Source organism: Micromonospora sp. CNZ296 (assembly GCF_007827635.1).
Genome location: NZ_VISW01000024.1, coordinates 54,826 through 96,300 on the forward strand (window position 1 = coordinate 54,826; position 41,475 = coordinate 96,300).

Sequence of the window (41,475 nt, forward strand, 5' to 3'; positions counted from 1 at the left end):
AGCGCGCGGCCGGCGCTCATGTCGGGGTTGGCGCGGAGGAGGTCCAGGGCGACCTGCTCGTCGGGGTTCGCCGTGGCGCGGCACTCGGCGAAGGCCGACGGGGTGAACCGGGCGATCCGCTTGAGGTTTCCCTCGACCTTGATCTTCATCTCTGGCTCCTTCGTTCGCCCTCACCTGCTTACACCCCAAAGTGTAGCAGACATTCACCACGAGGGGAAGGGGTAATCCGATGCCCGCACCGAAAATCCCGGTCGACCCCGCCCGCACCAGCGGCCAGCACCTCGTCACCGACCTACCCACCGGGCCGATCCCGCTACCCGGCGACGTCCTCACCGTCACCGACCCGCACGGCCGCACCGGCCTCGCCCGCCTGGCCTGCACCGACCTGGCCCGCAAACGCCTCTACCTCGCCGTCACCTGGCCTCACCCGCTCGACCGGCCCACCCCGGCCGAGCCTCCCGTCCGGTGGGTGCAGGCCCCGGCCCTCACCGCCGCGGTGTTCGCCGCCGGCGGCACCGTCCACCCCGTCGACCTCGCCGCCCACCTTGCAGCCGACCAGGAGACCAGCCGTGTCTAACTCCCGCGCCCTGCGCCGCCGCATGGCCCGCTTCCAGCAGGCCCTCACCGACCACCGCGCCAACCGGCTCGACACCCGGCCCGCCGGTGTGACAGCCCTCTACAAGGGCCGCCTCAACGCCTACCGGTGCCCCGCCTGCCAGAGCTGCACCGTCACCATCGACGTGGACGCCGGAGTCACCCCGTCCACCCTGGCCTGCCGCGCCACCGACAGCTGCGAAGGCACCGCCTTCTCCCTCGGCTACCCGATCCCCGAGGCGTGGCCCGCCGGAGTCACCACCCAGCCCGCCTGGGAGTGGTACCGGCCCGGCGAGCGGCAGCTGTCCCGGCTGCGCCGCCGCGACCCCGAGGCGTACGAGCACGTCGTCAAGGGCGGCCTGCTGCTCCGCCCGTACGGTGCCGGCCGCGGCCCCGAACAGGCCGACTTGGAGCCCACCGAGCCCGATCCGGCCCCGGCTTCCCAGGCCGCCGCCGACAGCACCGGGCCGGACGTCCGATGACCGCCACCAGCGCGCTGGAGCGCCTCCGCGTGGGTCTCGCCGACCGGGGCATCACCGTTCCCGACAGCGGCGACCCGGCCGATACCGTGCAGGCCGCGCTGACCGCGATCGACCGGCTCCGCGGCCCCCTCGCCAACCTCACCCAGCCGGCAATGCAACTGCACATCCACCCGGCGCCGCCCCCGCCGGTGATCGTGCCCGTCCCGTACGACCCGCGCACCGGCCGGATGCTCGCGTGACCGCGATCGTCGGCCTCGTCCACCGCGGCGCCGTCCACATCGGCGGGGACTCCGCCGGAGTCGGCCCCGGCTGGTCCAGCAGCGTCCGCGCCGACGCGAAGGTGTTCCGCAACGGCCCGTACCTGATGGGCTTCACCGACAGCTTCCGCATGGGGCAGCTGCTCCGCTACGCCCTCACCCCACCGAAGCTCCCCACCGCCCCGGCCGCGCTGGACCGGCACATGGCCACCACGTTCATCGACGCCGTACGGAAGACCCTCGTCGACGGCGGCTGGCTCACCCTCGACTCCGGCCGGGAACTCGGCGGCACGTTCCTCGTCGGCACCGCTGGCCGCCTGTTCCAGGTGTACGGCGACTTCCAGGTCGGCGAGCCCGCCGACGGGTACGCCGCCGTCGGCTGCGGCCAGGACATCGCCCTCGGCGCTCTCCACGCCACCGTCGGGCAGCCCCCGGCCCGGCGGGTGAAGGCCGCCCTCGAAGCCGCCGCGCACTTCAGCGCAGGGGTGCGCGGCCCGTTCATCCACCTGCACCAGCGACCCCCCAAGGAGACCCCGTGAGCCTGCCCGACGATGCGGTCCAGACCCGCCGGGCCCGCTGCTGGAGCTCGCGGTGCCGGGCGGACCCTCGCTGCGGGTCAGCAGCCCTGACGGGCGGCTTCTCGCCGCAGTGCACCCCTCCGGCCGGGGGAGCTGCCCGCAGACGCCAGCGAGGCGGCTACGGCGTTCTGGACGGCCATTGCGGCCGCGTTCCCGGGCCTGGAGGCGCAGGGCCAGCCCGGCCTGTAGCGCGTACGACGGAAGGGCCCGCAGGGACGTCCCTGCGGGCCCTTCCGTCGTACGGTCTACTTCCCGGCTTGCTCCAGGATGCTGCCGGCCTCACCGAGCGCCCACGCGCCCGTGTTGAGCGCCTTGCGCGCCTCTGTCAGGCGGGAACGGGCGGAGACAACCCCACCGTAGGGCGGTGAGGGCAGATCCTCGCCGTCGAGCCGGTGGACGATCGTCTCCACCGCGCGGACGGTCTGGTGGAGGAGCCACGCCCGCTCGCCGATGGTGGGGGCGGGCATCGGCGCGGCGGTGCGGCCGTCCAGCCAGGAGTGCGCGGTGGGCTGCGCGATGCCGAACTTCGCGGCGATGGCCCGCTCGGACAGGCCGGCTTGGGCGGCGGCGATGGCGGCGGCGCGGGCCTCCTCGTCGGCCTCGGTGATGAGGCGGGCGAGGGGGGCGAGGGCGTCGCGGAGGTTCCGGGCCCGGTCGAGGCGGGTGAGGGCGTCGCTGAGCTGGTCGGTGTTGATGGTGTCGGTGGTCATGGGGTCTCCGATCGCTGCGCGGCACAGATGCCGATTGGCAGCCTATCGGCATCTGCTAACTCGCGATAGAGGGCCGTTCGCCATCTGAGAGCGTCGACATGACGTCATGCGCTCATGGCGTCATGTGCTCATGGCGGGTCGTCTGAGCAGGGAGATTCGTTGACCGATCAGATGAATGGCCAGTGGCGCGGGGCCAGTCCGAATTGCGGTGTGACGGAATGCGTGTACCCAAGCAGAGGCGTTCCTACTAGAGTCGCCACGTCACCCTGGGCAGCTTCTCGCGGTCCAGCTGAGGGGGACCGGCCGCCATCACGACCCGAACGCTTATGCGGCCGGTCCGGCCGGTGCACCCCACCTGACGGGCTAGCCCGTCAGGTGGGGAAGCATCCAGCCAGGGCGCTCACCAGTGTGGCCACCGCACCGAGAAGAGCCGCCCAGGCGTACAACCGGGCTGTCTTCCGGTCGGGGGCATGACCGTCCTGACTCGCGTCCACCATCATCACCTCCTTCCGCGCGTGCGTCGGATTCCGGCAGGCGCAGCCGGAGGAGGTGCGAGGAGAGACGGTATCGCCTCCCCGCACCTCGTGGGTACTCCGGCCCCCAGGCTGTCCAATCGGGAGCGGTTGCTCCCGGCGGGCGTTGGGGATGGCGGATGTTCCCAGCTAGGAGCAGTGAAGGCGCGTCATGCGTGGGGGTGCAACCAAGCGACGGTCGATGATGGCCTGTGCGACGGATGGCCCCGTTTCGACAGATCGCGAAAACCGGGACTTATGCGCGTGCCCTCTCGCCACCTCGCTCGTTATGCACTTACATCCCGTGAACGGGACTGTCGCGCAGACCTGGCGAAACTATGCTACGCTTCGGGGTGTGCGGGTGAGCGACCCGCGCAGAACAGGAGACCCCCGATGAACGAGGCCGCCCGCATCGTCCGGACCTACACCTTCACCGTACGCACCCCCGAGCCCCTCGCAACCCCCGAGAGCGCACAGCAGGTGCGGGAGAAGCTGGCCCGGACCAGCGTCGGCTACCAGGCCGCGATGGCCGACCCCTTCGGCATCCTCGCCAGCAAGAACACCACCGACGACATCCCGTTCTGACCACCCCCGGAGGGCCGACCCAGCGTCGGCCCTCCCACCCACCGGAGGCACCCGTGGAGGCCCTGCCTGACCGCTCCGACACCGTGACCATCGTCCTCGTCGCCCGGATCCCCGGCACCACCTGGAGCGACCAGGACGCCGCCACCACCGACCCGGCCACCCTCGCCGCGCACCTCGGCCAGGCCGACGTGCTGTTCGGTGCCGTCGAGCGCGGCATCAGCACCGCCGCGATCGACGCCGGCGCGCACGCCGCCACCACAGCCTGACCACCCGGGCGGGAGAGCGACCCGCCCGCGGCCCACAGGAGACCCCGTTGCCGAAGACCGTCCAGCGCAAGAAGCCCGCCGTCACGCCCGACCGCCAGCTGATCTCGACCACCCTCCGGGACATCGCCGCCAGCTCCGGCTACACCCTGAGCACCATCGGCGACACCGCGGCCGCCTGCGACTACCGCACCGACGGCGACGGGGTTCAGCAGCTGCGGTTCGCCGTCATCGAGATCCCCGGGCGCAGCGAGTGGAGCAGCCAGGCGTACGGCGTCGTCAGCCGCGCCCGCGAGGACGGCAGCGCCTGGAGCGTCAGCGACACCGGCGGCTGGCTGGAGGCCCAGTTCCCCACCGCCGAGGCCGCCGTGGCCGCGCTGCGCGACCCGAAGCAGCTGAAGCAGATGCGCCAGTACACCGACGCGGTGGCGGTGATGCTGGAGGCGCAGCGGCGCGTACGCGAGTTCCCGCAGCCCGAGGGTGCTCTGCCGTCCTACTGGCAGAGCAGCTGACGCGGGGCCGGGGTTGTGAGTGCCCCGGCCCGCGCAGTGCGGCAGACGGAAACCTGTCTTATCCTTCACCCTTTCTCCATTCGGTAACCGTGTCGCAACGGACGGCGAGGAGGCAGTGATGGGCGTACTCGACAAGCCTGAGATCGCGCCGAGGCTGCCCCGCTCCTACCACCTGCTGGTCGACGCCGTGCACGACGCCGGCTGGGACTGCCGGATCACCACGACCGGGCCGCTGCGGTGCGGCGACGTCCACCGTGAGGTGGTGGAGCTGTCCGCCGCGACCCGCTCCGGGCGCCGGCTGCGGGCGTGGTGGACGGCCGACGCGCCGTCGGGGGAGCCCCGGCCGGGTTTCCGGCCGGGTGGTGCCCTCGTCGGCCAGGGCAACGCGGTCGGCGACGCGACCGCCGCCCAGGCTGCCGAGTACGTGCGCGGGCATCGCGTCGGGGGCTTCCCCCCGTGAGTTAATGTTTGCTACACTCCGGGGTGTAGGTGGGTGGGCGACCCGCCGGAACGAACGGAGGCCATCATGGAGCGCACCGCCGAGTGGGCGATCAGCCAGATCCGCCGCGCATACGACCTGCATGCCCACCAGTACGGCGCCGGCTCCTGGATGAACATCCGGACCGTCGCCGAGGCCCTCGACCTCACCATCGAGGAGATCCACGCCGCGATCCGTCACGCCGCGAAGGTCGACAAGCGGTTCACCCTGGCGCCCGAGTCCAACCAGAAGACCATCACGCCGGAGCAGCGCGACGCCGCGCTGTGGTACGGCGGCCAGTGGAATCACCTGATCGGCTGGCACTGACCCAACCTCTAAACTGTGCTACACTTTGGGGTGTGAGCGGGTGAGCGACCCGCTCCCGAACGAGGGAGACCCCGTGCAGCAGACCCGCATCCAGCCCGCCGCCGACCGGCCCGCCCCCCGCCCGGTCGCCGAGGCCGACGAAGCCGCCGCGCGTCGCATCATCGCCGAGCGGCAGCTGCGCACCCTGGCCCGGGACATCCTCACCCGCGAGGCCCGCCGCACCGCCCTCACCCTGATCCGCAGGCCCATCAGCCTCGCCGAGCCCACCCAGCAGTACGGCGTGTTCGACGGCGACCGCTTGGTCGAGACCCACGACGACCCGACCCTCGCCGAGCTGGCCGCCGCCGACAACGCCGACGCCACCAACCGGCCCGGCGCGTACACCGTCGAGCCTCTCTGCCCGATCCACCGCGACCTCCCCGTCGGCGACTGCGACTGCTGACCACCCAGGCCGGGCCGCGACCACGCGGCCCGGTCACCGCCGTACCCGAGTGGGTGGGCGACCCGCCTCGAAGATCGGAGTCCCCTGGTGAACCAGTACACCGTGATCGCGCAGGCCAGCGACAGCACCGGCCCCCTGTCCGTCATCGCCGTGCTTCCCGGCGAGCACACCATCGTCGGCGAGTGGCGGCTCCCCGGCCGCCGATACGTCCGGACTCTCCGCGCCGACAGCCCGGACCAGGCCGCGGGGATCCTCGCCGACGCCGCCCGTCTGCTCGGCGGCACCCCGACCCAGCCCGACGCCGACGACGCGCCCGCCTGGCAGGTGGAGGCCGCCAGCGGCAAGTGGACCGTGATCGGTCTCGCCGACAGAGACCACCTGCGGCTGTTCGCCACCACGCCCGGCGAGGTGGACGTCCACGGCCGGTGGGGCGCGATCCTGGACAGCCGGTGGGTCGGGGTGGTGGAGGCGGCCACCGCCGACGCCGCGTACGACGCCGCGTACTCGTCCTGGATCGCCGAGCACGGCGACGAGTGGTGAGCCCGATGACGGAGAGCACGCGCCGGCCGACCCTCAACCTGTGGAACCCGCCGGCCCGGCGCGTCGGCGTCGTCCTGGTCGACACCGGGCCGGGCGCGGAGCCGCTGCGGCTGTGCCGGGTGCGGATCTCGGGCAACGGCATCCTGGCGTTCTGCTGCCCGCACGTGGAGGGCCACGCCGGGCTGCACGGCTACCCGGACAACTCGTGGACCGACGTCGACCCGCGGCGGATCGCCGACGCCACGGGGGGCTTCCCTCTCCGGTTGTGTGAGTACCCGTGTGCGACGTGCGCGACCGCGCCGCCCCAGCCCGGGTGGACCTGACACCGCCTTTAATGTCTGCTACACTTTGGGGTGTGCGGGTGAGCGACCCGCCTGAGACCGGAGGACCCTATGCCGCGCAGCTTCTACGCCACCCTCGCCGCCACGTTCGGCACCGCCGCTGTCCTGATGGCCGCGATCGGCCCGGACCGGGTGAAGGCGTTCATCGCCGCCACACCGTCCGTCGTCCTCAACGCGCTCCACCTGATCTGATCCACCCCGGCCAGCGGGCGAGCGACCCGCAGGATGGAGACCCCCGTGACCACCACGACCGTCGCCCCGCCGGCCATCCACCCCGCGCCGGCCGCCCCCGACTGGTGGGAGATCCAGGGCACCGAGCTGCCCGACGACATCGCCGGCCCCGCCCGCTACGGCGACCCCGCCGACCTCACCAACCTCGAACGCGCCATCGTCGCGACCAACGCGGTCGACGCGATCGCCCGCTGGCACCGCATCGCCGACGACGGCCGCGTGCCCACCCCGGCGTGGAAGCAGCTGCTCATGCCCGACTCGTGGTCCGGGCACAAGCTCTACGCGCCCGCCGCGACCCTCGCCGACGTACGCGCCGCCCTGACCGCCGTGTTCCCGACCGCGTGGGCCGCCGGTCTTGGCATGAAGGCCGCCACCAGCCCCACCGGCCTCCTGCACGGCAAAGGCGTCGTCATCTACCTGCCCCGCCGCGTCACCGTCGACCGGGACACGTCGCTGGTCGCCGCCGCGCTCGCCGACTACCGGCCCGCCCGGCCGGTCACCTGCACCGGCGCTACCCGGCTCGCCGACGGGCTGTGGTGGCGGCACGAGTTCGGCGGTGTCGACCTCGGCTACGACGTGTACGACCCGCGCGAGTACCGCGCCCGCTACGCCCCGGCCGCCGCAACGCGGTGACGGCCGGGCCGGCCGCCGCGCTCGACGCGGTGGCCTACCCTGCAACCCGTGGGCCGGTGAGCGACCGGCCCGGAAGTGGAGACCCATCCATGCAGCAGCAGCCCACGACCGACCTCGGCGCGCGGATCCGCGCCGCCGTGGACGCCCCGCTGCACCCCGCAGCCCTCGCGGCCACGGTGTGCACGGCGATCGCCGAGCAGTTCGAGCTGTACGCCCTGCACGAGGGCAAGACCGCGAAGCGTCACCGCGACGCCGGCTCGGCCAGCGGCGCCGCCCACCACGACGGCACCGCCACCGCCTACACACGCGCCGCGACCCAGATGCGCGACCTCGCCCGCCGGCTCACCGCCGCTCCGGCCGACACCGGCCTCTGGGCCAAGGCCATCACCACCACGCCGGAGCCGTACCGGGAGTTCTTCCGGCAGCTCACCGACGCCGAAGGGTCGGCGCTGGCCCAGGCGGGCATGCCCCTGGAGCCGACCATCACGTACGTGGCCCTGTGGGAGCAGCACATCTGGCCGGCGCTCGTCGCCGACCTGGACGAGCTGATCCGCGAGCACGGCGGCGTGATCGCCGCCCGGATCGACGCCGGGCAGCCCGCATGACCGCCCCCGCCACCGTCCGGACCTGCCCCGCCCCGAAACTGGACGCGGCCGGGCCCTGCGGCCAGCCGAACGCCGACAGCAGCCCGCTCTGCCCCGACCACACCGCCGAGCTGGCACACGCGGTCCGGGTCCACGAGGCCCGCGTCGAGGCCGCCCAGCACCTGACCGAGGCCGCCCGACAGGTCCGCCTGGCCGTCGCCGCCGGCCGGGTCCTCGGCGACATCGACTCCGACTGGGTGTCCTGGACCGACCTGGACCGGGCGCTCGGCCAGGCCCTCACCGGCGTCCACGCGGCCAAGCACCTCACCCCGGAACCCGAGCCGCTGCCCGACTGGGTGATCGCGTTCTGCACCACCTGACCCACCGCTACCAGCGGCCCCGCAACCTGCCCGGGTGCGGGGCCGCTCCGCGTCGTGGGTGACTGCCCGCCCGTACGGGGGTATCCTGCCCACATGGCCAACCAGAGCCCCGAGACCGGCACCCGCAGCGAGGACGTCCTCGCCGCCGCCGGCATCGTCGTCACCCCGGAGGGCAAGGCCCGCGCCCGGGAGCGGCTCCGCGCGGCCGACCAGCGGTGGACGCCCGAGCTGCGTGACGAACTGCGCGCCCAGATCGGCCTCCCCGCCCGCGCCGCGTGAACGACCGCCCGATCCGGATCATCCTCGACGCCTCCGCGATCCTCGCGTTCTGCCGCGAGTCGATCCACGTCGGCGAGGTGATCGCCGAGCTGGCCGACGAGGACTGCTGCTTCGGGGTGCCGGTGATGTGCCTGGCCGAAGCATCCCGCGCCGCCGCCGACGGTGACCGGCTCGACCTGCTCGTCAACCACCCCGCCGCGGTGGTGCTCACCGTCGACCCGTCCAGCTGGCGGGCACTGGCCGTCGTGTACGACACGGTGGGCCGCCTCGACGCCGCCAGCGCGTTGCTCGCCGCCGTCGACAACGAGGGCTACGTGCTCACCGGCCAACCCGGCCTGTACGCGGGCCTTGCCGGCGGCGGCCCCGTCATCACGTTCTGACCGGCCTGCCGGGCGCCCAAAGGTACAGCCAGGGCGGGCCCGTGCCAGCTACCGGCTCCAGCTCGTACGCGCCGTTCACGTCCGCGTCGAGCAGCTCGCCGCCGTACTCCACCCACAGCCACGACTGGTCGATTACCTGCGGCGGCACGCCGTCGTCGTTGACGGGTACCAGCAGGGAACGGCCATCGACTGGCCCGCCGATGCACGGCACGTCGACCCGCTCCCACACCCTCTGATCATGGGCCGTCTGCCCGTCGACCAGCAGCTCATTGGCGGGAACCGCTGCCGCTGTCGAACGAGTGTTCGATAGCCTGCGGGCATGTCGGAGTGGGTGCGTCGCTGGGAGGTGGAGGTCCGGTGGCGGCCCGGCCTGCCCGGCGACCGGCTGTCCGCACGCCGCGTCGACACCGTGGCCGAGCTCCGCCAGCTGGTGACCTGGGCGCGCGGCCACCCCGACATCACCGCCGTCCGGCAGCGCACGGTTCGGGAGCTGATCGGGGACCAGCCGGCCGGGTGCCCGCGCGGCCACCTCTACGACGGCGGCTCCGCCACCCGGGCCGTCCGCGGCTGGACGAACTGCTCCTGCGGCGGCCACATCGTGCTCGCCTGTCGCTGGCCCGGCTGCGGCGACGTCGCCCACGATCCGCTCGATCCGGACTGCCAACTGGAACAGCGGGCGGCCCCGCCCGAAGGCTGAGGGCGCCGCCCGCTGCGCTGTCGCAGGTCAGATGTCGCGCCAGCGGACCTCCTCGCCGCGCTTGCCGTTGCGGCCCAGGGCGTAGCCCGCAGTCGTCAGCTGCTCCTTGCTGACTCGGCTGTCGCGGTCCGCCGCCCGGCGTGCGCCGTCGAGGTCCTCGAAGACGTTCAGGGTCGGCGGCTGGTCGGCATACGCCAGGGAGTGACGGACGTAGACAGCGATCCGACCGCGCGCGGTCTCCGCGACATACGTCTCCCACCGCTCTTCCGGCTCGTCGTCCCAGCTGCCCTCACTGCTCCAGCCGCAGCCCACGAACGTCGGAGCATCGGTCAGCCATCGGCCCTCGAACGCTTCCCACCGCAGAGGGGTCGACTTCTCGTACATCGCCACCCGGCAGGTGTCGGTGGTCCCCAGCTTGTCGGCGAGCGCGGACGCGACCAGCGCGGAGACGCTGGTCCGTTCGTTCCGCGCCGCCCGCTCGGCGCGCTCCCACAGGGCGAGGTCTTCCTCGCGGACGCTCAGCGTCTTGTTCGGCATCAGCTCTCCTCCTGGATACGTGACACTCACATGCTATACGTGGTACTCACATGAACGGAAGGGATGGATGTCGAGAGCAGGGACGCTAACCCCGCCCGGCGGCCACCATGCAGCCGTGCCGTACCCGCCGAACCTCGCGCCCGTCACCGTCACCGCCACCTACAAGCTGGCCGACGACCAGGGCGGCACGCCCGCGGCCGGCACCGTCACCTTCCAGCTCCGCGACACCGTTCAGGTGCCGGCAGACGACCTGCTGCTGATCCCGCGCAAGGTGGACGCCGAGCTGGTCGACGGGCAACTCCAGGTCGAGCTGCCCTCCGTGGCCAGCACCGCCGTCAGCCCGCAGGGCGTCACCTGGTGGGTAGTCGAGCGGATCGCCGGTGCCCAGCCGCGCACCTACGACATCCACCTGCCCGCCGGGTCGGCCACCGTCGACCTGGCCGACCTCGCCCCGGCCAGCCCGTCCCGCGGCGTCGTCTCCTACGTCCTCGCCGCGCAGATCGGCGAGCCCGGAGGCGTTGCCCCGCTCGGCCCGGACGGCCTGGTCCCCGCCAAGCACCTCCCCGCCGGTAGCGGGGGACCGGGCGGCGGCGGGGCCGTCGACTCGGTGGACGGCCTCACCGGCGCCGTGGACCTGTCCGACCGGTACCTGGCGAAGTCGGCGCGCGGGCAGGCCGGCGGGGTGGCGTCCCTCGACGGGGCCGGTCGGATCCCGGCCGCGCAGCTCCCGCCCATCACCGCCGGGCAGGTCGGAGCCGCCCCGGCCGTGCACAGCCACGACGACCGCTACTACACCGAGTCCGAGGTGGACGTGGCGCTCGCCAGCCGAGCCCCGGCCGACCACGCCCACCCGTACGTGCCGGCCAGCGCGGTCGGCGTGGCGGGCGGTGTCGCACCGCTCGACGGGTCCGGACGGTTGCCGGCCGCGCAGCTGCCCGCGCTCACCGCCGCCGACGTCGGCGCGGCCCCGTCCGTGCACCAGCACGACGACCGCTACTACACCGAGGTGGAGGTCGACGCCGCGCTCGCCGGGAAGGCGAACGCCCACGCGCACCCGTACGTGCCGGTCGTGGAAAAGGGCGCAGCCGGCGGGGTGGCCACCCTCGACGGATCGGGCCAGCTCACCGCCGGGCAGCTCCCCCCGATCACGGCCCCGGACGTGGGCGCCGCCCCGGCTGTCCACGACCACGACGACCGCTACCCGACCGAGACGGAACTGGCCGAGGCGCTCGCCGGGAAAGCCGAAGACGTCCACGCGCACCCCGAGTACGTGCCCACCTCCACCGTCGGCGTCGAGGGCGGCCCTGCCGGCCCGCTCGTCGGCGGAGTGCTGCCCACCAGCCAGCTGCCCGCGCTCGCCATTACCGACGTGTTCACCGTGGCCAGCGAGGCGGAGATGCTCGCGCTGCCCGCGCAGCGCGGCGACGTCGCGATCCGCACCGACCTGCCGGGCGCGCTGATCCTCGCCACCGAACCGGCTACCACGCTGGCCAGCTGGAAGCAGCTGCCCACCCCGGCGGACGCGGTGCTGTCCGTGAACGGCCGTACCGGCGTGGTGGTCCTCGCCGCTGCCGACGTCGGCGCCGCAACGACCGACCACACGCACACGCCGGCGGAGATCGGGGCCGCGACGGTCGGGCACACCCACACGGCCGCGCAGGTCGGGGCCGCCGCCGCCAGTCACGGGCACACCGCGGCTGAGGTCGGTGCGGCCGCCGCGGGGCACAGCCACACCGCCGCGCAGGTCGGCGCGGCAGCGGCGAGCCACACGCACAGCCCGGCCGAGGCCGGGGCCGCGCCCGCCAGCCACACACACAGCCCGGCCGAAGCGGGCGCGGCGGCCGCATCGCACTCCCACCCCGCCTCCGACATCGGCTCCGGCACCCTCGCCGTGGCCCGGCTCCCCGACGCCACCACCGGCACGCGCGGCATCGTGCAGCTCGCCGGGGACCTCGCCGGTACCGCCGCCGCGCCGACCGTGCCCGGCCTCGGCGGCCGGCCCACCGTACGGCTGTGGAACGGCACCGAGTACCAGGCCGTCACCGGTGCGGTCATCTACATCGGCGGCAGCAGCGACCCGACCGTCAACCCCGGCGACATCTGGATCCAGCCGTCATGAGTCTCCGCTACCGCACCCCGGGCGGCCTGGTCGTGGCGGCAACCAGCGGCCGGTACCGCAACGCCGCCGGCGCGTCGGTGCCGTTCGGGCCGCCGGCCACGCAGGTCACGGTCGTCGGCACACCCACCTCCGGGAACACCGGCGGCGGCACCCGGAACACCCCGTTCGACCTGACGTTCCCCGACGGGTGGGCGGCTGGGGACTTCGCCTTGCTGTTCGGGCACGGGTCCGCGACCGCGCTCACCCTGTCCGCGCCCTTCCCGGACTGGACACCACACCCGGCGGTGTCCCCACTCGACCAGGGCAGCAACTCCCGCCTCTACCTGTGGTCCCGGACCCTGCAGGCCGGTGACAGCCCGCCGCCGCTCACCCCGTCCGGAGCGATCACTGCCGGATGGGAGCTGATCGTGCTGCGCGGCGCGAACCGTGTCCGCCAGGTCGCCAACTCGACCGCGGCGAACGCTGGCTCCCTGGCCCTGCCTGCCCTGACCGCCGCGCTCGCCGGGTCGGTGATCCTCGCGAACGTGCACTCCCGGATCGGCTCCGGCACCCCGCCCACCGCGCTGAACCTCGCCGCCGGCTGGACGAAGCCCGTCGACCACGGCACCAGCCGCAACACCAGCAGCGCGAACCTGCGGATGGCCCTCGGCCACCGCGACGCGACCGCCGGCGCCGTCTACGGCGGTGACACCGCGAGCACCAGCCCCGCCACGCTGTCCTCCATGATCGGCCTGCTTGTGGAGGTCGGATCGGTGTCCACCACCGGCTGATCTAGGGCCGGGACGTTAACCGGCGGCCGGGGTGATGGTGCCGGGCATGGACGCCGATCCGATTACCGAAGACACCGCCCAGGCGCCGGACATCGAGCCCTGGGAGAAGACGGACGAGGCGCTCGACGCCGCCGCCGAGCTGATGCCGGAGTGCCCGGCCGACGACGGCGACGAGGGCGAGGGCGACGAGCTGGCCGACGGAGGCGACGCCTGATGGGCGCGCTGACCGGCGGGACGGTCTACGACACGTACTACAAGACGACCCGCAGCTGGCGGCCGGCCGGTCCGGTCGTGGACGAGTGGCAGTTCTACACCGCGTCGGCCGACGACGGGTACGTGTGCCTCGGCGTGGTGGGCAACGCGGCGCACTGGAACAAGAAGAGCACCGGCGACCACACCTCCCGCAGCTCCCACAGCACGGTGATCGGCGGGAAGACCGTCCACCCGAAGTCGGGCTGGGTGTACGCCATCGACGGGCGGGTGCCCGAGCCGCAGAAGTTCGAGACGTGGTTCCTCGGACGGCTGAAGGCCGGCGCGTACCCGCACGTCAAGTATTGGAACATCAACAACCGGCACTACAACCAGAAGGCCGGTTGGAAGCCGTCCTACAGCGGCGACGTGCACCTGCACCTGTCGTTCGATCCGGGCAGCGAGTACGCCGACAGCACGATCCTCGCCGACTACGAGCGGTACCGCACCGGTAAGCCGCCCGCGCCGGCGAAGCCGAAGCCGCCCGCGCCGAAGCCGTCGACCTCCGGCCGTCCGACGCTGCGCAAGGGCTCGAAGGGCGCGGCGGTCGGCCGGCTCCAGGGCGCCCTGGTCGCGCACGGCTACCAGTTGAAGGTGGACGGCGACTTCGGGGCGCGTACCTACGCGGCGGTCCGGTCCTTCCAGGCCCGCAAGCGGATCACGGTCGACGGGATCGTCGGTGACCAGACGTGGGCGAAGGCCCTCGCCGGTCAGTCGACCATCCGCTCCGGCGCCGAGGGCTTCGCTGTCGGCCTCGCCCAGGGGCTGCTCGTCGCGGCCGGCTGGAACATCGCCGTCGACCGGGACTTCGGGTCGAAGACCACCACCGCGGTGCGCGCGTTCCAGAAGGCCAAGGGCCTCACCGTGGACGGTGTGGTCGGGCCGAAGACGTGGGCGCGGCTGGCCAACGGCTGATGGAACAGCTGGGGGCGGGCAAGGCGGAGGTCTGTCCACACTGCCCGCCCACCGGCTGCCCGCTGCGCCCCGGTGGGCGGCCGGACGGGATCACCGTCAAGGCACCCGGCCCGAAGGCTTGCCACACCTTGGGGTGTCGCATAGAATCGCATACATCGGTATCGGGTGAGCGACCCGGCACCGCGAGGAGGCCCCGGTGAGCCACACCATCACCGCCCCAGCGGCGGACCTGGACCTCCAGCAGCGCGCCCACACCCGTGGGTCCGCTGTCACGCGCAGGGCGGTCATCGCCGCCGCTGGTGGAGCCCCCGTCGGCAGTGGCAGGGACTGCGGTGCTGGCGGGCTGGTGGGAAAGCCTCGGCCGCGATGACCGCCCTGCGCCGTCAACTCGACGCCCGACCGACCCCTCTTCCCCGGGGCCGGTCGGGCGTCGTCGTCTTCCAGACCCTGATCGGAGCGTCATGATCGACCGCCTGTTCGCGCTGCGCCGCGACGCCGACCCGACCGGCATGTCCGGCACCGGGACCGTCGCCTACGGCGCCACCCTTCCCGGAGGCCGCGCCCTCGTGCAGTGGCTGTCCGACCGGCCGTCCACCGTCGTGTGGCGGACCGTCGCCGACGCCGAGCACATCCACTCCCACGGCGGCACCCAGCCCACCGCCATCGTGTGGCTCGACCCGACCAGCCCCGAGGCCGCCACCGCCCGGGACGCCCTCGACGCCGGCATGCAGCTGCTCACCGAGGTCACCGGTACCGCCGTCCTCGCCGAGACGTTCCGCGCCGCCGCCGACGGCCGCCGCGAACTGGCCCGGGGCGTCAAGGAAGACCACCCGGTCATCGCCGACAACCTCAAGCTCCAGGCCCTCGCCCTGGACGACGCCGCCCGCGTCGCCGGAGGTGACCTCACCCCGCTCTACAACTGGCTGCCCCCGCACCGGTGGACCGAAGACATGCACGCCCGGCTCTACGGCAAGCGCCACCAGCAGCAGCCCGGCTGAGGGGTGTGCACACCCCAGCCCTGTTCCGTCCACCGCCCGCCGCCCCACGACGGCGACTGACCTGCCAGCAATGCGGCGCCCGGCGGCGCTCCAGCGAGGAGTCCGCCCGGGCCGCCGGCTGGCGTGTGTGGACCGGAACCACCGAAGGCGGCAAACCCGCCCGCGTCGTCCTCTGCCCGTGCGCCACCTGACCGATCGGAGAAACCCGTGGCTCACACCGTCCTCGTCGGCCGGTGCCGCCGCTGCCGCGCCGGCCTGTCCGGCTGCTGCCGCCCCCGCCTCCGGACCGCCCGCCGTCACCAGCGGCCCCGCCGCTGCGGCCCCTGCCACGGGGTCGCCCGGTTCGGCAGCGAGTCCGTCGCCGTCCAGGTCGCCGCGTCGATCGCCGCCGCGACCGGCGCGGCACCCACCGTCCGCCCGTGCCCGCTCGGGCACGGCTTCCACATCACCTTCCCCCGAGGAGCAGCGCGTGAGCAGTAACATCGGCTGGACCGACGAGACGTGGAACTTCCTCCTCGGCTGCGAGCGCGTCACCAAGGGCTGCGACGGCTGCTACGCCATCACCACGGCGAACATCCGCAAGAGCAACCCGAACCCGAAGATCGCCACCGCGTACGCCGGACTGGTCGAGCGGAACGAGACCGGCCGGCTCGACTGGACCGGGCAGATCCGGGTGGTCGAGGACCGGCTCCACAAGCCGCTCACCTGGCGGAAGCCCCGCCGGATCTTCGTCAACTCCATGAGCGACCTATTCCACGCTGACGTGCCGATCGGCGTGATCGCCGAGGCGTTCGCCGTCATGGCCCTCACCCCGCAGCACCACTACCAGCTGCTCACCAAGCGGCACGCCCGGATGCGTGCCGTACTGCGGTCGGCGCGGTTCGCCGAGATGGTGCTGCACTGGCTGCGCACCACCGACCAGTGGCTGCCCGCGAAGGTCCGGGTGTCGGCCGCTCAGCGTGCCGTCGCGATCAAGACGCTCAGCGACCGCGCCGAGACCGAACCCATGAACCCGCTGCCGAACGCCTGGATCGGCGTCAGCGTCGAGGACCAGGCCACCGCCAACCTGCGCATCCCGGCGCTGCTGGACACCCCGGCGGCCGTCCGATGGATTTCCGCCGAACCGCTCCTCGGCCCGGTCGACCTGACCGCCTGGATGGCACCCCGCACCCCGGCCGACCCGGCCGACGCCCCGTCCACCTGGCACGAGTGGACCTGGCCGGACTGGGTGCCGGCCGACGCCCGCCAGCAGATCGAGTCGTTCTGGTCGGAGAGCATCGGCCGGGGCCCGCGCCGCTGGCTGCAGAACGCCCACGACAACGGTGCGCCCGCCTTCGGACAGGAGTGGACGACCCACCCGAGCATGCGCCCGGCCGGCTCTCCCGCCGACCGGCACACCGGCCGGTACATCCACGCCTGGAACAACATCGGTCGCCTCGCGCTGCCCGACGGCAGCATGGGCTACACCTCCTTCACCGAGCGGCACGTCCGCGACCAGCTCGGCCTGCACTGGGTCGTCGTCGGCGGCGAAACCGGCCCCGGCTGCCGGCCGATGCACCCGGCCTGGGCGCGGTCGCTGCGTGACCAGTGCCGGGCCAGCGCCGGCACCAGCTTCTTCTACAAGCAGCACGGCGACTGGCACCCCGCCCCGACCCAACTGGTCCTGAACGACCCGGCCTGGACCCTGATGCTCTGCGGCGACACCAAGGAGTCCTGGACCTTCCAGCGCGGCCCGCGCCACCACAACGAGCTGGACGGCGAGGTCATCGAGGAGTACCCGGTCCTGCTGGGAGCCGTCCGGTGAGGCGTCGACCGTGGGAGCGGGAACTGGCCATCCGCGAGCCGCGCACCCCGGATGAAGCCCGGCAGCGGGCCACCCGGGGCGGCGCCCTCGTTCGGGAGGCCCTCGCCGCCGCCCGGGAAGGTCGGCCCGCCCCCGCCCTCCCGGCCCCGGCGGCGTCCTCCAGCCCGCGCCCCGCCGGCTACGAGTACGTCGCCTGCGTCGAGTGCTACCGCCCGATCCTGGCGCTGCCCGGGTCGCGGTGCCCGAGCTGCCCGCCGCGCGCCGAGGCCAGCCGTGACTGACCAGTACGGCCTGCTGCTCGTGTGGCCGATCACCGCCACCGACTACGACCGGGACGCCCTGATCGCTGAAGCCCGCGAGGCGCTCGACACAGGTGACCTGGACTGGCTGAACGGCGTACCCGGCCGCCCTACCGCCGGCCCGTCGACCTGGCGGGTGATCAACGGCGCTGACCTCGACGGCTGGGAGTGGTGGAGCGGGCAACTGCTCGTCGCCACCATGCCCGGCACCACCGCAAGAACTGGAGGTAGTTGTGCCTGACCGTATCCAGCGACAACGGGTCAAGGGCTGGCGGAAGCCGGACGGCGCGGTCATCGTGACCCGGCCGGGGAAGTTCGGAAACCCGTTCACGGCTAGCGAGGTGGTCAAGGCCGGCCTGGCCGAGCCGGGCCAGGAGCGGGCCGCCTCGGTCGAGCTGTTCACCGCCTGGCTGGACACCAGCCTCGGCGTCCCGCGACCGCCCCAGGGGAGGGCGCGGAGAATCCTGCTGGCTCACCTGCACCAGCTGCGCGGCCGGAACCTGGCCTGCTGGTGCCCGCTACCCGCCCCAGGGGAGCCCGACGTCTGCCACGCCGCGGTGCTGATCGCCCGCGCGAACCGGCCCTGCACCCCGGAGAGGCCAGCGGCCGACGGCGGGCGCCTGATCCGGGCACAGCGGGCCTGCAACGGCTGCGGTGAGCAACTGGGCGACGCCAACGACGCGGAGATCCAGGCCGCCATCGCCGGTCTGCCGATGCCCGACGTGCGTGGCGAGTGCGTCCACTGCGGGCCTGCGTACGCGAAGGCGCTGATGAAGGAACTGGCCCGTGGCCGTTGACCCGCGCGCCGTGGCCGCGCTGATCGGGGCCCACCGCTACCGGTACGCCGACGAACTTGAGTTGCACGACGGCATCGACCAGGTGCTCCGCGCAGCCGGAGTCGTCCCGGACCGGGAGGTGCGGCTGACCGCCCGGGAGCGGATCGAGTTCCTGCTCCCGGGCGGCCTCGGCATCGAGGTGAAGGTGGCCGGCAGTCCCGGCGCGGTACGCCGGCAGCTCGGCCGGTACGCGGCCTGCCCGTCGATCGACGTGCTGCTACTGGTAACCACCCGCCCCACCCACCTGACCGGGCTGCCCGGCCAGATCGGTGATGTGCCCGTCCTGTCTGTCCTGCTCAGGGGAGGAATCTGAGTGCGTACGTACGGAAAGTTCAAGCACCTGCCGGCCGCCGAGGTCCGCGACGGCCGGGCCCGGTGGGCGGTGACCGCCGAGCCGCACGTCCTCGGCCGGTTCAAGCGGGTGTTCCCCCGCGCGGACCAGGTGCGCTCGGGAACGCTGCTGCTGTCGGACACCCCGGAGATCGCCCGGGACCTCGCGTGGTTCATGGACCGGTGGCCGCTGGAGCCGGTCAACGCGGCGTCGCTGGCGCACCTGGAAGCCCGCGACACCGCGTACCGGCTCGCCGAGGAGCAGGTGCTGCGGATCCTGGAGGGTGGCACCGCGCCGGACTTCGGGTGGCGGGAGACGGCGCTGCCGCCACGCGCCTACCAGGAGACCGTGGCGCACCTCGCGCACACGACCGGCCGGGTGCTGTGCGCCGACGACGTGGGACTCGGAAAGACGGTGAGCGGGTCGCTGGTGCTGCGGAACCCGGACGCGCTGCCCGCGCTGGTGGTGACGCTGACGCACCTCACCCGGCAGTGGGAGCGGGAGCTGAAGCGGTTCTTCCCGTGGCTGACCACCCACATCGTGCGGAGCAGCCGGGCGTACGACCCGGCGCAGCGGCGCGGGTCCGGCGGGAAGCAACCCGACGTGCTGATCATGAACTATCACAAGCTCGCCGGGTGGGGCGACCACCTGAAGGGCAAGATCGCCACGATCATCTTCGATGAGATGCAGGAACTGCGGCACCGCGACACCTCGAAGTACCGGGCCGCCGCCATCATCGCCGACCAGGCCCAGACGAAGATCGGCCTCACCGCCACCCCGGTCTACAACTACGGCGACGAGATCCACAACGTCATCTCCATCCTCGACCGCGACGCGCTCGGCGACCGGGACGAGTTCATGCGCGAGTGGGGCGCCGACGAGTACGGCCAGAAGCGCCGCAAGGTTGCCAACCCCCGCGCGCTCGGCGCGCACCTGCGGGAGACCGGCCTGATGATCCGCCGTACCCGCAAGGACGTCGGCCGGGAACTGCCCGAGATCATGCGGATCGAGCAGCCCATCGAAACGGACCGAGAGAAGCTGGAGCAGCTGTCCGGCGACGCCGCCGACATGGCCCGCCTGATCCTCGACCAGAACGCCAACCACGAGCTCCGGTTCCGGGCCGCCGGCCAGCTGGACATGAAGATGCGCCACGCCACCGGCGTCGCGAAGGCCCCGTTCGTCGCCGAGTTCTGCAAGCTCCTGCTGGAGACCGAACAGAAGATCGTGCTGTTCGGCTGGCACCGCGACGTGTACGAAATCTGGCTGGAGCGGCTCCGCGCCTACTACCCGGTCCTCTACACCGGCAGCGAAAGCCAGAACCAGAAAGACCGCAACGCGGAGGCGTTCATCAACGGCCCCGCCCGGATCCTCATCATGTCGCTGCGCGCCGGCGCGGGCCTCAACGGCCTCCAGGACGTGTGCTCCACCGCCGTGTTCGGTGAGCTGGACTGGTCCCCGGCGCAGCACCACCAGGCGATCGGCCGCCTCGCACGCGACGGCCAGAAGTCCCCGGTCGCCGCGTTCTTCCTCAACTCCGGCGACGGCAGCGACCCGCCGATGATCGAGCTGCTCGACATCAAGCGGCAGCAGTCCGACCCCATCGTGGACCCCGACGCGCAGGCGATCGAACCGTCCGCCGCCGCCGCGATGGACCGGGTACGCGCGCTGGCCACCGACGTGCTCCGCCGCCGCGGCGCCCAGCCGCCCGAGCCGGCCACTCCGGCCAAGCCCCGCCACCTTCAGCCCGCCCTCATCTGACCCGGAGGAAGCCATGACCAGCCCGACCTGGCCGGAGAAGGCCCAGACTGCGTGGGACGCCCACGTCGCCGCCAGTCAGACCGGCAGCCTCCCTGAGCGCTACGAGACCGCCCGGCAGGCCGCGAACACCGTGCCGTACCTGCTGAGCCTCATCGGCGCGCTCACTGAGGCCCTGGACGACATCGAAGCCCGGCCGCTGCGGTGCACGACGTGCGGCGAGGCGGTGTCCGCGCCGATCCCGGACACCGTGGTCCGCGCGGTGATCGAGTGCCCCGAGTGCATCCGCCGGCGCGGCGACGACGGCGAGGTGACGAACCTCCGCGCGCTGGTCGCCGAGCTGCAAGCGGAGGTGCCCCACCTGGTGCGGATGGGGCCCTGCAGCGACGGCAACTGGGAGGTCGTCGTGAAGCGCGGCCCTCGCCTGGTCGAGGCGATGGCCGAAGCGATGGAGGGGTTCCTCGACGCGGCCGGCGCCACGAACTACGTGGAGACGGCGATGCAGCGTCCGGACGGGCGGCCGTTCCGGCTGATCGTGGTCCGGCCCGATGGTCTGTCCCCGGACGAGCTACGCCGGCAGGCTGAGCGCGAGCGCGACGAAGCCCGCGCCGAGCTGACCCGGACGAGCGGCGGTACCGCCTGATGCGCGCCATTACCGTCCAGCAGCCGTGGGCGTGGGCGATCGCCGAAGGACACAAGCGGGTCGAGAACCGCAGCCAGAACGTCCGGTACCGGGGTGAGATCGCCATCCACGCCAGCATTGAGGTGAGCGACGCGCCGCTGCCCGATCGGGAGGCGTGCGTCGCCCTGGACCGGCTCGGCGGCCGGGGCAACGTCTGGGATCCACGGTGGTACCCGGCGCCGCTGCGCCGGCCAGCCACGCCGACGCTCGCTCTGGGATCGGTGATCGCCGTCGGGCAGCTGGTCGACGCCCACCGCGCCGTCGTCGCCGGCGAGAGGGCGTGCTGCCAGCCGTGGGGACAGGCGGTGCACGGCGCGAATGGCCGGACCGCCTGGCACCTGGTGCTGGCCGATGTCCGGCCGCTCGCCGAGCCGGTGCAGTGCCGAGGGATGCAAGCCGTCCCGTGGCCTATCAAGGACGAGAGCGTGGTCGCCGCGATCCGCGCCGGACTGGAGGCAGCCAGGTGAAGCCCCGCCTCGGCGAGGACATGAGCGAGAACGACCTGAAGAAGGCTGTCCTCGCGCTGTGCAAGACGATGCACCTGCGGACGGCGCACTTCCGGCCGGCCCGTACCGAGGAGGGCTGGCGCACGCCGGTTGAGGGAGACGGGCAGGGCTGGCCCGACCTGGTGATCGCAGGCCCCGGCGGCGCCCTGTTCCGGGAGCTGAAGAGTCAAACCGGCAGAGTCGAGCCGGACCAGAAGGTGTGGCTGAGCGTCCTTACCGCTGCCGGAGAGAACGCTGGCGTGTGGCGGCCGATCGACCTGTTGAACGGCACCATCGGGCAGGAGCTGAACGCGATCCGGCGCCGACCCCGGCAGGGTAGCCCCGCGCGTTAAGTCTTGATACAGTGGAGGGTGTGCGGGTGAGCGACCCGTACGGGACGGAGACCTCATGTCCAGCAGGAGCAGGGTTCGGCGCTGCGAAGCCGACCTGACCCCGGAGCACCAGGCCCTGGTCGAAACGGTCGAGACGCTCCTCGGGGAGTGGTCCGGGCCCGGCGCGGTGCGCCCTCACGGCGTCGCCCACCAGGACCCGCGCACCCAACTGCTGACCTGGCACCTCCACGGCCTGCCCGAGCAGCTGGAATACATCCTCGCGGCGCTGCGCGACCACGACACCCCCGAGGTGCGTCTCGCCCGCACCCTGGCCGAGATCGCCGCCGTGGACCCGTCCCGTACCGGCCACTCCGGCCCGGACACCCCGGAGATCGTCGCCCGGTACGCGCGCCGCAACGCGCTGGTTTGGGCCGCGCTCAGCCTCGCCCACGAGGTGGGCCTCCCGGCCGGTGTCGGCCACGACCCGGCCGACGAGGCGCACCCGGTCGTCGTCTACATCGAGTTGCCCGGCGGCGGGCAGGTGTCGTGGCACCTGCCCGCCCACCCGGCCACCTGGGACGGCCACAGCACGGCCGAGAAGTACGAGCGGGCGACCGCGTTCGCCGAGCTGATCGGCGAGCGACCCGCAGGACGTTAACCACCGTTTCGCCACACGGTGCGGGTGAGCGACCCGCACCGAGATCGGAGACCCCCCGTTGAGCATCCATCCGCGCCCCCAACAGGTCGACGCCCTGACTGACCTGGCCCGAGCGTTCGCCGTGCACGACCGCGCCCAGCTCGTCATGGCCTGCGGCACCGGCAAGACGCTGGTCGGCCGCTGGCACGCCCAGGCCGCCGAAGCGCAGCGCGTGCTGGTGTTCCTGCCGTCCCTGTCGCTGCTGGCACAGACCCTCGCCGAGTGGCGGCGCGTCGCGGGTTGGCCGTTCGAGGCCCTAGTGGTCTGCTCGGACCCGACCACCGCCGCTGGCGCGGCCGAGCGGCGCGGCGACGACGGCGAGGTCGATGAGGTGGCCCGGCCGGTCTGGTCGCGGGTCCAAGCCAAGGTCACCACCTCACCGCAGGACGCCGCGAAGTTCATGGCCCGGAAGGTGGAAGGCCGACCGCAGGTCGTGTTCTCCACCTACCACTCCGCCCCGGTAGTGGCCGCCGCCCAGGCGAACAGCGGCGCCGTGTTCGACCTGGCGATCTGCGACGAAGCGCACCGGCTCGCCGGACGGCCGCGTGAGGAGTTCCGGGTCGTGCTGGACCGGCGGGCGATCGTCGCCAGGAAGCGCCTGTTCATGACCGCAACGCCGCAGGTGATGGACGGCGACGACGTGACGTCAATGGACGACCCGCGTCTGTTCGGGCCGGTCGCACACACCGTTACCTTCGGTGAGGCCATCCAAGCCGGGCTGCTCGCCGACTACCAGGTTCTCGTCATCGCAGCGAGGGAGCGGGACGCCGACGACTGGCGGGGCCCGGAGACGGTACCGGCGGCTCTGCTGGACGCGGTGGACCGGCACGGCATCCGTCGGATGCTCACCTTCCACAGCCGCGTGGCCCGTGCCGCCGCGTTCGCTGAGGCGGTCGACGCCGCGCACACCCCCGGGCGGAACTTCATCCGCGCCAGGCAGGTCAACGGGCGGCAGAGCGCCGCCGAGCGGGCGGACACGCTGAGGTGGCTCGGCGAGCGGGAGGACCGGCAGGTCCGGGTCGTGTCGAACGCCCGGTGCCTGACCGAAGGCGTGGACGTGCCAGCCGTCGACGCGGTGATGTTCGCCGACCAGCGCAGCTCCGTGGTGGACATCATCCAGGCCGTCGGGCGTGTTCTCCGTCCGGCGCCCGGGAAGACGCGGGGCACGATCATCATCCCGGTGGCGTTGCCGGCCGACGGCGACGACGACACCACCCTGTCGCTGTCGCCGTTCGCGCACCTCTGGGCGGTGCTGCGGGGCCTGCGAGCCCACGACCAGCGGCTCGCCGACGAGCTGGACCAGGCCGTGCGGGAGGCCAGCCGGCCCGGCTCGCGCCGTAAGTCGCCCACCGCCCGGGTGCAGTTCCTTCTGCCGAGCGACGTGGATGAGCCTGCTGTGCAGTTGCGGCTGGTGCAGGAGGTTGGGTCCGCCTGGGAGCGGTTCTACGCGGCGACGGTGGAGTGGGCGTTCCTCAACCCTGAGCAGCGGCTGGGGCGGAACACCTCGCACCGGGCCGTCGGCATCGGTGAGTGGGCGTACAAGCAGCGGCTGGCCCGCTCGCACAACATGCTGCCCGCTGAGCGGGTCCACCGGCTCGAAGAGATCCCCGGCTGGTATTGGGACCGGGAGGAAGCCGACTGGTCCGACACCTACGGCCTGCTGGAGGCGTACGCGAACGCCTACGGCACGGTGGCGGACCGGGACAGCGGCGAATCGCTGTTCGCGAAGGCGCACAGCCGGGGCATGACCCGGCAGCGGCTGGGCGTGTGGATGGCCGCGCAGAGGCAGGCGTACCGCGACGGGATGCTCGACGCGGACCGGGCCCGGCTGCTGGAGAAGCTCCCTGGCTGGGCCTGGGACGGCGGGCTCCGCGACCTCGACGTGTCGATGATCCAGGCCCTGCGGCTGTTCGGCGAGTTCGAGAAGCACGCCGACGTGCCCGAGGACCACCAGGAGGAAGGGCTGCCGCTCGGCCGGTGGGTGTGGGCGCTGCGCCGCGCGAAGCTGCTCGGCAACGTTACCCCGGCTCTGCTGGACGAGGTGTCGGCGGCGACCCCGCGAGGCCACAAAGGGGCGGAGACGTTCAAGTGGGAGAAGTCCGAGACGCAGTGGCGGCTGAACTACTCGGCGCTGCGGCAGTACGCGCAGCGTGAGGGTAAGGCGACGCCGACCGCGAGCACCGTCGAGGCAGTCGACGGGGCGCGCGTGCGGGTCGGCCAGTGGGCGGCGCTCCAGCGGTTCAAGCACCGGCGCGGCGAGCTGGACGCACGGTACGTGGGCTGGCTGGAGGCGTTGCCCGGCTGGCGGTGGGAGGTGCCGCTCGCGACCGCCGAGTACGGCGAGCCCATCGACCTCGGCGGGCACCCGCACGGCACGGCCAAGGGCATACAGGCGAGGTGCCCTTGCAAGGTGTGCCTCGACGCCCGCCGCGCGACCGACCGGGAGTACCTCGCGCGCAAGCGGGAGCTGACCGACCCGGTACCGGCCGGTCGGGTCGCCCACCACCTGGCACGGCTGGAGGCCGCTGGCGTGAAGCGTGGGGCGATCGTCGCCGTGTCGAAGGTGCCGCTCGGCGTAATCCGCAAGGTGGCCTCGGGGGAGTGGCAGCAGGTCGAGCGCAGCCATGAGGAGCTGCTGCTCCAGGTGACTGCCGAGATGTGCGAGACGGCGGCCTCCACCCGGGTCGGTTCCCGGGGCCGTCTTACCTCCATCGACAACGAGCGGATTCCCGCAGGCCCGACGTGGGAGATCCTCAACGACCTGGCCAGCCGGGGTTTCGGCAACAACTGGGTCGCCCGGGAGCTGGGCTATGCGGGCGGGTTGCAGCTCCGCCGCGACACGGTGACCCGGCGAATCGCGGAGCAGGTCGCGGCGCTCGCCGAGCGGGTCGGTGACCTGCGGTCGCCCGTCGGCCGAAACAGACGGGTGCCGCCGCTCGCCGAGCTGCTCGCCGAGGCGCGTGCGTGATGAGGCCCCTCGATCCCACCCGTCACCACGCCGACGGCTGTCACTCCGAACATGCCGCCTGGGATCCCGACGGGACCTTGGTCGTCGCCATCGGCGTCGGCCCGATACCGAAGCGGGGCAAGTACGCGCCCGGCGACTGGGTTGTCGTGCACGGATGCGACGGCGCGCCGCCCGGGAACCAGCGTTGGGGCTTCCGCGGCATGGTCCTCGGCGGCTGCGGGGGCGGCTACTACTACGGCATCACCGACGACGGCCGGCAGTGGTGGGAGCGCGCTGGCGTGCTCCACTCCGACGGAACGCCGTCCCGGGACGTGTGCGCCTGCTGCCCTCCAAGGCCGGAGCTTCAGAAGATCAGCTCCACGACCGTCAACGTGCAGCTCGACCTGCTGGTGGGTGTCGACCTGTTCGGGGGCGGCCGGTGAGTGGCGAGGCCCAGGCTGGCCGGGGTGCGTGGCTCGGCGCGAGCCGCGTCCTCGGCCGGCCTGTGGCGTTCGAGGAGAACCCGCACGTCTGCGGTAAGTCGCTGACCGGCACGATGACCGGCCGGTCGGTGCTGCTGACCTGGCGGGACTGCGCGGCGTGCGCGGTCGCCCAAGCAGCGGACAGGCCGGAGCGCCGCCAGTGACCGGCCCGGACCCGGGGTGCCCGGCCGGGATGCACGGCGACCTGCACGCGTATCGGTGGCACGGCTGCCGGTGCCCCGAAGCGAGACGTGCGCGGGGGATCGACTCGGCCCGTTACCGGCGGTCGCGCGGCACCGAGCCGGCACCTGAGACGGTCCGGGCGGCGCGGTACGTGCGGATGCTGCGGCAGCTGCTCGACGGGCGTACGCAGCGGGATCTGGCGGACCGGCTCGGCTGGTCGACCAGCCGGCTGTCGGCGGTCCTGCGCGCCGAACGGATCCAGGAGCCGACCGCGGAGCGAATCGCGGAGCTGCACTCCATCCTGCTGCGCGGTCGGCCGCTCGCGCGACGGCGGTGGGCGCCGTTCGACCCGGAGGTGGTTGAGCGGGCCGCCGCCGGGGAGGTGGCGTGGTCGGACCTGAACGCGGAGCACCGGCAGGCCGTGGTGGCGAAGCTGCGTGGGGAAGGGCTCCGGCTGGAGGAGGCCGGCGCGCGGCTGCGGGTGTCGCAGCAGGTGGTGAAGAACTGGTCGGCTCGCGCTCGCTCCGCCGCTGGCCAGGCTGTATGACTCCCCTTCCAATGTCTGCTACACTTTAGGGTGTGCGGGTGAGCGACCCGCCGGAATGGAGCCCCACGTGAGCAGCACCATCCTCCACACGATCGACCAGGCCATCGCCGACTCGGCGGTCAGCGACGACGCCATGCGAGGTATCCCGGACGCCATCGACGGCATCCGCGTCGTCTACATCGACCCGGACGCCGACCAGCCGGTCAGCTTCCGCTACCTCGCCCGCCACGACGACGGAAGCACCTTCCGGGCCATGCAGAAGCTCGTGGGCGGCCTCGTGGACGTCGTGCGGGTCACCGAGGGCGTGGACGTGTGGGTGAACGACGAGGGTCTGCTGATCGGGATGCCGCTCAACGAGCGGGCCACCGCGTTCGTGCACGCCGTCAAGTACGCGCTGGCGAGCGACGAGTGGCCGGGCGGCCGACCTGGCTGGCTCAGCGTCGCGGACGCGCTGGAGGACGCCGTGCTGGCGCAGCGGCACACGCGCCTGGTCGGGCCCGCGATCATCGCCGGCTGCAACGACGAGGGCGAGACGATCTCCGTGCCGGACGCCGCCGTGACGTTCATCAGCGAGGCAATGGGCCTGATGTAGCGACACTGGTGGGCCGTCTGCGCCAGGGCGGCCCACCAGTGCATCAGTATCTAACCTGTGCTACACTTTAGGGTGTAAGCGGGTGAGCGACCCGCTCAACTGAGGGAGACCCCATGATCACCGACACGATGTTCGCCCGGGCCGCCGAGATCCTCAACGACGGCCTCGCCAGCGCCGTCATGCAGGGCTGGGGCCGCGAGGCCCGCGATGTGCTCGCCCCGGTCCGCGCTCGCCTCAACCACAGCGCCGACGAGGCCCGCGCCACCATCACCGACATGCTCCGGTTCGTGGCCGCCGACGAGTGCGCCGCCCGGGGCCTCTACCTGGAGGCGATCCTCCAGCGGGTCATGGACGCGCTGACCCCGGAGGCGGACCGCGAGGCCGACGAGCGGTGGGAGGCGGAGCTGCTGGCCGACATGCGGTCGTTCCTCTACCCGTCGACCACGATGGCTGCCGAGCCGGTGGCCGTCCCGGTGGGCGCGCTGTTCTGACCGCTCCGGCGGGCCCGGCCCGCTCCCAGCATGGGTGACGCAGATCATGCGTCACCCATGCTGTATTCCGGCCTCGTGAGTGCCGATACGTGAGTAAGAGGCGCGAGAAGCGTGCCCACTCACCAAGGAGGCACTCATGGCCAAGTCGAATAGAAGTAGCCGGCGACGGCGACCAGGCAAGCGTCAGCGTCCCGGCGCGGATTGGATGCTGACGCTGATCAGGGCCATCGTGACGGCGGTAGACATCATCACCAGGTTGTTCTGGTAGCGGCGGCGAAGCGGCGGGCGCGGCGGTCAGCGATCTGGCCGGCGCGCTTGCCCCCGAGCGTTAATGACCGCTACATTGAGGGGTGTGAGCGGGTGAGCGACCCGTTCCGGACGAACGGAGACCTCATGGACGCCATCGCGACCGCTGCACGCGAAGCCGCGCAGCTGCTCACCGAGCTGGCCGACGGGCCGCCCCGGATGCACGCGAAGCCGTCGCGGCCGGCCAGCACGATCCCGGAGATCAACGTGGTCGGCGTCGCCCGCCGGTCATGCCCGAACTGCACGCCGACCACCCGAACCCCCGTTAACCTCTGATACGGTAAGGGGTGGGGCGGGTGGTCAGCTGCCCGCCCCACCCCGCCGCTGACCTGGCAACACCTGAACACAGCCACCCCCGGCGCCCCGCGAACTTGGAGACCCCCATGAACCCCGCCATTCACACGTACCGAGCACGGCTCGCCGAAGCGGCCGAGCGGGCCGGACCGGACCGCGCGATCACCGGCCGGATCCTCGCCGGTGAGTTGCGCGCCGAGCACCGCAAGGCCCTCGGTGTCCGCGACCGGCACGCCGCCGCTCTGCACTTCCACCACGGCTGGTCCTGGACCCAGCTGTGCACCGAAATCCACGGCCGACCCAACAAGGTCGCCCAGGTGCGCGAGGCCATCGAGAAGGTCACCCCGCCGCGGCGGGTGAGCGCCGGACGCGCCGAGGAGGCGTTCAAAATCGCGCAGGTCGACGTGCGTGAGCTGTGGGCGCTCTACAAGCAGGCCCGGGCGCTCGCCAACGAGCCGGCCGTGGCCGCGAGCCCTGACGCGGACGTGGTGCTGGACCTGCCCGACGTGCCGATCGCGCGGCTGGAGGCGGCCGCCGGTCAGCTGGAGACCGCGAACCGGGCGTACGCCGACGCGGTGGAGGCCCGCAACCGTGCCGCCGCGGCGTTGACGAAGCACGCCGGCTGGTCGAACCGGCAGGCCGCGCAGCTGGCCGGCGCGGCCGTGCGGGACATCTACCCGCACCAGGCGTCGGCGCCCCGTTCGGAGGCCGACCCGGAGCTGGTGGCGGAGCGCGCCGGTGAGGTGCGCAGGCTCGCCGCGCTGCGGGCCGCGCTGACGCGGGCTCGGGACGGCGCGATCCGGGAGTTGTCGGCCAGCATGGGTCCGGCGGAGCTGGCGCGGTTGGCGCGGCTGACCGACGAGCGGGTGGTGCAGATCCGCGACGCGGCCTGACCGGGGAGCGGGGCGCAGGGGTCGGGGCAGTACGCCCGGCCCCTGACCTGCATCTACAGGCAAATTCGTGCTACACTTTGGGGTGTGCGGGTGAGCGACCCGCCAGAGAGATCGGAGACCCCATGGAACTCCCCGACGTGCTCCTCCTCACCGGCGACGACCGGCGCAAGCAGGAGTTCGCCGTCTACGCCGAGCACACCGGCGCGGCCGTGGCCACCGCTGACACCAGCGGGTCCGCCGCCGACGGGTGGATGTCCGCGCCGCTGGTCGTCGTGGCCCCCGACATGGTTGCCGCAGTGCTCACCTCGGCGCTGCCGACCGCCGAGCACTGCGGCGACATCGTGCTCCTGTCCTCCGACACGATGCCCCTGGCCGTGCAGACCGGCATCGCGATGGGCGCGGGCTACATCGTGCACGAGAGCGTCGGCGCGGCGTGGCTGCTCACGATGATGCGGAAGGCCGCCGTGCGCGGCGCTGACGCCCGCCGCGCGCTGGCCGAGGCCCGCACCGCCGACCGCTGACCCACCCACCCCGGGGGCGGGGAGAGCGACCCCGCCCCCGGGCCACCCCTTCGGGAGATCCCTCTTGGACAGCACCACCATCCAGCTGACCGCCCGCCGGTCGATCACCTTCACCGCCACACCCGATCAGTACGGCCGCTGCGTCTACCAGGTCCACGGCATCGGCGCGTTCACCATCGAACCTGACCCCTACGCACACATCTACGACGGCCACGACAGGGTGCAGGTAACCTTCGGCCGCGTCGAGGGCGAACACCGCTGGGTCCGCTACGAGCAGTTGCCCGACCGGCCCGTCGTCAACCGCGTCACGCTGTACGGCGGGCCCCGCTTCAGCCCGGCCACCATCAACCCGGCCAGCCCGTACGGCTGGCTGTCCCTCCAGCGGGACAGCGGCATCCGCAGCGTGCCCGACGGCACCCGCCGCTACACCGGGCAGATCGTCCACGCGCTGGTCCGGCATTGGCTCGGCCGCGACGACCACCAGGAGCTGATCGCGCTCCACCGGTGGCACCTCGCCCCCGAACGGATGCGCATGCACGCCAACCAGGTCGACCTGCTGAACGTCAAACTCGCCGAGCTGCTGAAGGATCTGGCGAAGCAGCACGCCGCGTACGCCGAGCAGGCAGCGATCCGTGACCGGCAGCCCTTGGACCGGCGGTGGACGCCTGACCCGACCACCCGGGAAGGCCAGGCCATCCTGCTTCTCCGCGAGCAACTGGCCGCTGTGAAGGCCGAGCACCGCGAGCTGCCCGGCGCAGACGTTGTGCCCCTGCTGGAGCAGTGGCTTACGGCCATGAACCTGACCCTGCTGGACCGCTGACCCCGCGCCGCCGGGTCGGCTTCGATGTCGGCCCGGCGGCGGGCACCCCCTACCGGCATAGTTCTGCTACACTTTGGGGTGTGCGGGTGAGCGACCCGCACGGGACGGAGACCCTGATGACGGCCGTCGAGCTGACCGACTACCAGCGATCACGCGCCTACTGGATGGCCGACCAGGCAGTGCCCTGCCCCAAATGCAAGGTCAAGTTCGGTTCGTGCGTGTCCACCGGCGGCGGGCACTACGCCCAGGTCGCCACCCACAAGGCACGCAGGGACCGGACCGCTGACTGGACCACCGAACAGCGCCACCGGTACGGCGGACTTGTCGTGCTCTACAGCCGCGAACAGTGGACCGCGCCCGCCGACCTGCTCGCCGAGGCCGAAGCCGCCGCCAAGCCGATCCCCACCAAGACCACGAAGCCGCCCACGCCGAGAGGCGTACGGCTGTCCGAGAACCAGGCCGAGGAGATCGAGCGGGCCGCCTGCAACGGCGGCAAGATCACCACATCGACCGGCCACTTCCACGGCGACGCCGCCTACCGGCAGACCATCCACGCCCTCCGCGACAAGGGCATCCTCACCGAGGGTGGCCTCGTTGACCACGGCCGTGGACGCGAGTACACGATGACCAACTTCGGGTGGGACGTGTACCTCAACCACCGGCTAATCATCCGCCGTGAAGAAGGCGACCGGTGGGCCGCCGTCGCCCGCCCACAACCCTGACCCGCGCCCGCCGAACCGACCCTGTGTCAGCCCGGCGGCCTATCCTCACCGAGAGCGACCCGAAGGAGACCCCCCCCATGAGCGACCCCACCAAGCCGTTCTGGCTCGACTGGGACTACGACCAGCGCAACGCCGACACCGGCACCGAGTCCCGCTACGGCAACTACCTGCACCAGCGCAGCGAATCGTTCCGCGACATCTGGCACGACGACCCGAGCGGCGAGTTCGCGCGCATCGCCTGGCGCATCGCCACCGGTCCAATCATGTCCCCGCCGCTGGTGCGCAGCCACCCGCGGGTCATGGGCGTCACCCTGGAACGCAGCGAATGGAACGGCGAGACGATCGCCGACGTCCAGCTCGTCTCCCACCGCCCGCAGCCTCTCGGCAACGCCAAGACCGCCGACGGCGCCTACTACCGCGACTACCGGCTCAACGCCTTCGACGAGTACGACAGCATCGGCTCCGAAGACCTGACCCGCAACTCGTACCTCCTCACCGCGGTCCGGGTGATCTGGCAGATGCCCGCCGGCACGCTCCCCGTAATCAAGGAGGTCCCCACCGGCAGCGCGGCGCTGTTCCGTCAGGCCGTCGAATGTCTGGAGGCTCTGGTGGGCGCGCTCAACCGCGAGGTCGAACCTGTGATCGCCCAGCTGGAGCGGGGCTAAGAGGAGACGACGACGATGAAGCCCATCGACCCCGCGACCGCCGCCGCTGAGCTGCACGCCCTGGCCGACTCGATCGCCGCCGGCACGACGCGCCTGCCCGTGCTCCGCCACGACGAGGTGGACGGCTACCGGCTCCGGATCGTGCCCCGCATCATCCACAACGTGCTCTGCGCCTGGCGCGTTGCCAGCCCGCAGGAAACCGACCCGGTTGTGCTCGGGTGCGCTGGCTGCGGACTCGCCTACCCGCCGGCCAGCGTCGACCCGACCGGGTTGACCACGGGTACGCCGGTGGACCCCACCATGCACGGGCTGGTCCAGCAGATCAAGGCCACGCACGCCCAGCTGGCGGAGGCGGCGCGGCGGGAGTCCGAGCAGTGATCATGGACGGGTTCGGCTTCGCCATCGCGGTCATGGGGCTCGCCCCCGGGATCCTCCTCACCGGCGCGGTCGTGCACCTGCGCCGCCGCGGCCGAGTGACCCGGGCCGCCGTGGCCATGGTCGCCGCCATCACCGCCGTGTCAGCGGCCGGCGCCGTCGTGCAGCTGCTGCCCGGCCCGTCTCCACTGTGGCTGCCCTGGGCCACCGCGGCGGCCTCCCTGGTGATCGGGTACGGGTTCCTCACCCATCAGCTGGTCCGGGATCGAAGCACGATCGCGAGGAAGCGGCCGGCGCGGTGACCGGTAAAGCCGCTGCCGCGTGGGCGGGTCTGAACGACCGGCAGCGCACGTACCTGACGGCGATCTACAACGCCGACCAGGAGCGGGAGAAGGAGATCGCCGGGAAGCGGCTCGCCCGGATCGAGGTTCCGCCGGCGGCAGAGTGGCGGAAGCTGCGGTTCTCCCTGGAGCTGCCCCGGACGCTGTTCGGGTACACCACCGTCCAGGACGTTCTCCGGGCCGCCGGCGAGCACGATTCCGGTGCCGGGGCGACGCTCGCGGCTCTGCGACGGCGCGGCCTGGTCAAGACCGAGCACGGCTGGGCGGACCTGGGCATCATGGTGGTGAAGTGCGTGTACGTCACCCTCACCACACCCGGCCGGGCAGCCGCCCGCGCGGGGCTTCCGGCCGCCGCCGCGCCAGCGAAGAAGCCGGCCGGTCTGCTCTCCGAGTGGTTGTGGGAGTCCCTGGCCAAGCTGTACCGGGCTGGCGAGGACGGCATGACGATGGGTCTGCAACCGCGCGAAATCCCGCTGTCTGAGCGCACCCCGACGTGGCGGGCACTGCAGAAGCTTCGCGACGACCAGCGCGACGGGCCGTACATCGAGGAGTTCCACCCGGGCGGTCGCGGGGACTGGTGGGTACGGATCACCCCGGCCGGGCGCCGGCACTACGACCTGCACCACGCCTGTTACCGGGAACTGCACCCCGACGTCAAGGCCGCCGATCCGGAGCCGGTCGACGGCGCGCACACCGGCCTGGCCGATCACTCGCCGACGCGCCGGCCGAAGCACCTGGTCCGGGAGCCGGACTGGCGGGTTCTGGCCGAGCTGGCCGGACTGGAGTCCGGCGGCCGGTGCCCACTACTGCGGCGGATCATCCAGGAGTACGACAGCTACAACCGGTGGGTGTCGCCGGGAGAGCGCGTTGAGATGCCAGCTGAGGTGGCAGCGATCCCGCCGGGGATGACGCTGCCGCACGTGAAGAAGACCGCCCGGTCGACGGCCGTGGTGAACAGGTTGAAGGCGTATCCGGGTGGCGCCTTGGTCGAGGTCCTCGACGTTCAGACGGGCCGTCGTCCTGGCGTGCATCTCAACCTGCCAGCCAACGTCGCGCTGGTGTGCCTCACCGACGCCGGCCGCGCCCACGTCGCCGAACACCGCGCCGCCTACCAGCGGCTGTATCCGGACGTTCCGGTGCTCGCCGAACCCTTCGTACCGCGAAAGGACGAACTAACCCGATGACGACGACTCGCCACGGCGGCCCCCTCACGGCCGACCGTGTGCTTCAGGCCCTCGCTGCGCTCGGCACGCCGACGGTCATGCTGGACGATCCCACCCCGGACGACCTGCCTGCTCTGCTCGGACAGCTGACCGCCTCCGTGGAGGCCGGGCTGCACGACCACGCCAGCGACGTACACGAGATCGAGCAGTTCGCCGAGGGGTACGCCCGTCAGCTTGACAACGATGGCCTGGGCGCCGCTCGCCTGATGGACGCGCGGCTCCGCGTGATGGCGTTCCAGCTGCGTGACACCACGATGGATGACGGCGCCGAGGTGCTGCCACTGAAGGCGGCCGGACAAGCAGCTATGGCCGCGTCCGGCTTGATCGGCTATCAGCTGCTTTCCATGCCGGACTCGACGGGACGACCCGCCGACGAACGATTCCAGCGAGAGTTGCTGCGCGGTGCGCGTCGATTCCTGGGCGAGGCCCGACGCTCGTACGACCGCTTGGTCGCGTACCTGAAGGGCCGTGGCTTCAACGTCTGATCGTCGGGCGGGCACCGGCGGCTGGCCGCTGGCACGATAGACCTATGCCAGAACCGGTCCCGGGGTACGCCGGCCCTGCGATGCAGATGCGCGAGTCGGCGTTCGAGTTGGCCGCGTGCCTCCGAGGTGACGTTCAAGTCGACCATCCCGACGTGCTGCTCGCGCTGATCCGGGCCACAGCGATTGCTCTGGGGAACAGCATCGGGGAGCTGGCCGATGCCACTGACGCTGCTGGGCGCGGCAGGGCGGCGGCGCTGCTCCGCAGGGCGCTGACCGAGCAGCAGTCGTCGGCGCAGTCGCTGGCCGAGGCTGTGAAGGCCCTCAGCCAGCCTGAAGCCCTCCGCTGACACCGCGAGCCGGCACCCGTTCCCGGGTGCCGGCTCGTTCTGCGACGGTCAGCTGCCCGACGTTGCGGCGGCCACCAGCCACGACGGGTCGCGGTCGAGGGCGCCGCGGTTCCGGTCGTACCTCTGGGTCGTACGCGGGTCGGCGTGACCGAGGGCGTGCTGGCGGTCTTCCAGATCAGCGCCCCGCTCCCGGGCGATGGTGTTCCAGGCGTGCCGGAACGAGTGCGGGCTGATCTTCTCCCAGCCGGCCATGCCCGCGGCCTTGGCTAGCCGGCGCACGAACCGGTACACCTCGTGCCGGCCGATCCGCTGGCCCTTGGCGTTGAGGAACAGCGGCCCGCGCAGCTGCTCGACCGGCATCTGCTCCCGGCCGGCCCGGAACTCGAGGTACGCGTCGACCACCTTGGCCACGGCTGGAGGCATGGACCGGGTGCGCCGCTTCCCGCCCTTCATGGCGAGCAGGTCGACGGTGCGGTGGCCTTCGCGGTGGCCGAGGTGCTCGACGTCGAGGGCGCACAGTTCGGACACCCGGATGCCGAGGTCTACCAGCATGGAGGCGACCGCCGGGCCGGCTGAGCCGATCCACCGGTCGCCCCGGGCGGCTGCGGTGAGCATCGCGGTGGCGTCGGTAGCCGTGAACCCGATCGTGGGGGAGTGGTCCCGGTCGACGCGGGGCCGATCGGCGACGGCGGCCGGGTTGGTGGCCACCGCGCCGAGCTTCGCGAGGAAGTCGTACCAGCTGGACACGGCCGAGAGTCGGCGGGCGACCGTGGCGGGGGAGGCGGGCTTCCCGGTGCGCGGGTCTGGCTGCTCCAGGTGCCGGCCCCACGCGTTGACGTCGAGGAACGTCGCCTGCAGCGGGTTCAGTCCGCGCTCCGCGCACCAGGCGGCCCACAGGCCGACGTCGCGGCGGTACGCGGCCCGGGTGTGCTCGGACAGCCGCCGGTTGGTCAGCCACCGCTCGGTGAAGTCCCGCAGGGCGTCCTGCTCGCCGGCCACGACCGCCGTGGTGGTGAACCGAGCCAGGTCGGTCACTCGCTCTCCTCCGCTGGCGGGAAGATAGCGTCGATCGCGCTGCGGATGCGACGGTTCCGGTGCTGGTCGAAGGTGATTCGGGAGAGCCGGCCGACGTTCACCGAACCGGCGCCGACGACGGAGGCGGCGAACCGGAGCACGAGCAGGTCTTCGTCCTCGCCGGTGATGTCGCCGGCGTCGAGCGCCACGGCAACGTCGTTCCAGCGCACCTCGGCGGTGAGCATGCCCCAGTGGTCGTACCCGGTGGCAACGTACCGGCGGAGTTGGGGCCAGGCCGGGTGCATGAACAGGACCTCGATCGCGGTCTTGTCGTCGCCGGACGCACTGATGCCCAGGATGGCGTACGCCTGGTGGTGCTCCAGCCGCTTGAAGGCCGATGCTGACGCGGTGGCGAGGTGCTGCTGGGCGGGCAGGTCGGTCCCGTCGCCGACCTTGCCGCAGGAGCACGTCCAGGGGCTGTCGGGGCGGGCGTCGATGGGCCGGTCGACCACCCATGTGATCTTGTGGGTCTTCGGGCCTCGCCAGCGAGGGCGGGACGTGTCGGTCGTGGTCACTGGCTCTCCTCGGCGTACGGGGTGAGGCCGAGCCCGGCGGCGGCCTGGTCGACGGCGGCGGCGAACGACTCTCGGGGCTGCGGGTAGACGTGTCGCCGCGTGTCATCGCCGAGGACGAAGCCCCGCAGTCCGGCGGGCAGGTATCGAGCGGCCCAGGCCAACTCGTCGCGGCGAGTCTCCAGGGCCTTGTACTGGCGGCGGAACTCCACCTCGACGTCATTGAACCGGCGGGCGTTGACGTCGCGCTCGCTCTCGGCCGCGGCGACCCGCGCGGCGGCTTCCTGTTCGATCTTGGCGATCCGGGGCGCGGCGATCTCATGGGCGCGCTGCTCGATGTACGCGGAGAGGTTGGCGGTCGTGTCCCGCAGTGCGTTGGCGAGGCTCAGTTGCGGAGGGCTGGCGGGCGCGGGGGCGCTCGGCAGTGGGATCGGCTGGGTCTCCAGGTCGCGGTCGCTCACCGCGTCGGGGGTCGTCATGCCGTCGAGCCTACGGTCGGCGGTCGGCGAATCCCCTCCGACGCGCGGACATAATCGGAATTATGCGCGGCCCTGCGAGGCAGGGACCGCCCTACCCGATCGGAACGCCGGCGCTTCTCATCAACTCCTTGGCGTACCCGGTGAGCAAGATCCCGAGCGCGCTGGTGGTCGAGCCTTCGATGACGTCGAGCGTGCGGCGCATCAGGTTTTTGACGGTGTGCTGGTCAGGCTCCGGCTGCTCCAGCTCGCCCTCGATGACGTCCACGTTGCGCCGCACCGCCGCCTGCTGCTCCTCGGACAAACCGAGCACGGGGATGGCCTCAGCGATGGCGCGAACCAGTGCGGCAAGTTCGTCGCCGGCCACGCCGGTCGTGGTGGCCGTCTGGGTGACATGGGTGCTGTCCCAGCTGACGTTGCCGGACACCGGCCCGTGGAAGTTGGTGATGTTGGCAGCGCGATCGTTGCGTCGCCGCAGGTAGTCAGCCACGTCGCCTCCGGATTCGATGCAGTCTTGGCCGGCCGACGTGATCTGCAGGGTGATCGGCCCCTCGATCTCGGCCACGCCGCTGTCGCCGCGAACCAGACCGTTCTCCTGAAGGTTGAGTGCGGCGCGCCGAACGACGCTCTCGGGGAGGCTCTCCCCCTCGAAGACGGCGTGCCCGCTCGACAGGAACTGGTCGACGTACAGCCACTTGCCGCCGTCGGGATCTTGATCGTAAGCCCAGCGCAGCAGTCCGTTGCTTGCCGCGGCACGGCGGAGTGCAGGATCTGCGCGCCGACGCGCTTGCATCTCTCGCTCGGCGGCTTGGCGATGACGGCGTTCCTCCACATTGGCTCGCCCTGCGTCTGTGAGGTCAGCGGAGGTATGGGTGATCTCGTACGTCTCACCCAGGATGATCAGGCCATCCTTGAACAGCCTGCGGAGAGTGCCACGCCACAGCTCTTCGGTCTTCTCGTCAGGAACCTCGCCGAGGAACTCGTACATCGACGGCATGGAGGCGCCGTCGTGCTCGTAGAGCCATTCCAAGAGCCTGATACGGCGCTCCTCGGAATTGGTCACGCTGGCTCCCAGGGTTCTTGAGGGGGTCGGACGGCCGCCACTCGCGGGCAGGTGAAGACCCAAGGCCGCCGTATTCCTACCCTACGACGCAGACGATCGACAACACATCGTAGTCTTGCTACACTTTGGGGTGTGCGGGTGAGCGACCCGCGCAGAACAGGAGACCCTCGTGGCCACTCGCCCGGTCGACGGTTGCACCCTCTGGTGCTGCACCGTCGACAAGCTGACCGCCATTCCCCCGAAGCCGTCGAACGTGGCGTGGGTCGGGTACGCGCCGCACCTCACCGGCAGGCAGGTCATCCGCCTGGCCGAGCGCTGGCAGGCAGCCGGGCAGAGCCGAGAGTCGGCGACGTCCTAGTAGACCCGGCGCCGGGTGAGCGACCCGGCGCCACCAGCGATCGGAGACCCCATGCCCTTCTCCCCCGAGGTGCACCAGCAGCTGGCCCGCCGGCTGCGTACCTTCACGGCCGGCGCGTTCGTCGTGCTCGCCGGCAGCACCAACTTGAAGCCCACCCGGCAGCTGGTGTACCTGGCGGTGCACCAGCACGCCGACCTGATGCTGCGGCACCCCGACGGCTACCGGCACACCACCGCCGGGGACGTCGCCGCGCTGATCGTGCTCGACCGGTCGACGGTCAGCGGGCACCTCGCCGCGCTGGCCCGGTCCGGGGTGATCGCCCGGGTCGACACCGACAGCCGGGAGGTCGGATACCGGCCGCTCCCGGAGATGGCGGACTGGGTGGGCTGACGCAGCAGGTTGCCGGTGGGCTGGGCGGAGTTGCCGTCCGGCCCACCGGCACACTCACGTCATGGCACTTACGTACGGCCGGGGTGGCCTGGTCCACGTCGCCGTACCTCAGTGGCGGGACGTGTGCTGCACGGCTCTTCCGGTTCGCGCGCTGGGTCGGCATCGCCTCACCGCAGCCGACTACCGAGCGCTCCGCGCCACTCAGGACGGGCAGTGCGGCATCTGCCGACGGGCCAACTTCCGGGGCGACGGCCCGGCACCGCTCTACATCGACCATGACCACGCATGTTGCCAGGACCATCACAAGACCTGCGGCAGATGCGTTCGGGGCCTGCTGTGTAGCAGCTGCAACGGCTGGCTCGGGGAGCTTGAGCTGTGGGCCCGGCTTCCCGGGCTGGAGAACTACGACTGGTGGGAGCCGGCGGCGCGGGCCTACCTGGCGCGGGCCGGCTGCGACCCGGATGACCCGGCGCGGGTGGCGGCCCTCGCGCGGCGCCACCGTGAGCGGCGAGCGCGTCTCGGCCTGCCTTGCAGCTGCCAGCACTGCGGCCCGGACGGCATCCGGACGTAAGACCCCGCCGGGCTGCACGATCTTCGGCATGTCCACGACGGGGGTCGCTGCTGCCGCGCGCCCCGGTGTGCCTCTCCCCCGGGTGACGATGTGTTCGACGTCGCCGGCGCCGCCCGGGTAGCCGCAGGCCGCCGGGCTGTCCGGTCCACGGCCGCGGCGCGGATGCTCACCGACCTGATGGCCGCGCCCGTGCCGGCTCGGCGGCGGGTGCTCGCCGCGCTGGACCGGGACGATCTGGTGGCGCTGTTGGCGGCGTCGGCGGTAGAGCTGGGCACCCCGTACGCGGTGTGGCAGGGCGACCCGGTGGGCTTCGCGACGCAGGTGCTCGGTGAGGCCCTGTGGTCGGGGCAGCGGAAGATCCTGCGGTCGATGGTCCGCAACCAGGTGACGGCAGTCCCCTCGTGCTTCGGATCCGGGAAGACGCGCTCGATGGCGCTGGCCGCCACCTACTTCGGGGCGGTGTACCCGCCGGGCACCGCCGTGGTGGTGACGATTGCGCCGCGGTGGCGGCAGGTGGCCCGGCAGATCTGGCCGGAGATCCGGGGCGTCACCAAACGCGCGGACTTGTTTGGGTCGGTGGACACGACGCAGTGGAAGGTGCCTACCGTCGCCGGGCAGGAGTACGTGGTGGCGTACGGCATCGCGGCGGCCCCGCACGCCGAGGACGCGGTGCAGGGTATCCACGCGCCGAACCTGCTGCTGGTCGTGGACGAGGCCGGCGGTATCTCGCAGACCATCGGCCAGAACATGCGGGGTCTGCTGACCGGCTCGAACGCGGCGATGGTGTGCATCGGGAACCCGCCGACCGACGAAGAGGGGTCGTGGTTCGAGCGGCTGTGCGCGTCGGACGACCGGACCAGCGTCATCCCCCTCGATGCGTACGGCACCCCGAACTTCACGGGCGAGGCGACCGCGACGTGCCGGTCGTGCCCGCCGGCCACCCCGCCCCATCCCCTTGCGACGCACCTGGTCGACAAGCGGTGGGTGGCCAACGCGATCGCCGACCACGGCGACGACTCCCGGTTCGTCATCGCCAAGGTCCGCGCGCAGTTCCCGAAGGGCGGGCCGAACACACTGATCCCGTGGTCGTGGGTCGACGCCGCGGTGCGCGCCGACGAGCCGGACGGCCCCGACTTCGTGCGGCTGTGCGACCTGGGCCTGGCGGCGGAGACCGCCCAGCACCGGGTGCAGCGCGGCGCCTGGGTGCGCCTCGGTGTGGACGTCGCCGCGGACGGCGGTGACGAGCTGGCCATCACCCGCTGCGTCGGCGACCTGATCACGATCGAGAAGACGTCCGCCGGGCAGGCCAACACCGACAGCGTGGCGGTCGCCGGGATGGTCCTGGAGCAGATCAAACGGGCCACCGACCTGGCGCGGGCGCTGGGTACGCCGGCGCGGGTGCGGGTGAAGGTCGACATCATCGGCGTCGGCTGGGGTGTGTTCGGGCTGCTGGAGGCGTGGGGCCGAGAGGGCAAGCACCAGGCGGACATCGTGGCGGTCGACGTGCGGGAGTCCCCGAACCGGGCAGCAGACACGGCGACGCTGCGGCCGGCCCGTAAGCGCGACGAGATGTGGCTGGCCATGCGGGGGCTGCTGGCGTCGGCGGCCGGCGACGGCGATCCGATCATCCGGCTGCGGGTGGACGACCGCACCGTGAGCCAGATGTCAGCGCCCCGCTACTCCACCGACTCGCAGGCCAACACGGTGGTCGAGTCGAAGGACAGCATGCGGAAGCGGGGCGTCCGGTCACCGGACCGGGCGGAGGCGTGCTGCCTGGCCGTGTACGAGCCGGCGGTGCACCGGGCCCGGCTCATCGCTTGATGCCGAGCTTGTCCAGTTGCTGGTCCACCCAGCTACGTTCGGACTCGCGCCGCAGGTCCAGTTCGTGCAGCACCTCCCGTACGACGGGGTGGCGGAGGTGCTGGGACACCCGGGCGAGCCAGCGGATCTCCCCCGACATGTCGGCGCCGCCCGGGTCGACGTGGGTGCCCTCGCGGGGCTGGTCAGCGCGGTCCTTGGCGCGCAGCGCGGCGGCGATGACGGCTGCCTCGACGGCGGCGTGCAGGTCGTGGCCGGTCAGCCCGGCCTGCTGGCATTTGAACAGGGCGAGGTTCATGACGTCCTGGTCGAGCCAGGGCCGCAGTTCCAGGTATCCGTCGCGGACCTCGATGACGCGGCGGTAG

65 protein-coding genes (1 of these 65 only partly in view) are annotated in these 41,475 nt (G+C 72.3%); 56 read left to right on the forward strand and 9 right to left on the reverse strand.

Annotated features, from left to right (window positions below):
- Positions 1-149, reverse strand: the 5' portion of a protein-coding gene (locus FB455_RS29595) for a hypothetical protein (protein ID WP_145755497.1). It extends 61 nt beyond the left edge of the window; only the first 149 of its 210 coding nucleotides appear in the window; it begins with the start codon at positions 147-149; the stop codon falls past the left edge of the window.
- Positions 150-229: 80 nt separating this feature from the next.
- Between FB455_RS29595 and FB455_RS29600 the strand changes: the two genes are divergently transcribed.
- Genes FB455_RS29600 through FB455_RS29615 form a run of 4 tightly spaced genes read left to right on the forward strand, consistent with a single transcriptional unit; the run spans position 230 to position 1,872 of the window.
- Positions 230-577, forward strand: a complete 348-nt coding sequence (locus FB455_RS29600; protein ID WP_145755498.1) for a hypothetical protein — start codon at positions 230-232, stop codon at positions 575-577.
- A complete protein-coding gene (locus FB455_RS29605) occupies positions 570-1,076 on the forward strand; it encodes a hypothetical protein (protein WP_145755499.1) in 507 nt (168 codons plus the stop codon). Before FB455_RS29600 ends, FB455_RS29605 begins: the two co-directional genes overlap by 8 nt.
- Complete coding sequence (locus tag FB455_RS29610; RefSeq protein ID WP_145755500.1) at positions 1,073-1,315, forward strand: hypothetical protein; 243 nt, start codon at positions 1,073-1,075, stop codon at positions 1,313-1,315. Before FB455_RS29605 ends, FB455_RS29610 begins: the two co-directional genes overlap by 4 nt.
- Positions 1,312-1,872, forward strand: a complete 561-nt coding sequence (locus FB455_RS29615) for a hypothetical protein (protein ID WP_145755501.1) — start codon at positions 1,312-1,314, stop codon at positions 1,870-1,872. The genes FB455_RS29610 and FB455_RS29615 overlap by 4 nt, the downstream gene beginning before the upstream one ends.
- 284 nt (positions 1,873-2,156) lie before the next feature.
- Here FB455_RS29615 and FB455_RS29620 read toward each other — a convergent pair whose 3' ends face one another.
- On the reverse strand, positions 2,157-2,621 hold the full coding sequence (locus FB455_RS29620; protein ID WP_145755502.1) for a helix-turn-helix domain-containing protein: 465 nt from the start codon (positions 2,619-2,621) through the stop codon (positions 2,157-2,159).
- Between the two features lie 905 nt (positions 2,622-3,526).
- Between FB455_RS29620 and FB455_RS29625 the strand changes: the two genes are divergently transcribed.
- From FB455_RS29625 to FB455_RS29685, 14 genes are all read left to right on the forward strand, one after another.
- Positions 3,527-3,718 (forward strand): hypothetical protein, encoded by a 192-nt coding sequence (locus FB455_RS29625; RefSeq protein ID WP_145755503.1) that lies wholly within the window; start codon positions 3,527-3,529, stop codon positions 3,716-3,718.
- A gap of 53 nt (positions 3,719-3,771) precedes the next feature.
- A complete protein-coding gene (locus FB455_RS29630) occupies positions 3,772-3,984 on the forward strand; it encodes a hypothetical protein (RefSeq protein ID WP_145755504.1) in 213 nt (70 codons plus the stop codon).
- Positions 3,985-4,031: 47 nt separating this feature from the next.
- On the forward strand, positions 4,032-4,493 hold the full coding sequence (locus FB455_RS29635) for a hypothetical protein (RefSeq protein ID WP_145755505.1): 462 nt from the start codon (positions 4,032-4,034) through the stop codon (positions 4,491-4,493).
- 118 nt (positions 4,494-4,611) lie between these two features.
- Positions 4,612-4,953: a hypothetical protein gene (locus tag FB455_RS29640; RefSeq protein WP_145755506.1), complete on the forward strand. Its 342-nt coding sequence runs from the start codon at positions 4,612-4,614 to the stop codon at positions 4,951-4,953.
- A gap of 66 nt (positions 4,954-5,019) precedes the next feature.
- A complete protein-coding gene (locus FB455_RS29645) occupies positions 5,020-5,298 on the forward strand; it encodes a hypothetical protein (protein WP_145755507.1) in 279 nt (92 codons plus the stop codon).
- A 73-nt stretch (positions 5,299-5,371) separates the two neighbouring features.
- Positions 5,372-5,740, forward strand: a complete 369-nt coding sequence (locus FB455_RS29650; RefSeq protein WP_145755508.1) for a hypothetical protein — start codon at positions 5,372-5,374, stop codon at positions 5,738-5,740.
- A gap of 87 nt (positions 5,741-5,827) precedes the next feature.
- Positions 5,828-6,280 carry a hypothetical protein gene (locus FB455_RS29655; RefSeq protein ID WP_145755509.1) on the forward strand — a complete coding sequence of 151 codons (453 nt, stop codon included), beginning with the start codon at positions 5,828-5,830 and terminating at the stop codon, positions 6,278-6,280.
- 5 nt (positions 6,281-6,285) lie between these two features.
- Positions 6,286-6,603: a hypothetical protein gene (locus FB455_RS29660; RefSeq protein WP_145755510.1), complete on the forward strand. Its 318-nt coding sequence runs from the start codon at positions 6,286-6,288 to the stop codon at positions 6,601-6,603.
- 69 nt (positions 6,604-6,672) lie between these two features.
- Positions 6,673-6,813, forward strand: a complete 141-nt coding sequence (locus FB455_RS34425) for a hypothetical protein (RefSeq protein ID WP_186466460.1) — start codon at positions 6,673-6,675, stop codon at positions 6,811-6,813.
- A 45-nt stretch (positions 6,814-6,858) separates the two neighbouring features.
- Positions 6,859-7,485 carry a hypothetical protein gene (locus tag FB455_RS29665; RefSeq protein ID WP_145755511.1) on the forward strand — a complete coding sequence of 209 codons (627 nt, stop codon included), beginning with the start codon at positions 6,859-6,861 and terminating at the stop codon, positions 7,483-7,485.
- An 89-nt stretch (positions 7,486-7,574) separates the two neighbouring features.
- The gene (locus tag FB455_RS29670) at positions 7,575-8,090 is read left to right on the forward strand and encodes a hypothetical protein (protein WP_145755512.1); all 516 of its coding nucleotides are present in this window, start codon (positions 7,575-7,577) and stop codon (positions 8,088-8,090) included.
- Positions 8,087-8,449 (forward strand): hypothetical protein, encoded by a 363-nt coding sequence (locus FB455_RS29675; RefSeq protein WP_145755513.1) that lies wholly within the window; start codon positions 8,087-8,089, stop codon positions 8,447-8,449. Before FB455_RS29670 ends, FB455_RS29675 begins: the two co-directional genes overlap by 4 nt.
- Before the next feature lie 93 nt (positions 8,450-8,542).
- Entirely contained in the window at positions 8,543-8,728 is a 186-nt protein-coding gene (locus FB455_RS29680) for a hypothetical protein (protein WP_145755514.1), read from the forward strand.
- A complete protein-coding gene (locus FB455_RS29685; RefSeq protein ID WP_145755515.1) occupies positions 8,725-9,108 on the forward strand; it encodes a hypothetical protein in 384 nt (127 codons plus the stop codon). Before FB455_RS29680 ends, FB455_RS29685 begins: the two co-directional genes overlap by 4 nt.
- Here FB455_RS29685 and FB455_RS29690 read toward each other — a convergent pair.
- The gene (locus FB455_RS29690; protein ID WP_145755516.1) at positions 9,098-9,337 is read right to left on the reverse strand and encodes a hypothetical protein; all 240 of its coding nucleotides are present in this window, start codon (positions 9,335-9,337) and stop codon (positions 9,098-9,100) included. The two genes, FB455_RS29685 and FB455_RS29690, sit on opposite strands and share 11 nt — an antisense overlap.
- 90 nt (positions 9,338-9,427) lie before the next feature.
- Here FB455_RS29690 and FB455_RS29695 point away from each other — a divergent pair, with 90 nt between their 5' ends.
- Complete coding sequence (locus tag FB455_RS29695; protein WP_145755517.1) at positions 9,428-9,805, forward strand: hypothetical protein; 378 nt, start codon at positions 9,428-9,430, stop codon at positions 9,803-9,805.
- Between the two features lie 27 nt (positions 9,806-9,832).
- On the opposite strand, the gene FB455_RS29700 is transcribed toward FB455_RS29695, so the two are convergent.
- Entirely contained in the window at positions 9,833-10,342 is a 510-nt protein-coding gene (locus FB455_RS29700; RefSeq protein ID WP_145755518.1) for a hypothetical protein, read from the reverse strand.
- A gap of 115 nt (positions 10,343-10,457) precedes the next feature.
- Between FB455_RS29700 and FB455_RS29705 the strand changes: the two genes are divergently transcribed.
- The 33 genes from FB455_RS29705 (at position 10,458) to FB455_RS29855 (ending at position 34,848) form a co-directional block, all read left to right on the forward strand.
- Positions 10,458-12,461, forward strand: a complete 2,004-nt coding sequence (locus tag FB455_RS29705; RefSeq protein WP_145755519.1) for a hypothetical protein — start codon at positions 10,458-10,460, stop codon at positions 12,459-12,461.
- Positions 12,458-13,231, forward strand: coding sequence for a hypothetical protein (locus FB455_RS29710; RefSeq protein WP_145755520.1), 774 nt, complete (start codon positions 12,458-12,460; stop codon positions 13,229-13,231). Before FB455_RS29705 ends, FB455_RS29710 begins: the two co-directional genes overlap by 4 nt.
- 46 nt (positions 13,232-13,277) lie before the next feature.
- The gene (locus FB455_RS34430) at positions 13,278-13,445 is read left to right on the forward strand and encodes a hypothetical protein (protein WP_186466461.1); all 168 of its coding nucleotides are present in this window, start codon (positions 13,278-13,280) and stop codon (positions 13,443-13,445) included.
- Positions 13,445-14,395 (forward strand): peptidoglycan-binding domain-containing protein, encoded by a 951-nt coding sequence (locus FB455_RS29715; protein WP_145755521.1) that lies wholly within the window; start codon positions 13,445-13,447, stop codon positions 14,393-14,395. Before FB455_RS34430 ends, FB455_RS29715 begins: the two co-directional genes overlap by 1 nt.
- 461 nt (positions 14,396-14,856) lie before the next feature.
- Positions 14,857-15,393, forward strand: a complete 537-nt coding sequence (locus FB455_RS34435) for a hypothetical protein (protein WP_186466462.1) — start codon at positions 14,857-14,859, stop codon at positions 15,391-15,393.
- Between the two features lie 207 nt (positions 15,394-15,600).
- A complete protein-coding gene (locus tag FB455_RS34440; RefSeq protein WP_186466463.1) occupies positions 15,601-15,873 on the forward strand; it encodes a hypothetical protein in 273 nt (90 codons plus the stop codon).
- Complete coding sequence (locus FB455_RS29725; protein ID WP_186466464.1) at positions 15,863-17,197, forward strand: DUF5131 family protein; 1,335 nt, start codon at positions 15,863-15,865, stop codon at positions 17,195-17,197. Before FB455_RS34440 ends, FB455_RS29725 begins: the two co-directional genes overlap by 11 nt.
- Positions 17,194-17,478, forward strand: a complete 285-nt coding sequence (locus tag FB455_RS29730) for a hypothetical protein (RefSeq protein WP_145755523.1) — start codon at positions 17,194-17,196, stop codon at positions 17,476-17,478. Before FB455_RS29725 ends, FB455_RS29730 begins: the two co-directional genes overlap by 4 nt.
- A complete protein-coding gene (locus FB455_RS29735) occupies positions 17,471-17,737 on the forward strand; it encodes a hypothetical protein (RefSeq protein ID WP_145755524.1) in 267 nt (88 codons plus the stop codon). The genes FB455_RS29730 and FB455_RS29735 overlap by 8 nt, the downstream gene beginning before the upstream one ends.
- Positions 17,730-18,293, forward strand: a complete 564-nt coding sequence (locus FB455_RS29740; RefSeq protein ID WP_145755525.1) for a DUF4326 domain-containing protein — start codon at positions 17,730-17,732, stop codon at positions 18,291-18,293. Before FB455_RS29735 ends, FB455_RS29740 begins: the two co-directional genes overlap by 8 nt.
- Complete coding sequence (locus tag FB455_RS29745) at positions 18,283-18,645, forward strand: hypothetical protein (protein WP_145755526.1); 363 nt, start codon at positions 18,283-18,285, stop codon at positions 18,643-18,645. Before FB455_RS29740 ends, FB455_RS29745 begins: the two co-directional genes overlap by 11 nt.
- The gene (locus FB455_RS29750) at positions 18,646-20,421 is read left to right on the forward strand and encodes a DEAD/DEAH box helicase (RefSeq protein ID WP_222434157.1); all 1,776 of its coding nucleotides are present in this window, start codon (positions 18,646-18,648) and stop codon (positions 20,419-20,421) included. It abuts the gene before it with no gap.
- A 13-nt stretch (positions 20,422-20,434) separates the two neighbouring features.
- The gene (locus FB455_RS29755; protein WP_145755527.1) at positions 20,435-21,061 is read left to right on the forward strand and encodes a hypothetical protein; all 627 of its coding nucleotides are present in this window, start codon (positions 20,435-20,437) and stop codon (positions 21,059-21,061) included.
- Entirely contained in the window at positions 21,061-21,567 is a 507-nt protein-coding gene (locus FB455_RS29760) for an ASCH domain-containing protein (protein ID WP_145755528.1), read from the forward strand. Before FB455_RS29755 ends, FB455_RS29760 begins: the two co-directional genes overlap by 1 nt.
- Positions 21,568-21,587: 20 nt before the next feature.
- Positions 21,588-21,938 carry a VRR-NUC domain-containing protein gene (locus tag FB455_RS29765; protein WP_145755529.1) on the forward strand — a complete coding sequence of 117 codons (351 nt, stop codon included), beginning with the start codon at positions 21,588-21,590 and terminating at the stop codon, positions 21,936-21,938.
- A gap of 55 nt (positions 21,939-21,993) precedes the next feature.
- Complete coding sequence (locus FB455_RS29770) at positions 21,994-22,575, forward strand: hypothetical protein (protein WP_145755532.1); 582 nt, start codon at positions 21,994-21,996, stop codon at positions 22,573-22,575.
- A gap of 58 nt (positions 22,576-22,633) precedes the next feature.
- On the forward strand, positions 22,634-25,582 hold the full coding sequence (locus FB455_RS29775; RefSeq protein ID WP_145755534.1) for a DEAD/DEAH box helicase: 2,949 nt from the start codon (positions 22,634-22,636) through the stop codon (positions 25,580-25,582).
- The gene (locus FB455_RS29780; protein ID WP_145755535.1) at positions 25,582-26,004 is read left to right on the forward strand and encodes a hypothetical protein; all 423 of its coding nucleotides are present in this window, start codon (positions 25,582-25,584) and stop codon (positions 26,002-26,004) included. Before FB455_RS29775 ends, FB455_RS29780 begins: the two co-directional genes overlap by 1 nt.
- Positions 26,001-26,207: a hypothetical protein gene (locus FB455_RS29785; protein WP_145755539.1), complete on the forward strand. Its 207-nt coding sequence runs from the start codon at positions 26,001-26,003 to the stop codon at positions 26,205-26,207. The genes FB455_RS29780 and FB455_RS29785 overlap by 4 nt, the downstream gene beginning before the upstream one ends.
- Before the next feature lie 176 nt (positions 26,208-26,383).
- Positions 26,384-26,773, forward strand: coding sequence for a helix-turn-helix domain-containing protein (locus FB455_RS29790; protein ID WP_186466465.1), 390 nt, complete (start codon positions 26,384-26,386; stop codon positions 26,771-26,773).
- A 67-nt stretch (positions 26,774-26,840) separates the two neighbouring features.
- Positions 26,841-27,365, forward strand: coding sequence for a DUF3846 domain-containing protein (locus FB455_RS29795; protein WP_186466466.1), 525 nt, complete (start codon positions 26,841-26,843; stop codon positions 27,363-27,365).
- Between the two features lie 113 nt (positions 27,366-27,478).
- The gene (locus FB455_RS29800) at positions 27,479-27,856 is read left to right on the forward strand and encodes a hypothetical protein (RefSeq protein WP_145755542.1); all 378 of its coding nucleotides are present in this window, start codon (positions 27,479-27,481) and stop codon (positions 27,854-27,856) included.
- Between the two features lie 393 nt (positions 27,857-28,249).
- Positions 28,250-28,438, forward strand: coding sequence for a hypothetical protein (locus FB455_RS29805; protein WP_145755543.1), 189 nt, complete (start codon positions 28,250-28,252; stop codon positions 28,436-28,438).
- A gap of 107 nt (positions 28,439-28,545) precedes the next feature.
- On the forward strand, positions 28,546-29,349 hold the full coding sequence (locus tag FB455_RS34600; RefSeq protein ID WP_145755544.1) for a hypothetical protein: 804 nt from the start codon (positions 28,546-28,548) through the stop codon (positions 29,347-29,349).
- Positions 29,350-29,471: 122 nt separating this feature from the next.
- Positions 29,472-29,870 carry a hypothetical protein gene (locus tag FB455_RS29815; RefSeq protein WP_145755545.1) on the forward strand — a complete coding sequence of 133 codons (399 nt, stop codon included), beginning with the start codon at positions 29,472-29,474 and terminating at the stop codon, positions 29,868-29,870.
- Between the two features lie 64 nt (positions 29,871-29,934).
- Positions 29,935-30,690, forward strand: coding sequence for a hypothetical protein (locus FB455_RS29820; protein WP_145755546.1), 756 nt, complete (start codon positions 29,935-29,937; stop codon positions 30,688-30,690).
- 86 nt (positions 30,691-30,776) lie between these two features.
- Positions 30,777-31,412 carry a hypothetical protein gene (locus FB455_RS29825; RefSeq protein WP_145755547.1) on the forward strand — a complete coding sequence of 212 codons (636 nt, stop codon included), beginning with the start codon at positions 30,777-30,779 and terminating at the stop codon, positions 31,410-31,412.
- Positions 31,413-31,489: 77 nt separating this feature from the next.
- On the forward strand, positions 31,490-32,077 hold the full coding sequence (locus FB455_RS29830; protein ID WP_145755548.1) for a hypothetical protein: 588 nt from the start codon (positions 31,490-31,492) through the stop codon (positions 32,075-32,077).
- A gap of 15 nt (positions 32,078-32,092) precedes the next feature.
- A complete protein-coding gene (locus FB455_RS29835; protein ID WP_145755549.1) occupies positions 32,093-32,455 on the forward strand; it encodes a hypothetical protein in 363 nt (120 codons plus the stop codon).
- Positions 32,456-32,457: 2 nt separating this feature from the next.
- Entirely contained in the window at positions 32,458-32,754 is a 297-nt protein-coding gene (locus FB455_RS29840; RefSeq protein WP_145755550.1) for a hypothetical protein, read from the forward strand.
- On the forward strand, positions 32,751-33,977 hold the full coding sequence (locus tag FB455_RS29845) for a hypothetical protein (protein WP_145755551.1): 1,227 nt from the start codon (positions 32,751-32,753) through the stop codon (positions 33,975-33,977). Before FB455_RS29840 ends, FB455_RS29845 begins: the two co-directional genes overlap by 4 nt.
- Complete coding sequence (locus FB455_RS29850; RefSeq protein WP_145755552.1) at positions 33,974-34,501, forward strand: hypothetical protein; 528 nt, start codon at positions 33,974-33,976, stop codon at positions 34,499-34,501. The genes FB455_RS29845 and FB455_RS29850 overlap by 4 nt, the downstream gene beginning before the upstream one ends.
- Before the next feature lie 152 nt (positions 34,502-34,653).
- Positions 34,654-34,848, forward strand: coding sequence for a hypothetical protein (locus FB455_RS29855; protein ID WP_145755553.1), 195 nt, complete (start codon positions 34,654-34,656; stop codon positions 34,846-34,848).
- A gap of 48 nt (positions 34,849-34,896) precedes the next feature.
- Here FB455_RS29855 and FB455_RS29860 read toward each other — a convergent pair whose 3' ends face one another.
- The 4 genes from FB455_RS29860 to FB455_RS29870 form a co-directional block, all read right to left on the reverse strand.
- Positions 34,897-35,883 (reverse strand): tyrosine-type recombinase/integrase, encoded by a 987-nt coding sequence (locus tag FB455_RS29860; protein ID WP_486481612.1) that lies wholly within the window; start codon positions 35,881-35,883, stop codon positions 34,897-34,899.
- On the reverse strand, positions 35,880-36,437 hold the full coding sequence (locus tag FB455_RS34940) for a hypothetical protein (RefSeq protein ID WP_262420599.1): 558 nt from the start codon (positions 36,435-36,437) through the stop codon (positions 35,880-35,882). Before FB455_RS34940 ends, FB455_RS29860 begins: the two co-directional genes overlap by 4 nt.
- Positions 36,434-36,913 (reverse strand): hypothetical protein, encoded by a 480-nt coding sequence (locus FB455_RS29865; protein ID WP_145755555.1) that lies wholly within the window; start codon positions 36,911-36,913, stop codon positions 36,434-36,436. The genes FB455_RS34940 and FB455_RS29865 overlap by 4 nt, the downstream gene beginning before the upstream one ends.
- Before the next feature lie 91 nt (positions 36,914-37,004).
- Positions 37,005-37,973, reverse strand: coding sequence for a hypothetical protein (locus FB455_RS29870; RefSeq protein ID WP_145755556.1), 969 nt, complete (start codon positions 37,971-37,973; stop codon positions 37,005-37,007).
- 169 nt (positions 37,974-38,142) lie between these two features.
- Here FB455_RS29870 and FB455_RS29875 point away from each other — a divergent pair, with 169 nt between their 5' ends.
- The 4 genes from FB455_RS29875 (at position 38,143) to FB455_RS29890 (ending at position 41,113) form a co-directional block, all read left to right on the forward strand.
- The gene (locus tag FB455_RS29875) at positions 38,143-38,331 is read left to right on the forward strand and encodes a hypothetical protein (protein WP_145755557.1); all 189 of its coding nucleotides are present in this window, start codon (positions 38,143-38,145) and stop codon (positions 38,329-38,331) included.
- A 51-nt stretch (positions 38,332-38,382) separates the two neighbouring features.
- Positions 38,383-38,721 carry a hypothetical protein gene (locus FB455_RS29880; protein WP_145755558.1) on the forward strand — a complete coding sequence of 113 codons (339 nt, stop codon included), beginning with the start codon at positions 38,383-38,385 and terminating at the stop codon, positions 38,719-38,721.
- A 61-nt stretch (positions 38,722-38,782) separates the two neighbouring features.
- Positions 38,783-39,292, forward strand: a complete 510-nt coding sequence (locus tag FB455_RS29885; RefSeq protein WP_145755559.1) for an endonuclease domain-containing protein — start codon at positions 38,783-38,785, stop codon at positions 39,290-39,292.
- Positions 39,293-39,382: 90 nt separating this feature from the next.
- Positions 39,383-41,113 (forward strand): hypothetical protein, encoded by a 1,731-nt coding sequence (locus tag FB455_RS29890; protein ID WP_145755560.1) that lies wholly within the window; start codon positions 39,383-39,385, stop codon positions 41,111-41,113.
- On the opposite strand, the gene FB455_RS34450 is transcribed toward FB455_RS29890, so the two are convergent.
- Positions 41,103-41,475: DUF6545 domain-containing protein (locus FB455_RS34450; RefSeq protein WP_486481613.1), on the reverse strand; the 373-nt coding region annotated here is incomplete at its 5' end. The two genes, FB455_RS29890 and FB455_RS34450, sit on opposite strands and share 11 nt — an antisense overlap.

Excerpts from the sequence above, each read along its gene's own strand:
- FB455_RS34430 (WP_186466461.1), top strand. The coding sequence starts at position 13,278 with ATGGACGCCGATCCGATTACCGAAGACACCGCCCAGGCGCCGGACATC.
- FB455_RS29695 (WP_145755517.1), top strand. The coding sequence starts at position 9,428 with ATGTCGGAGTGGGTGCGTCGCTGGGAGGTGGAGGTCCGGTGGCGGCCC.
- FB455_RS29610 (WP_145755500.1), top strand. The coding sequence starts at position 1,073 with ATGACCGCCACCAGCGCGCTGGAGCGCCTCCGCGTGGGTCTCGCCGAC.
- FB455_RS29755 (WP_145755527.1), top strand. The coding sequence starts at position 20,435 with ATGACCAGCCCGACCTGGCCGGAGAAGGCCCAGACTGCGTGGGACGCC.
- FB455_RS29790 (WP_186466465.1), top strand. The coding sequence starts at position 26,384 with ATGCTGCGGCAGCTGCTCGACGGGCGTACGCAGCGGGATCTGGCGGAC.
- FB455_RS29700 (WP_145755518.1), bottom strand. The coding sequence starts at position 10,342 with ATGCCGAACAAGACGCTGAGCGTCCGCGAGGAAGACCTCGCCCTGTGG.
- FB455_RS29800 (WP_145755542.1), top strand. The coding sequence starts at position 27,479 with ATGATCACCGACACGATGTTCGCCCGGGCCGCCGAGATCCTCAACGAC.
- FB455_RS29835 (WP_145755549.1), top strand. The coding sequence starts at position 32,093 with ATGAAGCCCATCGACCCCGCGACCGCCGCCGCTGAGCTGCACGCCCTG.
- FB455_RS29780 (WP_145755535.1), top strand. The coding sequence starts at position 25,582 with ATGAGGCCCCTCGATCCCACCCGTCACCACGCCGACGGCTGTCACTCC.
- FB455_RS34425 (WP_186466460.1), top strand. The coding sequence starts at position 6,673 with ATGCCGCGCAGCTTCTACGCCACCCTCGCCGCCACGTTCGGCACCGCC.
- FB455_RS34600 (WP_145755544.1), top strand. The coding sequence starts at position 28,546 with ATGAACCCCGCCATTCACACGTACCGAGCACGGCTCGCCGAAGCGGCC.
- FB455_RS29760 (WP_145755528.1), top strand. The coding sequence starts at position 21,061 with ATGCGCGCCATTACCGTCCAGCAGCCGTGGGCGTGGGCGATCGCCGAA.
- FB455_RS29840 (WP_145755550.1), top strand. The coding sequence starts at position 32,458 with ATGGACGGGTTCGGCTTCGCCATCGCGGTCATGGGGCTCGCCCCCGGG.
- FB455_RS29710 (WP_145755520.1), top strand. The coding sequence starts at position 12,458 with ATGAGTCTCCGCTACCGCACCCCGGGCGGCCTGGTCGTGGCGGCAACC.
- FB455_RS29660 (WP_145755510.1), top strand. The coding sequence starts at position 6,286 with ATGACGGAGAGCACGCGCCGGCCGACCCTCAACCTGTGGAACCCGCCG.
- FB455_RS29880 (WP_145755558.1), top strand. The coding sequence starts at position 38,383 with ATGCCCTTCTCCCCCGAGGTGCACCAGCAGCTGGCCCGCCGGCTGCGT.
- FB455_RS29600 (WP_145755498.1), top strand. The coding sequence starts at position 230 with ATGCCCGCACCGAAAATCCCGGTCGACCCCGCCCGCACCAGCGGCCAG.
- FB455_RS29645 (WP_145755507.1), top strand. The coding sequence starts at position 5,020 with ATGGAGCGCACCGCCGAGTGGGCGATCAGCCAGATCCGCCGCGCATAC.
- FB455_RS29620 (WP_145755502.1), bottom strand. The coding sequence starts at position 2,621 with ATGACCACCGACACCATCAACACCGACCAGCTCAGCGACGCCCTCACC.
- FB455_RS29865 (WP_145755555.1), bottom strand. The coding sequence starts at position 36,913 with ATGACGACCCCCGACGCGGTGAGCGACCGCGACCTGGAGACCCAGCCG.
- FB455_RS29770 (WP_145755532.1), top strand. The coding sequence starts at position 21,994 with ATGTCCAGCAGGAGCAGGGTTCGGCGCTGCGAAGCCGACCTGACCCCG.
- FB455_RS29850 (WP_145755552.1), top strand. The coding sequence starts at position 33,974 with ATGACGACGACTCGCCACGGCGGCCCCCTCACGGCCGACCGTGTGCTT.
- FB455_RS29885 (WP_145755559.1), top strand. The coding sequence starts at position 38,783 with ATGGCACTTACGTACGGCCGGGGTGGCCTGGTCCACGTCGCCGTACCT.
- FB455_RS29765 (WP_145755529.1), top strand. The coding sequence starts at position 21,588 with ATGAGCGAGAACGACCTGAAGAAGGCTGTCCTCGCGCTGTGCAAGACG.
- FB455_RS29680 (WP_145755514.1), top strand. The coding sequence starts at position 8,543 with ATGGCCAACCAGAGCCCCGAGACCGGCACCCGCAGCGAGGACGTCCTC.
- FB455_RS29805 (WP_145755543.1), top strand. The coding sequence starts at position 28,250 with ATGGACGCCATCGCGACCGCTGCACGCGAAGCCGCGCAGCTGCTCACC.
- FB455_RS29830 (WP_145755548.1), top strand. The coding sequence starts at position 31,490 with ATGAGCGACCCCACCAAGCCGTTCTGGCTCGACTGGGACTACGACCAG.
- FB455_RS29670 (WP_145755512.1), top strand. The coding sequence starts at position 7,575 with ATGCAGCAGCAGCCCACGACCGACCTCGGCGCGCGGATCCGCGCCGCC.
- FB455_RS29715 (WP_145755521.1), top strand. The coding sequence starts at position 13,445 with ATGGGCGCGCTGACCGGCGGGACGGTCTACGACACGTACTACAAGACG.
- FB455_RS34435 (WP_186466462.1), top strand. The coding sequence starts at position 14,857 with ATGATCGACCGCCTGTTCGCGCTGCGCCGCGACGCCGACCCGACCGGC.
- FB455_RS29640 (WP_145755506.1), top strand. The coding sequence starts at position 4,612 with ATGGGCGTACTCGACAAGCCTGAGATCGCGCCGAGGCTGCCCCGCTCC.
- FB455_RS29675 (WP_145755513.1), top strand. The coding sequence starts at position 8,087 with ATGACCGCCCCCGCCACCGTCCGGACCTGCCCCGCCCCGAAACTGGAC.
- FB455_RS29815 (WP_145755545.1), top strand. The coding sequence starts at position 29,472 with ATGGAACTCCCCGACGTGCTCCTCCTCACCGGCGACGACCGGCGCAAG.
- FB455_RS29625 (WP_145755503.1), top strand. The coding sequence starts at position 3,527 with ATGAACGAGGCCGCCCGCATCGTCCGGACCTACACCTTCACCGTACGC.